Annotated in this window: 44 protein-coding genes and 1 pseudogene (1 of these 45 running past the window's edge); 24 read left to right on the top strand and 21 right to left on the bottom strand. The window is 35.0% G+C overall.

The features are described 5' to 3' along the window. The first annotated feature begins 180 nt into the window (after positions 1–180). Genes A9G25_RS08270 through A9G25_RS08250 form a run of 5 tightly spaced genes read left to right on the top strand, consistent with a single transcriptional unit; the run spans position 181 to position 5,925 of the window. A complete protein-coding gene (locus A9G25_RS08270) occupies positions 181–1,401 on the top strand; it encodes a DNA primase family protein (RefSeq protein ID WP_065626532.1) in 1,221 nt (406 codons plus the stop codon). 6 nt (positions 1,402–1,407) lie between these two features. Beyond that, positions 1,408–1,734: a hypothetical protein gene (locus A9G25_RS08265; RefSeq protein ID WP_065574178.1), complete on the top strand. Its 327-nt coding sequence runs from the start codon at positions 1,408–1,410 to the stop codon at positions 1,732–1,734. 11 nt (positions 1,735–1,745) lie between these two features. Further along, entirely contained in the window at positions 1,746–5,039 is a 3,294-nt protein-coding gene (locus A9G25_RS08260) for a tape measure protein (RefSeq protein WP_065626531.1), read from the top strand. Between the two features lie 53 nt (positions 5,040–5,092). Next, a complete protein-coding gene (locus A9G25_RS08255; protein ID WP_065626530.1) occupies positions 5,093–5,530 on the top strand; it encodes a hypothetical protein in 438 nt (145 codons plus the stop codon). A 26-nt stretch (positions 5,531–5,556) separates the two neighbouring features. Beyond that, positions 5,557–5,925: a hypothetical protein gene (locus A9G25_RS08250; protein WP_065574175.1), complete on the top strand. Its 369-nt coding sequence runs from the start codon at positions 5,557–5,559 to the stop codon at positions 5,923–5,925. Between the two features lie 106 nt (positions 5,926–6,031). On the opposite strand, the gene A9G25_RS08245 is transcribed toward A9G25_RS08250, so the two are convergent. From A9G25_RS08245 to A9G25_RS08235, 3 genes are all read right to left on the bottom strand, one after another. After that, entirely contained in the window at positions 6,032–6,727 is a 696-nt protein-coding gene (locus A9G25_RS08245) for a DUF6710 family protein (RefSeq protein WP_065626529.1), read from the bottom strand. A 768-nt stretch (positions 6,728–7,495) separates the two neighbouring features. Next, positions 7,496–8,851 (bottom strand): PFL family protein, encoded by a 1,356-nt coding sequence (locus tag A9G25_RS08240; protein WP_065626528.1) that lies wholly within the window; start codon positions 8,849–8,851, stop codon positions 7,496–7,498. 35 nt (positions 8,852–8,886) lie between these two features. After that, positions 8,887–9,156: an ACT domain-containing protein gene (locus tag A9G25_RS08235; RefSeq protein ID WP_034914900.1), complete on the bottom strand. Its 270-nt coding sequence runs from the start codon at positions 9,154–9,156 to the stop codon at positions 8,887–8,889. A 141-nt stretch (positions 9,157–9,297) separates the two neighbouring features. On the opposite strand from A9G25_RS08235, the gene A9G25_RS08230 reads away from it, so the two are divergent. Beyond that, positions 9,298–10,512 (top strand): pyridoxal phosphate-dependent aminotransferase, encoded by a 1,215-nt coding sequence (locus tag A9G25_RS08230; RefSeq protein ID WP_065626527.1) that lies wholly within the window; start codon positions 9,298–9,300, stop codon positions 10,510–10,512. Positions 10,513–11,008: 496 nt separating this feature from the next. Here the strand turns inward: A9G25_RS08230 and A9G25_RS13200 are convergent. Beyond that, positions 11,009–11,164, bottom strand: a pseudogene (locus A9G25_RS13200) (IS30 family transposase); the annotation flags it as partial. A 292-nt stretch (positions 11,165–11,456) separates the two neighbouring features. Between A9G25_RS13200 and envC the strand changes: the two are divergent. Together envC and A9G25_RS08215 are read left to right on the top strand one after the other, a co-directional pair. Next, positions 11,457–12,665, top strand: a complete 1,209-nt coding sequence (gene envC, locus A9G25_RS08220) for a murein hydrolase activator EnvC (RefSeq protein WP_065626525.1) — start codon at positions 11,457–11,459, stop codon at positions 12,663–12,665. Then, positions 12,665–13,483, top strand: a complete 819-nt coding sequence (locus tag A9G25_RS08215) for a divergent polysaccharide deacetylase family protein (RefSeq protein WP_065626524.1) — start codon at positions 12,665–12,667, stop codon at positions 13,481–13,483. The genes envC and A9G25_RS08215 overlap by 1 nt, the downstream gene beginning before the upstream one ends. A gap of 3 nt (positions 13,484–13,486) precedes the next feature. Here the strand turns inward: A9G25_RS08215 and rapZ are convergent, their stop codons facing one another. The 4 genes from rapZ to dsbB form a co-directional block, all read right to left on the bottom strand. Next, positions 13,487–14,335, bottom strand: a complete 849-nt coding sequence (rapZ, locus tag A9G25_RS08210) for an RNase adapter RapZ (RefSeq protein WP_065626523.1) — start codon at positions 14,333–14,335, stop codon at positions 13,487–13,489. 71 nt (positions 14,336–14,406) lie between these two features. Then, positions 14,407–15,000: an XTP/dITP diphosphatase gene (locus tag A9G25_RS08205; protein ID WP_065626522.1), complete on the bottom strand. Its 594-nt coding sequence runs from the start codon at positions 14,998–15,000 to the stop codon at positions 14,407–14,409. Positions 15,001–15,084: 84 nt separating this feature from the next. Continuing rightward, positions 15,085–15,741 carry a bifunctional tRNA pseudouridine(32) synthase/23S rRNA pseudouridine(746) synthase RluA gene (rluA, locus tag A9G25_RS08200; RefSeq protein WP_065626521.1) on the bottom strand — a complete coding sequence of 219 codons (657 nt, stop codon included), beginning with the start codon at positions 15,739–15,741 and terminating at the stop codon, positions 15,085–15,087. 79 nt (positions 15,742–15,820) lie between these two features. After that, complete coding sequence (gene dsbB, locus A9G25_RS08195; RefSeq protein WP_065626520.1) at positions 15,821–16,354, bottom strand: disulfide bond formation protein DsbB; 534 nt, start codon at positions 16,352–16,354, stop codon at positions 15,821–15,823. 146 nt (positions 16,355–16,500) lie between these two features. On the opposite strand from dsbB, the gene rluC reads away from it, so the two are divergent. Beyond that, complete coding sequence (gene rluC, locus A9G25_RS08190; protein WP_065626519.1) at positions 16,501–17,484, top strand: 23S rRNA pseudouridine(955/2504/2580) synthase RluC; 984 nt, start codon at positions 16,501–16,503, stop codon at positions 17,482–17,484. A gap of 23 nt (positions 17,485–17,507) precedes the next feature. Then, positions 17,508–18,170: a histidine phosphatase family protein gene (locus tag A9G25_RS08185; RefSeq protein WP_065626518.1), complete on the top strand. Its 663-nt coding sequence runs from the start codon at positions 17,508–17,510 to the stop codon at positions 18,168–18,170. Positions 18,171–18,236: 66 nt separating this feature from the next. On the opposite strand, the gene A9G25_RS08180 is transcribed toward A9G25_RS08185, so the two are convergent. Together A9G25_RS08180 and proS are read right to left on the bottom strand one after the other, a co-directional pair. Beyond that, positions 18,237–19,688 (bottom strand): beta-barrel assembly-enhancing protease, encoded by a 1,452-nt coding sequence (locus tag A9G25_RS08180; protein WP_065626517.1) that lies wholly within the window; start codon positions 19,686–19,688, stop codon positions 18,237–18,239. A gap of 201 nt (positions 19,689–19,889) precedes the next feature. Continuing rightward, positions 19,890–21,611, bottom strand: coding sequence for a proline--tRNA ligase (gene proS, locus A9G25_RS08175; protein WP_065626516.1), 1,722 nt, complete (start codon positions 21,609–21,611; stop codon positions 19,890–19,892). A 386-nt stretch (positions 21,612–21,997) separates the two neighbouring features. On the opposite strand from proS, the gene A9G25_RS08170 reads away from it, so the two are divergent. Then, on the top strand, positions 21,998–23,296 hold the full coding sequence (locus A9G25_RS08170; RefSeq protein WP_081297198.1) for a serine/threonine transporter: 1,299 nt from the start codon (positions 21,998–22,000) through the stop codon (positions 23,294–23,296). A 290-nt stretch (positions 23,297–23,586) separates the two neighbouring features. Beyond that, the gene (locus A9G25_RS08165) at positions 23,587–24,954 is read left to right on the top strand and encodes an L-serine ammonia-lyase (protein WP_065626515.1); all 1,368 of its coding nucleotides are present in this window, start codon (positions 23,587–23,589) and stop codon (positions 24,952–24,954) included. A gap of 61 nt (positions 24,955–25,015) precedes the next feature. On the opposite strand, the gene A9G25_RS08160 is transcribed toward A9G25_RS08165, so the two are convergent. The 5 genes from A9G25_RS08160 to xerD all read right to left on the bottom strand — a co-directional run bounded on the left by A9G25_RS08160 (position 25,016) and on the right by xerD (position 30,410). Further along, a complete protein-coding gene (locus A9G25_RS08160) occupies positions 25,016–25,375 on the bottom strand; it encodes a helix-turn-helix domain-containing protein (RefSeq protein ID WP_065575425.1) in 360 nt (119 codons plus the stop codon). A gap of 78 nt (positions 25,376–25,453) precedes the next feature. Then, positions 25,454–26,833 carry a UDP-N-acetylmuramate:L-alanyl-gamma-D-glutamyl-meso-diaminopimelate ligase gene (mpl, locus tag A9G25_RS08155; RefSeq protein WP_065626514.1) on the bottom strand — a complete coding sequence of 460 codons (1,380 nt, stop codon included), beginning with the start codon at positions 26,831–26,833 and terminating at the stop codon, positions 25,454–25,456. A 119-nt stretch (positions 26,834–26,952) separates the two neighbouring features. Continuing rightward, entirely contained in the window at positions 26,953–28,689 is a 1,737-nt protein-coding gene (gene recJ / locus A9G25_RS08150) for a single-stranded-DNA-specific exonuclease RecJ (RefSeq protein ID WP_065626513.1), read from the bottom strand. An 82-nt stretch (positions 28,690–28,771) separates the two neighbouring features. Next, a complete protein-coding gene (dsbC, locus tag A9G25_RS08145; RefSeq protein ID WP_065626512.1) occupies positions 28,772–29,470 on the bottom strand; it encodes a bifunctional protein-disulfide isomerase/oxidoreductase DsbC in 699 nt (232 codons plus the stop codon). 25 nt (positions 29,471–29,495) lie between these two features. Beyond that, complete coding sequence (xerD, locus tag A9G25_RS08140; RefSeq protein ID WP_065626511.1) at positions 29,496–30,410, bottom strand: site-specific tyrosine recombinase XerD; 915 nt, start codon at positions 30,408–30,410, stop codon at positions 29,496–29,498. Between the two features lie 283 nt (positions 30,411–30,693). Here xerD and A9G25_RS08135 point away from each other — a divergent pair, with 283 nt between their 5' ends. Beyond that, the gene (locus A9G25_RS08135) at positions 30,694–31,320 is read left to right on the top strand and encodes a Pr6Pr family membrane protein (RefSeq protein ID WP_065626510.1); all 627 of its coding nucleotides are present in this window, start codon (positions 30,694–30,696) and stop codon (positions 31,318–31,320) included. After that, positions 31,317–31,967 carry a glutaredoxin 2 gene (gene grxB, locus A9G25_RS08130; RefSeq protein WP_065626509.1) on the top strand — a complete coding sequence of 217 codons (651 nt, stop codon included), beginning with the start codon at positions 31,317–31,319 and terminating at the stop codon, positions 31,965–31,967. The genes A9G25_RS08135 and grxB overlap by 4 nt, the downstream gene beginning before the upstream one ends. 115 nt (positions 31,968–32,082) lie before the next feature. On the opposite strand, the gene A9G25_RS08125 is transcribed toward grxB, so the two are convergent. After that, positions 32,083–33,123: a tagatose 1,6-diphosphate aldolase gene (locus A9G25_RS08125; protein ID WP_065626508.1), complete on the bottom strand. Its 1,041-nt coding sequence runs from the start codon at positions 33,121–33,123 to the stop codon at positions 32,083–32,085. A 239-nt stretch (positions 33,124–33,362) separates the two neighbouring features. On the opposite strand from A9G25_RS08125, the gene A9G25_RS08120 reads away from it, so the two are divergent. The 4 genes from A9G25_RS08120 (at position 33,363) to A9G25_RS12610 (ending at position 39,062) form a co-directional block, all read left to right on the top strand. Next, positions 33,363–34,679: an MFS transporter gene (locus A9G25_RS08120; protein ID WP_065626507.1), complete on the top strand. Its 1,317-nt coding sequence runs from the start codon at positions 33,363–33,365 to the stop codon at positions 34,677–34,679. Positions 34,680–34,980: 301 nt separating this feature from the next. After that, on the top strand, positions 34,981–36,015 hold the full coding sequence (gene adhP / locus A9G25_RS08115) for an alcohol dehydrogenase AdhP (RefSeq protein WP_065626506.1): 1,035 nt from the start codon (positions 34,981–34,983) through the stop codon (positions 36,013–36,015). A gap of 174 nt (positions 36,016–36,189) precedes the next feature. Next, positions 36,190–37,638, top strand: a complete 1,449-nt coding sequence (locus A9G25_RS08110; RefSeq protein ID WP_065626505.1) for an APC family permease — start codon at positions 36,190–36,192, stop codon at positions 37,636–37,638. Between the two features lie 1,256 nt (positions 37,639–38,894). Further along, positions 38,895–39,062, top strand: coding sequence for a hypothetical protein (locus tag A9G25_RS12610; protein WP_442903090.1), 168 nt, complete (start codon positions 38,895–38,897; stop codon positions 39,060–39,062). A 204-nt stretch (positions 39,063–39,266) separates the two neighbouring features. On the opposite strand, the gene A9G25_RS08095 is transcribed toward A9G25_RS12610, so the two are convergent. The 4 genes from A9G25_RS08095 to gltB form a co-directional block, all read right to left on the bottom strand. Further along, the gene (locus A9G25_RS08095; protein ID WP_065626502.1) at positions 39,267–39,704 is read right to left on the bottom strand and encodes a hypothetical protein; all 438 of its coding nucleotides are present in this window, start codon (positions 39,702–39,704) and stop codon (positions 39,267–39,269) included. 223 nt (positions 39,705–39,927) lie between these two features. After that, positions 39,928–40,197, bottom strand: coding sequence for an NINE protein (locus tag A9G25_RS08090; protein WP_065626501.1), 270 nt, complete (start codon positions 40,195–40,197; stop codon positions 39,928–39,930). A gap of 436 nt (positions 40,198–40,633) precedes the next feature. Then, on the bottom strand, positions 40,634–42,046 hold the full coding sequence (locus tag A9G25_RS08085) for an FAD-dependent oxidoreductase (protein WP_065626500.1): 1,413 nt from the start codon (positions 42,044–42,046) through the stop codon (positions 40,634–40,636). A 13-nt stretch (positions 42,047–42,059) separates the two neighbouring features. Continuing rightward, positions 42,060–46,517: a glutamate synthase large subunit gene (gene gltB / locus A9G25_RS08080; protein ID WP_065626499.1), complete on the bottom strand. Its 4,458-nt coding sequence runs from the start codon at positions 46,515–46,517 to the stop codon at positions 42,060–42,062. 257 nt (positions 46,518–46,774) lie between these two features. Between gltB and A9G25_RS08075 the strand changes: the two genes are divergently transcribed. The 4 genes from A9G25_RS08075 (at position 46,775) to A9G25_RS08060 (ending at position 50,638) form a co-directional block, all read left to right on the top strand. Then, entirely contained in the window at positions 46,775–47,290 is a 516-nt protein-coding gene (locus A9G25_RS08075) for a hypothetical protein (RefSeq protein ID WP_065626498.1), read from the top strand. A 32-nt stretch (positions 47,291–47,322) separates the two neighbouring features. Beyond that, positions 47,323–48,300: a spermidine synthase gene (locus A9G25_RS08070; protein ID WP_176701102.1), complete on the top strand. Its 978-nt coding sequence runs from the start codon at positions 47,323–47,325 to the stop codon at positions 48,298–48,300. Between the two features lie 10 nt (positions 48,301–48,310). Next, the gene (locus A9G25_RS08065; protein WP_034915183.1) at positions 48,311–48,928 is read left to right on the top strand and encodes an MFS transporter; all 618 of its coding nucleotides are present in this window, start codon (positions 48,311–48,313) and stop codon (positions 48,926–48,928) included. A gap of 528 nt (positions 48,929–49,456) precedes the next feature. Next, complete coding sequence (locus A9G25_RS08060; RefSeq protein WP_034913757.1) at positions 49,457–50,638, top strand: NAD(P)/FAD-dependent oxidoreductase; 1,182 nt, start codon at positions 49,457–49,459, stop codon at positions 50,636–50,638. Here the strand turns inward: A9G25_RS08060 and A9G25_RS08055 are convergent. Continuing rightward, a complete protein-coding gene (locus A9G25_RS08055; RefSeq protein WP_141675057.1) occupies positions 50,631–52,067 on the bottom strand; it encodes a sigma 54-interacting transcriptional regulator in 1,437 nt (478 codons plus the stop codon). The genes A9G25_RS08060 and A9G25_RS08055 overlap by 8 nt on opposite strands. Before the next feature lie 249 nt (positions 52,068–52,316). Between A9G25_RS08055 and lysA the strand changes: the two genes are divergently transcribed. Both lysA and A9G25_RS08045 read left to right on the top strand, forming a co-directional pair. After that, a complete protein-coding gene (gene lysA / locus A9G25_RS08050) occupies positions 52,317–53,714 on the top strand; it encodes a diaminopimelate decarboxylase (RefSeq protein ID WP_065626495.1) in 1,398 nt (465 codons plus the stop codon). Between the two features lie 52 nt (positions 53,715–53,766). After that, positions 53,767–55,153: the 5' portion of an APC family permease gene (locus tag A9G25_RS08045; RefSeq protein ID WP_065626494.1), read on the top strand. It continues 20 nt past the right edge of the window; 1,387 of the gene's 1,407 nt are visible here — the first part of the coding sequence; its start codon is at positions 53,767–53,769; its stop codon lies off the right edge, out of view.

Below are 55,153 nucleotides of genomic sequence, written 5' to 3'. Positions count from 1 at the left end.
TGGGTATCACCTGAACAATATGAACAACAATATTACCAAAACGAAAAAATGATAGAGGCGGGCACTGTCTAATATTTTGGCGAGGATCATTATGACAATAACCTTGCAATTAATCTTACTACCGATGAAATCTATTACTATAAAGATAACGCATGGCAACCCATCAGCGATAAAATGCTAATGCGAACCTTAGCCGATTTATTTACTCAATCAGGCGAGCCATTTAACCCATTAAGAATTAGCTCAGCGGTTGAATCGCTCAGATTGTCCTTACCGATAATGGGAACACCTCAGAAAGATTTAATCTGCTTTAAAAATGGCGTATATGAGCTAAAAAGCCAAACCTTTAGACCTCACAATAAGCAAGATTGGTTATTAGTCAGTAATGATATTGATTACTACCCTGCCAAAGAAAAGGAATCTTTTGATACTCACGCGCCAAACTTCGCTAAATGGCTAAAAAGAGCATCAGGCAATCAAGATAAGGCTAAAAATATCTTAGCTGCGCTATATATGATATTGGCTAATCGTCATGACTGGCAATTATTCTTAGAGGTTACAGGCGCAGGTGGTAGCGGTAAAAGTGTTTTTGCTGAAATTGCGACGATGTTGTCAGGTAAAAACAATACTGTAATAGGCACTATGGACGCATTAGAAAAGGCAAGGGACAGAGCCTTAATCGTGGGTTACTCATTAGTCATCTTACCCGACCAACCGCGTTATATGGGCAGTGGCGCAGGATTAAAAGCAATTACTGGCGGTGATGAAGTCGCAATAGACCCAAAACACAAGCAACCCTACTCCTATAAAATCCCTGCGGTAGTTTTGGTTATCAATAACGAGGCAATGAGATTTAACGAACGAAATGGTGGTATATCGCGACGTAGAGTTATCTTTCACTTTGGTGAGGTGATACCAGAAAAAGAAAGAGACTTAGACTTGGTCAGCAAAATAGAGCAAGAGCTACCCTCAATTGTGAGGTTGCTATTAAATGAGTTTACCGGTCCAGCAGAAGCTAAAGAAAGACTACACCAGCAACAACAATCAGACGAAGCGACGGCGATTAAACGCGAATCCGATCATTTAGTGGATTTTTGTAGTTATCTTGATGCGCTTGATTACCCCAATGGTATGTTTATTGGCAATATGGGAATAATGCCCTTTAACCCCCGAAAATATTTATACCATGCTTATATTGAATACATTCGCAATACAGGTTTAAACAATCCGCTATCACTAACGCAATTTGGCACATCGCTTAATTATGCAATGAAAGAAAACGGTAAAGACTACATGCGTAAAAGAGCAAATAAAGGGATGAGAACCAACGTAGAGCTTAATATCAATACGAGTCAAGACTGGCTACCCAAAGCCGAAGAACCAAAACTTAAAGGAGTATAAAAGAAAATGAAATCATTGAAAGCACTTGCTGACGCTATAGCGGAAACTTATGTTAATGAAATGATAGCTAAACAAGGTAATACCGTATTTACCTTTGTTAACGATGGTGACACTTATACAGGAACTATCACAAAAGAACACTTATCATCGGGGTTAGTTGAACTAGCGCTATTTTGTACAGAAAACGGTAGAAAATCTGACCCATTTCATTTTATCGAAGATATGATTAATTTTTATAGTAAACCTTGGCATATAACCGACTGGGGGAATAGCGCTATAAAAATATATACCGAACAATCATTACTACAAATCCCAACGCGCGTTTATCATTAGGAGGTCATTATATGGCTACATACTCATCACGAGATAAAGATTTTACTATTACTTGCAACGTAGAGCTAAAAGATTTATTAGAAGCAACTGACAAAGCCAAAAAAGAACTTAAGGAATTAAGTGATAGTGGAGCGAAAGCATCAAAAGGCATAGATAAATTAGAATCCTCAGCAAAAAGCGCAGGAGGAGCACTTGGTAAGCTTACTACTATTGCTAAGGCTGTATCAGCCGCTCTTGTCTCTAGCCAAATCATTGCATATGCTCAAAGTTGGAACGAGCTAGAAGACCGTATACAAAACACTGGGGCTACAGCATCACAAACTAAAGACATTTTAGACCAGCTCCTAGCTACTTCCGATCGAAACGGTCGTACAATTGAAGAAACATCTGAGCTATATATTCGCCTTTCAAATTCAATGGGCGAGCTGGGTTATAGTACACAAAGCACAATATCTTATATTGATACACTATCTAACTTGATGACCATCAATAAAACAAGCGCAATCGGTGCGGAATCAGCTATAAACGCTCTTACTAAGGCACAGATGAAAGGAAAACTTGCAGGCATTGAAGCAATGTCTGTTTTTAACGCAATGCCTAGCGTTTTGGGAACATTATCCAATTACCTAAAGAAGAACGCCAAATCAACAAAAGAAGCTGAGAAAATAACAGAGCAATACGTAAGGCAGTTAGCCACTGACGGCAAATTATCTATGCAAACCTTTACCGATGCTATGATAGCCGCACAAGAAGAAACTGCTGCGCTTGCTGACAATATGCGTAACACAGTAACTGACGGTATTAACCGCGTTACGAATAATTTAAAAAAATATTTGGGTGAGCTTAATAACTCAACAGGCGCAACCAAAGTTTTAGTTGATTCGTTGATTTTGATGTCTCAGCATGTTGATATTTTAATGACGGGCGTGGGTGCTTTAGCTGCGATTTACGCAGGAAAATATATCACATCACTAGCTAATGCGACTAAGCAAAGTGCTGAACAAACAATTGCAAATATTCGGCAAGCACAAGCTGAAAAAGTTTTAATTCAAGCTGAAATGGCTAGAATTAACGAGAACATCAGAGCGTTAGAAGTTCAGAAACAGAACATTATTCTAGCTCAAACGTATTGTAATAGCTTACGCGCCCAAACATCATTAAATAAACAGCTTATCGCGGTTGAAGCTCAGTTAGCTACAGCAACAAACAAACATGCAGTAGCGCAAACACAGCTAAACACAGCAATAAAAACGACTTCTTTAGCCGCCAATGGTCTAAGGTCTGCTATGGCTTTGTTAGGTGGTCCTGCTGGCACTGCTATGTTGGCGGCTATGTCGCTATACTATTTCTATGAAAAGGCAAAAAATGCAAAAGAAGAAGCTGTTGGTTTAACTGGAAAAGTGAAAGCACTTTCTGAACAGCTTAATTCTTTCGCTGATGAAAAATTAGTTGTTATTAAAGATGAAGCAGTCAAAGATATAAAAAATGCACAAGAGCAGTTGAAGTTATTGCGCGTCCAAATGAATTCAACACAAGATATCTTGGATGGTAAAGGCGTTTACTCAAATGAAAAACGAATAAATAAAGCTCTTGTCACTAGAAATAAACAGCGTGAACAAGAAAAAGAAATTCTTGACGGAATATTGGCAGCCCAAAAACAAATAGCAGAAGTTGAAGACATACTAGCTTCCCGTATAGGACCAAAGCTTGTAAATAATGGTAAGGAATTAGCAAAAAACTGGGATGACGCATCAAAATCAGAAATTGATAAAAAGCTTGCGAGCATATCCAAAGAGCTTGAAATTGCTAAGTTGAAAGCCAAAGAAAATAGTGAAGCGGCATTTGTCTTGGACGGGCTTTATTCGGCGTTGGGTGATAGAGCTAATGAGTATAGGGAAGACTTAGTAGCGCTGGCACTTGGTCAAACCAACTTTACTAAGTTAACAAATGACCAAGCGGTTGCTTTACAGCCGTTGATAGCAGAATTAAGAGCGTTGTCAGCGGAAAACAATAAAATTAAAGCAAGCAATAAAAAAGGCACAACAAAATCATACGCCGAAGAAGTCAAAGAGCTTAGTGATAAATTGGAAGTTGCTAAACTTGAAGCAAAAGGCATGACAGTTGAAGCTGAATTACTTGCTATCACTCAAAAAATGGGCAGCAAGGTTACAGCAAAACAAACAGAAGAGCTTAGAAAGCTAATCGAAACATCGCAAGCTTATAAAGCGTTAGGTGCTTTGAAAAGTCCAATTGAAGCCGAAGAAGATTCATTTAAACAATCTAAAAAATCATTAGATGTATTACGTAAAGAGGGAGAAATAAAAACTCAAGAAGAATACAACGCTAAGCTTGAACAACTTGAGCAACAACATCAGATAAACATGGCTAAAATCAAATCTGATGCTGTTGTATCTAAAATTGACGACGCTGTAGCACAAGTTGATCCAGTCCAAGCCCTTAAAAATGAAAATGATAGAAAACTTGCTTTGATTCAAGAGTTTGAAAAGCAGAAATGGATCACCGAAGAAAACGCAATAGCTTTACGTGGAGCAGCTAATCATCAGTACGAACAAAATCGTATCAATGCACAATGGGAAATTTGGCGAAATCAGAGCGATGCTAACGAGTTTTTGGCGTCATCTCTTGAGGGACTAGCAAGTAGCGCAACAAGTACAATATCAGGCTTAGCGTCAGGTACGATGACAGCAACGCAGGCAATGCAGAACTTTGCTAATGTGATTTTGAACGAAGCAATCGGTTCATTGGTTCAGATGGGTATGCAATACGTTAAAAACGCAATTGTAGCTAAAACGACATCAGCATCAACGACGGCGGCTCAAGTTTTGGAGGCTAGCATGTTAGCGGCGGCATATCAACCTGCGGCAATGTATGCATCTATTGCTACACAAGGCGCAGCAGCAACTACAGGCGCAACATCGTACGCAACAGCGATTGGATCAATGAAAGCGTTAGGTATAGCTGGTGCGCGTAAAAATGGCGGTCCAGTAGACGCAGGATCAATGTATCGTGTTGGTGAGGGCGGCAAACCTGAAATTCTAGTTGCTGGCGGCAAACAGTACTTAATACCGGGCGAAAATGGACGGGTATTAAGTAATCGACAAATAACATCAGGTAAAGGTGGCGGTTCAGTAATAAACATGACATTTAATACACCGATTCATCTAGACGGAAACGGTGGCATGTCTGAACAAGACGGACAGCAACTAGCTAAAAACATTGAACAAGCTATCCGTGCGCAGATTATGAAAGAGCAAAGACCAGGAGGGCTGCTAAATCGTCGTTGATTTTATAGATGAATTTTCATACCATTAATTAAAATTTTAAAAGGGTTGATGGTATGAAAAGAATCTTGATAATTAGTTTAGTTAGCCTTGCTTTATTCGGCTGTGGTGAAGATAAGATTACAAAAGAGTATCTTGTAGGTGATTGGCGCTGTATGGATGACCAGTATCAAAGACACAATGTCGGAGCTAATGAAGACTTGGGTGTTCCTGTGTCATCTTTGGAGGATCTAAGGACATTTAGAATAATTAATAATGAATTATACCAAATAAACAAAGAGACAGAAAATACTCTTATTGATTTAAGTAAAATTGACTCAACTGAAGATGAAATATCTGATGCTTATAAAACTCATATTGTGAATACTATAAAGGCAATTGATAAAGACACATTTAAATACATAACAACAATAGATATTAAAAATATAGATAATGACACTAACATTATTAACCTTAGAACTAAATTAGAAGGGATTTGCACAAGAATAAAATAACCTACATTAACTACTGGTGACTAAGAATGGCAATAAAAGTAAAAGGTGTTAGAGGATGCATAAAAGGTTTAGATAACACCGTAAACAACATAATCAAAAATAAAGCAGTTAAAGCGATGCATGCTTCAATAATTGTTGGAGCTAACCAAGCAGCGCTTTACACCCCAATCGACACATCTAACTTAGTTAATTCGCAGTATAGAGAAGTAGTCGTAAATGGTACCCGTATAACTGGGCGAGTTGGCTATACTGCCGCTTATGCCGCATATGTTGCTGACCCAAACCATCCCATGAAGTTTAAGCGCTCTACCGCTAAAAAGAACTTTTTAAATAAAGGCTTTGAAGATGTTGAAGACCAAATAGTAAACATCTTTAAAAAAGAGCTATTCAGCTAAATTGTAGTGTACACTTGCACACAAATTCTGACAAAGGCTGGCTACTAAGAGCCGAAGCTCCAAGTTAAATATCATGGTTTATTATAAACTATACTTAATTTGTGATTTACTCAATGTTATTTGTTAATAATTTTGATATTTCCCATACCCAACCAAATTCAGGATATCGAGGTTCTCCGATAACTTGCTCGGAAGTTGTGTCAATCCAATGCGTTCCATTGAAATAGACCTCATTTAATTTGTTTGAAAGGTCTACTACTGTCTTTGGGTATATTTCTCCATTACCAGAAAGTACTCCTTGAATAATAGAGTGGTTTCCTCCTTTTACAAAACCAATTTTCATTGGCAAGACAAGCGTTACATCATGATTAATATCTTGTTTAAATTCTCCACATTTGCGATTTTCCTTTCCAATTGAACCAAGATTACAAACTAAGCTAGTAGGATGCCAACCTGTAGGTAAAATAATATCAGAGGCTAGTTTAAGTGAGTGGTGACTTGCTGAATTCGAATGTTGTGTAGAATTAGCTAAGATTTCGTATACTATGCTATGTGAACAAAGGAAATCCTGGTATAAATCAATCTCTTTTATTGCATGATGTTCATGCGTTAAATAAGCATTTCTAATGTGTTCTGCTTGAATTGGTTTCATTACTATTTTTATCAAATCATATAAGGCTTCATTCTTTGAAAAACAACATGAGTTTTGATTCACAATCTTATTCGCCCACTCCATCAGATTAATAAATTGCTCCTTTTTTAAAGAAGAAATATTTTTTTTGTTAAAAAAATAGATACTCATGTTAACCTCATTTTCATTTATTAGCCATTTTTATGATTAATATTGCTAATATGATTATAAATGAAATAAGTGAACACTTTAAGTGTACACTTGTGAATAGTAAATCATTAAGTGTTCACCGCTCAAACCCTTTTAGAATAAGGCTTCAAGCAAGTAGTGAACACCGTGAACACTTTTTTATAAAATTTTATTTTTATGGGGGGGAGGTATAAAAATCTAAAACATAATTAAAGGATACCGCTCACCTAGATAAATTTTTACACCGTCAAAATTCTAAAACCAATTTTTAACCTTTCAATTTGGCAAGATTAAAATACCTAATATTGGGGGTCAGTTTTTATTTTGGGGGTACAAATGGGGGTACGGCAAACAGAAGAAACAAACACAATGCTTTATGAAAAATGATTTAAACAGTGCTTTTCAAGTCCCGCCCACGCACCAAATCAATAAACAGTAACATTCTTTTAAACCCAACAAAGTACACCAAACCCAGTAATAACAAGCCTTGAAGTCTATTTTATTGCCCATTAAGTATCAGTAAGGTACATTTAAAACTACACCTTTTAGGTATATACTTAAGTATACGAATACTATATGCTTAAAAACCATATACCTAAAATTGTTATGGCAAGAAAAGCAGCCTTGATGATAGATACCCGAATAAAAACCACCAATTCATGAAATAAGGAATATTCATTATTTATAGCAACAATCCGCCTACCTTGCTGTAGACGGAGTAAGGGAAAATATTCATTTAAAATAAATATATTAGTTTTTAAATGAATGAATTGGAGCGGGAATTCTTCCACCTCGATTAATAAAATCACGTGAACTAAATTTGTTTACTGACATAACGGGAGCATGGCCAAGTAAACCACCAAATTCAATGTTATCTCCTACGTTTAACCCCACTGCTGGAATAATTCGCACAGCTGTTGTTTTGTGGTTAATCACCCCTATTGCAGCCTCATCTGCAATGATCGCCGAAATAGTTTCAGCTGGCGTATCGCCTGGAATTGCAATCATATCCAGTCCAACAGAACAAACACAGGTCATTGCTTCTAGTTTTTCAAGATTAAGTGCACCGTTATTTACAGCATCAATCATACCAGCATCTTCCGAAACAGGGATAAATGCACCGCTTAATCCGCCAACATGGCCACAAGCCATTACTCCACCTTTTTTAACTGCATCGTTTAGCATAGCTAGTGCCGCAGTTGTACCGTGTGTACCAACTGCTTCTAATCCCATTTCTTCTAAAATGTGTGCAACCGAATCACCAATTGCTGGGGTTGGAGCTAACGATAAATCGACAATACCAAATTTAACGCCTAAACGTTCAGAAGCCTCTTTACCGACCAGTTGCCCCATACGAGTAATTTTAAATGCAGTTTTTTTGATAGTCTCAGCTACAATATCAAATGGCTGACCTTTGGCTTTTTCAATAGCTCGCTTAACTACACCAGGACCACTGACACCAACGTTAATGACGCAATCAGCTTCACCTACGCCATGAAAGGCACCTGCCATAAATGGATTATCTTCAACAGCATTAGCAAACACAACTAACTTAGCACAGGCCATGCAACTATTATCAGCTGTTAATTGCGCGGCTTCTTTGATGACATTTCCCATTTGCTTTACTGCATCCATGTTGATCCCAGTTTGTGTAGAGCCAACATTTACCGAAGAGCAAACTCGTTCAGTTTGTGCAAGTGCTTGTGGAATTGATTTAATTAAAATTTCATCACCTTTATGGTAACCTTTTTGTACCAGTGCTGAAAATCCACCAATAAAGTTAACATTAACTGCTTTGGCCGCTTCATCCAAAGTTTTAGCAAACGCTACATAATCTTTATCATCACTAGCACCGGCAATTAGAGATATTGGCGTAACAGAAATACGTTTATTGATTATTGGAATACCAAATTCTGAAGTAATCTGATCACCTACTTTAACAAGATCTTTTGCCAGACGTGTAATTTTGTTATAAATCTTTTGGCGTGCTTTTTCACCATCACTATCTATACAATCAAGAAGAGAAATACCCATGGTTATTGTGCGGATATCAAGTTTTTCTTCCTCAATCATTTTAATGGTTTCGAGGATCTGTTTTGTTTCCATTAGTATTATCCTTTTATTAAAATATAGAATTAATATTATAAACGATGCATAGCATCAAAAATTTCTTCTCTTTGAAGATTGACTTTAACTTTTAGATTTTGACCTGTTTGCATCAACACAGTTTTTACTTCATCAAATGACACATTAATTTTAGATAGGTCAAGTAACATAATCATCGTAAAATACTCATCCATGATAGTTTGGCTGACATCTAAAATATTAATATTTAATTCATATAACTTTTGGCTAATACCAGCAATAATACCTGTTTGATCTTTACCAATTACCGTTAAAATGGTTTTCATAACACTCTCCAGCACAAAAAACAGACAATCAAATAATATTTATTGAGCTAACTATAATAGCATCTTCAAAAATTATCGAAATAGGAGTAGATTGTTTTTTTCAGTAAAAATATCAACACAAAAACTAAAAAGAGCAACTTTATGGTAAATTTCTCAAAATCCACAAAATTGGATCATGTTTGTTACGATATCCGTGGTCCAATTCTAGAGCATGCAAAACGACTGGAAGAAGAAGGTCAAACTATCCTGAAACTCAATATTGGAAACCCAGCGCCGTTCGGTTTTGCTGCGCCTGACGAATTATTAATTGATGTGATTAGAAACTTACCTTCCTCACAAGGATATTCCGATTCTAAAGGCCTTTATTCTGCTCGTAAAGCAATCATGCAGTATTATCAAGCTCGCGGAATTAATAGTTTAGATGTTGAAGATATTTACATCGGTAATGGTGTATCAGAATTAATCGTTCAATCCATGCAGGCCTTACTAAATAGTGGAGATGAAATACTCGTACCTATGCCTGATTACCCATTATGGACAGCAGCTATTAGTTTGTCTGGAGGTAGCGCTGTGCACTATCTTTGCGATGAAGAATCAAATTGGTCACCTGATATTGAAGATATTAAACGGAAAATAACTCCAAATACTAAAGGAATAGTAATTATTAATCCTAACAACCCGACAGGCGCTGTTTATAGTAAAGAAGTATTACTTGAGATCGCTGAAATCGCTCGTCAAAATAATCTAATTATCTTCGCTGATGAGATTTACGATAAAATTTTATATGATGATGCAGTGCATTATTCAATTGCCGCATTGGCACCCGATTTATTTGTCATTACCATGAGTGGCCTATCAAAAACTTATCGAGTTGCAGGTTTTAGGCAAGGCTGGATGGCGCTTTGTGGCCCTAAAAACCATGTAAAAGGCTATATTGAAGGCTTAAATATGCTAGCTTCAATGCGTTTATGTGCTAATGTGCCATTACAACATGCTATTCAAGGAGCGCTAGGAGGTTACCAAAGCATCAATGAATTTATTGTTCCTGGAGGTCGCTTATATGATCAATGTATGTTGGCATGGCGTTTACTTAATGAAATCCCTGGGGTTTCATGTACTAAACCACAAGGTGCCTTATATCTATTTCCAAAATTAGATCAAAAAAAATTCAACATCCATAACGACCAAAAACTCGTATTAGATTTTTTGTTACAAGAAAAAGTATTACTTGTACAAGGAACCGGCTTTAATTGGCATAAACCGGATCACGTTAGAATTGTTGCTTTGCCTCATTCTAGCCAACTTGAAGATGCTATTGGAAGATTTGCTCACTTTCTATCTTCCTATAAGCAATAAATCGCTTATTCATTAATCCCCAGCTTCCGCTGGGGTAATTTTAATCGTCCGGTCAAAAATAGATTTATAAAAAAACATTTAATATTGTCTTTTTATTGTTATAAAATACGGCTTATCTTCCTGTTTGAAACTTGATATTTTGTACCCCATAGCATCATAAAGCAGACTAGGAGTAACCAAGCACGTTTTATGCCGCCAATACAGCTTTTTGATATATTTGTTGATTATGCTATACCTCAATTCAAAGTTCGTATCATCTTTTCTACCTTCTCATTTGTTTGTGGGTAGGCTGGTTTAGTCAATTTTTGCTTATTACTCGTTTTAACAAATAGGTGCTCAACTGTGCTTTACTGGTTCACGTCTGTATCCAGGATAAGGGGCATTCAATGGTATGGGCATTGGGCTAACAAAATCATTTTGTAAAAATTGTGCTGCATTAAATTGGGATTTATGGGAGTAAATGCCCGCATAGAGCTCATGTGAAATGGCCGCTGACTTTGGGTATAAACTGACGTATTAAGCCATTGGTGTTTTCATTTGTGCCTCTTTGCCAGCTTTTATAAGGCTCCGCAAAGTATACGGTAGTATTTAAATAATGCTCAATAGCATGATGATAATTAAATTCCATCCCATTATCAAAGGTGATGCTTTTAACCATTTTTTAAACGGCGTTAGCAATTTTATTATCTGTAGGATTTAGTATGTTGTTATGTGCTCGTTTATTGTGAATTCGACCTGTATTCAAAATTAGTAAATTCACGGATAGGTTACTTTAATAATAACCATTTTTCCGTTCAGAAATCAGATACAAAACATGCTAATTTTTTATCTAAAAAAACAAATCATCCTACTTTGTGTGTGGGTTTCATTTTGCATCTTGGCCTATTTATCGGTATAGTGGCACTATCATTATTGTTTGGTTATAAATCATAAATATAAACGCCATGTCTGTTTATCAGAAAATTATTGTTATTGTTTTTGTTGGATTAATAAAGATTAGTTTTTTATATGCTAATGATAATCAGCAACTTCAATCTTTACGTCACGCTATTGAAGAACAAGAAAAGCGTTTAGCACAACAAAAAGAAGAGCGTAATAAGTTAGTCAATAATCTTAAAGAACAAGAAACCAAAATAGCTAATCTTTTAACCTCAATTGAAAAGAATGATTTATCACTTAAGAAACTCGATCAAGAAATCAATAAGTTGATTGAACAAATTGATATATTAACAATAAAACAAAAACAGCAACGAATTGTATTATCAAAACAGCTCGAAAGTGCATTTAAACTAGGCAAAACAACTGGTTTGGAGTTGATTTTTTCGGGCGAAAAGAGTGAACGTAATGATCGTATAATTGCTTATTACAGCTACATTAATCAAGCACGGCAACAACAAATTCACAATCTTCAAGATACTCAAACTCAATTGACCGAGAAGAGAATTGAGTTACAAAAAAAACAAGCTTTGCATAAAGCATTACAAATTAGACAGAAAGAACAACAAGTAGGACTTGAAAAAAAACGTCAAAATCGACAAAACACGATAACTTCTCTTGAATCATTGATGCAATTAAATCAACAAAAATTAACCGATTTGCGTAATAATGAAGCTAAACTACAGGCTAAAATTGCTCAAGCTGAACGTAAAAATAGACGTATTGCAGAAGAAGAAGCAAAACAAGCAAAATATATTGAAGAAAAGCAGAATAATTCTCGTTATACTCCTAATCCTGATGAGCTAGCATTAATGGCTCGCGTAAGTGGTATTGGTAAGCCACAACATCAGTTTAATTGGCCAGTGAATGGTAATATTGTGCATCAATTTGGAGAATCACTCCAAGGTGAGCTACGTTGGAAAGGGATGGTGATTAATGCTAAAGATGGTGCTCAAGTTAAAGCCATTGCTGATGGACGGGTCATCTTGGCAAGTTGGTTACAAGGTTATGGTTTTGTTGTTGCATTAGATCATGGTAAAGGTGATATGAGTTTATATGGTTATAACCAACGTATTTTAGTTGAGGTGGGTGATAAGATCCATATTGAACAACCTATTGCATTGGTTGGTTCAAGTGGTGGGAAAAACATATCTGCTTTATATTTTGAGATTCGCCGTGATGGTAAGGCACTTGATCCGAGAGAGTGGTTAAAGTAATGCGTCGTTTTATTAACCTTTTTTTTATCATTTTCTTGGCGCTAAATTCCAACTATGTATGGGCTGCAAAACTTGCAATAGTCATTGATGATTTTGGCTATCGCCAACATAATGAAGAGCAAATAATTTCATTTTCCCCTAATATTACTATTGCAGTTTTACCAAATTCGCCTAATGCTAAACGTATTGCAACTATAGCCCATAATAATGGTAATGATGTGTTAATTCACTTACCTATGGCTCCATTAGGTAAACAGCCTCTGGAAAAAGACACTCTATTTCCTTCTATGGATGAAGCTGAAGTGAACCGAATAGTGACAAATGCTGTTGAACGAGTGCCTTATGCTATTGGAGCTAATAATCATATGGGCAGTTTGATGACATCAGATCTTACCGGTATGATAAAAGTTATGAAAGCATTAAGTCAATATTCGATATTTTTTTTAGATAGCAAAACAATCGGTAAGACTCAAATAAAAAAAGCTGCTAGCTACTATAACATCCCAGTATTAACGCGTGATGTATTTTTAGATGCTCAACAAAAAGAAAGTGCTATTAGCTTGCAATTTGATTTGGCAGTAAAATTGGCACGAAAAAATGGTGTTGCTATTGTTATTGGCCATCCATATCCACAAACGATTAATATATTAAAACAGAAGCTTGCAAATTTACCTTCAGATATTGAACTGGCCAAGATAAGTCAATTAATTACGGCAATACCAGCTTCAGTTAATCATAAAACTACACTAAAAGACATTTTGGGAAAATGTAAAAAACGCATTGAGGAAATATCGAATTTTAAAATTGAAGAAGAATAGTCATTACTTTTTTTCTAAAGTTCGATGGCGAATTTTTACTTGTTTGTTTTGTGCTTTAAAAAATGAGGCTAATTGTTCAGCAATAAAAACAGAGCGATGTTGACCACCAGTACATCCAATAGCAATGGTTAAGTAACTGCGGTTGTTCTTTTCTAACAAAGGTAGCCATTGATTTAAGTAATTGGCAGTCTGATAGATAAAATTGGATACTTCATTGTGTTGTAATAAATATTCTTTTACTGGCTCATCTAATCCTGTTAGTGGGCGCAAATTCATTTCCCAATGCGGGTTAGGTAAAAACCTGACATCAAATACAAAATCAGCATCAATGGGTAAACCATGTTTAAAACCAAATGATTCAAAAATAATGGTTAATTCACGCTCTTTTTTACCTAAAATACGTGATCTTAATATGTCTGATAGTTCATGTACTGATATGTCATCGGTGTTTATAACTAGGCTTGCGTTTGATTTTAAAGGTTCTAGATATTTTTCTTCAAGATCTATTGCTTCTTCAAGGGAATAGTGTTGATTGGTTAATGGATGTATTCGTCGTGTTTCACTATAGCGTCGAATTAACGTATTACGACTACAATCGAGGAAAAGTATTTCAGGTGTCACCGATTCGGGTAAACGTTGAAATATATCGTTATTAAAATCAAATTGTTCAGGCAAATTTCGAATATCAATGCTAACTGCAACTGGAGTGTTGTGGTTTTTTAATGAGTTGGCTAATTGAGGTAATAATGCAACGGGGATATTATCAACACAATAAAATCCCATATCTTCTAGAGCACGTAGGGCGATTGATTTGCCCGATCCGGAGCGACCACTTACTATCATTATAATCACAATATTAACTCCAATATCATTAATGTATTAAGTATATACTGTTTACTTCTTGATATGCAATTTCGAGTATGCTAAGCAGTTTTAATTTTTTTAATCAATTGTTTTAGAGCTTGACCTCGATGTGATATTCGGCTTTTCTGTTCTTTTGTTAGCTGTGCTGCGGTGCAGCCTAGTTCTGGTACATAAAAAAGTGGATCATAGCCAAATCCCCCATCACCTTGTTCTTCATTTAAAATTAAACCGTCCCATTTTCCTAAACAAATGATAGGTGTTGGGTCGTTTTCGTGTTTCATAAAAACTAACGCACAATAAAAGTAAGCGGTGCGTTTTTCTTTTGGGATATTTTGTAGTGCTTTAAGTAATTTTTGATTGTTACTTTTGTCGTTACCGTGTTCACCTGCATAACGGGCAGAATAGATCCCTGGTTGTCCTCCAAGTGCATCGACCGATAAGCCTGAGTCATCAGCAATGGCAGGTAGTCCAGTTAATTTGGCAGTATGTCTTGCTTTTAAAAGTGCATTTTCAATAAATGTTAAACCTGTTTCGTCGACATCCGGTACATTAAATTGGCTTTGTGCAATAATATCAAAACCGGCATTAGCGAGTAATGCTTGCAATTCATTGACTTTACCTTGATTATTCGTTGCTAAAACAATTTTTTGCATTTTAATTTCCTTTATATCAGTTGGTCATCTGTTACTGGCTTGAGCAGATTTTATATAACGATTGCTAATTTTATATTCCTGTTTTTAAAAATCAGGTTCACAGCTAAACGCCATACTTTCGCCTGTTTTAGGATGGTTAATTATTAGTAATTGAGCATGTAATAGCAACCTTTTTGACATAGCAAAGGCTTCAGGGTGGGCATAGAATTTATCGCCTAAAATAGGGTGACCAATGGCTTGCATATGTACTCGTAATTGATGTGATCGCCCAGTAAAAGGGAATAATTTTACTCGTGTTGTATTGTCAGGATTGCGTGAAATAACTTGATATTCTGTCAGCGCATGTTTACCATTTTCTAAATCGACCATTTGTCTTGGCCGATTGGGCCAATCACAAATTAGTGGTAATTCAACACGACCAGAATCTTTCTCAAGATGTCCATACACAACAGCAATATAGGTTTTTTTAGGAATACGTTCACGAAACTGTTTTTTTATCTCTCGATCGGCTAGTTTAGAAAGTGCGGCAACCATGATACCGCTGGTTGCCATATCTAACCGATGCACGGATTCGACGTAGCTATATTTTTGTTGTAATCGGTGAATAATACTATCAATAAATTGAGGCTTATTGCCTGAAACCGACAAAATACCCGGTTGTTTATTTACAACTACAATATGGTCGTCTTGATGCAAAATTGATAGCCAAGGTTCAATAGGTGGGTGGTATTCCAAAAGCATGTATGTGTGACAGTTTGTAAAATAAAATTGCCACACATTCTAACAAACTCAACAAAAAGTGCCAGTTTTATAAATAAAGTTATTTATTCCAGATTGAGCTTTTTGAGGATAGAAAGGCCTGAGATATTAATACAGCCAAACCAACAATAAGATAGCAAGCAAAGATAATAATCATCCATTGTGACATTTCAATTGTTAGAAATGTCCAAATTTTATCGGCGCATGAACCATAAGCATTAAACATACTAGGAAACCACGAATCTAATGGTAGCCAAGCAGGAAAGTGTACGGTAATTGAGCAAGTGTCATTTAGATTAGGTTCAAATTGTAGATGAGCATGAAATATTGCTAATGAAAAGCCTTTATAGGCGCTAAAAAGCCAAATGAAAATACCTATTAATCGAACAATAATGTTGCGAGGGGCAATTATTCCAACAATGCTGGCCAACATGATACCAAAAATAGCGCAACGCTGATAAATACAGAGAGTACAAGGCGCTAGCCCTAAACCATGTTGAAAATAAAGTGCGGTTATTTCAAAAGCAAAAGTAGAAAAGAACAATAAGAACCAAGCCAATCTAGCTTGTGAGTATTGATTAAGCAATGATAACATACTATTTTATTCCCTCAGATTTCGCTATAATCTTTTTTCTTTAATTATATTGAATATAATCTATCTTATTTTTATTACAATAGTGTAGTTTATTTTTAAGTAATGTAAAACGATTTTATTTATTGACGGCGGATTAATCATTCCTTATGCACTCAACAGTTCCACATACAAAACTACAAGTCTCATTTGTTACTATTTCTGAGGAAAATGCGACACAACGTATTGATAACTTTTTAATCACCTATTTAAAAGGTGTACCAAAAAGTATGGTTTATCGCATTTTAAGAAAGGGTGAGGTTCGTGTTAATAAAAAACGGATTAAACCTGAATATAAATTAAACATTGGCGATGAGATTCGTATTCCTCCTGTTCGTATGATTGAAAAATCTACGCCAGAAATTTCGACCAAGCTTAATAAAGTCACTGATTTAGAAAAGGCAATCATCTATGAAGATGAGGTAATGTTGGCAATTAATAAGCCATCAGGTATCGCTGTTCATGGTGGTAGTGGCTTAAGTTTTGGCGTGATTGAAGGTTTACGCGCCTTAAGACCTGAAGCAAAGTTTTTGGAGTTGGTGCATCGCATAGATCGCGAAACATCGGGCGTGTTATTGATTGCTAAAAAACGCTCAGCACTAAAAGCGTTACATGAGCAGTTGCGCCTTAAGCAAATGCAAAAAAATTATTTGGCGCTTGTTAAGGGGAATTGGCCTTCTGAATGTAAAGTGATACAAGCCCCACTGCTTAAAAATGTACTAAAAAGTGGTGAGCGTGTGGTGAAGGTTGATAAAGAGGGTAAACCTTCTGAAACGCGCTTTAAAGTTGAGGAGCGTTTCAATTTTGCCACTTTGATTAAAGCTAGCCCTGTTACTGGGCGTACACACCAAATCCGTATACATACTCAATACGCTAGTCATCCAATTGCTTTTGATGGTCGTTATGGCGATAGACAATTTGATGGGTTATTAGCTGATACGAAGCTTAATCGTTTATTTTTACATGCAGCAAGTGTAAGGTTTATTCATCCTAAAAATTTGCAAGAGATGCAATTAAATGCACCAATGGATGATGTTTTGCAGGCTTGCTTGTCGTATCTAAGAAAAGATAAATATCAAAAAACAGAATCTTAAAATAAAAAAGGTAGTTAGTACGAATGAAAGATATTAATTTATATTTAATTAGACATGGTCAAACGCTTTGGAATATTAAAGATCAGATGCAAGGTTCTCAAAATTCACCTTTAACAGAGCAAGGTATTTTAGGTGCTAAAGTGACAGGACAACATTTAAAAAATGTTCCTTTTATGCAAGCATACTCAAGTACACAACAACGAGCTATGGAAACTCGGGATTATATTATTAAAGAAAACAATATAGTTATTCCTACTTTTGAGCTTGCTGATCTGCGTGAGATGGATTTCGGCATTTGGGAAGGCAAGAAGGTCCCTCAATTGAAAAAGGAGTTTCCAGAATTTACTACTTATTTGACAGATCCTGCTAATTTTGATGCTTCGGTCAATCAAGGTGAAAATTATCTTGATACCCTTTCGCGTATGAAGCAGGGGTTAAATACTATTGTAAAAAATGCACCTCAAAATACGGGTAATATTTTGGTTGTGTCACATGGAACGGTATTACGTATATTACTTTGTGTTTTAAATGGTGGGGATTGGCGTTTACATCGTGATGAGGATTATTTTCCTCGAATGTTAAATACTAGCATTAGTGTGGTTAATTATAAGCAAGGTAATGAACAAACTGAAGGGACATTTACTGTAAAATTCTTCAATAATGTGGATCATTTAGTTGATAAATAAGTATTTTGTTATCTTCTCGACTAGTAGTTGTGTAAATAATTAGTCGAGAAGGTTTTGTTAATTAAATTATCGTTTATAAGCTGCATAACGTTTTTGCAGCTGTTTTAATTGATTAATTCTTGCATCAATTTTGGAAATCATTGTTTGATCGCCTTTTGTTTGATTCTTAGCATTTTGTAGTAGTTGAATGGATTGTTGAAATTGTCCTTCTAATGCAATTAATTCCGCTCTGGCACTCATTTCTTTTGCTCTTGCATGTAATCTACCGTAAGCAGTGACGAGCAAGTCCCATCCATTTGAGTCATCATTATGGTCAAAAGTATAGCGATGTAATAAGCTTACAGCTTGTTGATAGTTTTTGTTTTTTATATATGCATTAGCTAAGTTTAGTTGCAATGCAGAACTATTTGGTGCTTTTTTTAATGCTGCTTGTAGGCGAGTGATTGCAGTACTGCTGTTGTTGAGTGCTAAATCAATATCAGTCATTAAATCAATATACCAAATATTATTGGGATCACTATCTAATAATGGCTGTAATTGTTGTTTCGCTTTTTGATTATTTCCACTTAGATTATCAGCTAAAGCATTAGCATAAATAATAGCTGTTTTACTTTGTTCATTGTTTAGTTTTTTATAATCTTCAATTAATAGCTTTGCGGTATTTTTATTTTTAGCCATTAATATGGCCAATCGAGTTTTTGCTAAATAGTAGTTTAATGATGGAGATACATTTTTTTTACTATATTGTAATGAACGATTTCGAATATCGGTTAATCGGCTGTTAGGTAATGGGTGAGTAAGTAAAATTTCGGGAGCTTTACTACTAAATCGGCTTTGATCGGCAAGTTTTTGTAAAAATTCTGATGAAGCATAAGGATCAAATCCTGCTTTAGCAAGTGTTCTTAAACCAACACGATCAGCTTCTTGTTCATTACTTTGCGTAAAACTAATCATATTTTGAGCTGATCCTGCCATGGTGCTTGTCATCGCCGCCATGCCCGCTTCGGGATTGGCTAATGTTAGTAATAGAGATCCTAATGTTGCACCCCAAACATAAGGGCTATTACGGTTTTGGTTTTCCATTGCTCTAGCTAAATGGCGTTGGGTGACATGGCCAATTTCGTGAGACATAACAGAGGCTAATTGGCTTTCATTGTCGGTGTCTAATATTAGTTTGGAATGAATGACGACATTCCCACCAAAAAAAGCAAATGCGTTAAGTACGTCACTTTTCATAATATAAAAATGGAATGGCGTTTTTACTGATTCTGATTTTGATACTAATTTTTTGCCTAGATCATTAATATATTGGTTTAAAACAGGGTCGTTTATTATGGGAGCGCTTGCTCGTAACATTCGCATATAATAATCGCCCATTTCCATTTCTTGGCCAATGCTAAGCGTTGTGGCTGCCGCAGTACCAATATCAGGGAGGTTAATATTATCAGCATAAACGATAGATGTACTTTGTAATAATAATGAGGTGGATAATACCAATGCGATTGTTTTTTTTAACATTATTCTAACCAATTAAAATAAGAGTTGCGTTGATTTATTCTAGCTGAAAAAAACAACAATATCACTTTGAATTTATAATTAGGGGTTTAACTTATTTGATGTAATATGTGTTATGAATAATAATGCTTATTCTTGAATTGGTAAAATAACAACAACTATATTAATACGTTGTTGTTATTTTGATTTTTATGCTTGGATTTATTATGCTTTTTGACGGCGGTTTTGGATAAATTCAATGATGTTGTTAACTTTCACCATTACTTTATCACCACCTGAACGGTGTTTGTATTCCACTTCTCCATTATCGAGGTTGCGTTCACCAATTACGATAGTGTGAGGGATCCCGATTAGTTCCGCATCAGCAAACATCACGCCAGGGCGCTCTTTTCGATCGTCAAATAAAACTTCAATGCTAGCAGCTTGTAAATCAGCATAAAGCTTTTCGGCTGTTGCTTGAACTTTTTCGGATTTGTGCATGTTCATTGGAATAATGACAACGCTAAATGGAGCAATCGCTTCTGGCCATACAATACCACGATCGTCATGACATTGTTCAATTGCAGCAGCTACAATTCGGCTTACTCCAATGCCGTAACAACCCATAATCATAACGTGGTTTTGTCCATCTTCACCCTGGACTGTTGCTTTCATTGCTTGTGAATATTTTGTGCCAAGTTGGAAGATATGTCCCACTTCAATACCACGTTTAATTTGTAATATGCCTTTGCCATCAGGACTAATATCTCCTTCAACCACATTACGGATGTCTTCAATGCGAGGTAAAGCAGTGTCACGTTCCCAATTGATATTAAAATAGTGTTTATGATCGATATTGGCACCAGCGCTAAAATCGCTCATCACTGCCACGTCACGGTCAATAATAACTGGCATATTTAAGTTAATTGGACCTAATGAGCCTGGCCCTGCATTCACAATCGTACGGATTTCTTCTTCGGTTGCAAATTCTAGTGGTGAGGCAACGATATCGATTTTTTCGGCTTTGATTTCGTTTAATGTATGATCACCTCGAACTAGTAAAGCTACTAATTGATGACCACTCTTTTTAGCGGCTTTAACCATTAAGGTTTTTACGGTTTTTTCAATCGGTAAATTGAATTGTTCGACTAATTCGTCAATAGTTTTGGCATTGGGAGTATCGACTAACTCCATTGCTTTTGTAGGTTCAGCGCGTTTTTGTGTTGGTGCTAATGCTTGAGCCATTTCTATGTTAGCCGCATAATCAGATTCGGTTGAAAAAACAATATCATCTTCGCCACTGTCGGCTAATACTTGGAACTCATGTGACCAGTTACCACCAATTGATCCTGTATCAGCACGTACCGCTCTAAAGTTTAAACCAGCACGTGTAAAAACTGCGCTATAGGCTTTATACATCTCATCATAAGTTTCTTGTAATGATTCTTGTGTAGTATGGAAAGAGTATGCATCTTTCATAATAAATTCACGTGAACGCATCACACCAAAGCGAGGGCGTACTTCATCTCGAAATTTGGTTTGAATTTGATACACGTTAAGTGGTAATTGTTTATATGAGCTAACTTCATTACGTAGTAAGTCTGTAATGACTTCTTCATGAGTTGGGCCTAGAACAAAATCACGGTCGCCACGATCTTTAATACGTAATAATTCAGGGCCATATTGTTCCCAACGTCGGCTTTCTTGCCAAATATCAGCAGGCTGTACAACTGGCATTAATACTTCTATTGCACCGGCTTTATTCATCTCTTCACGGACAATATTTTCTACTTTTTTAAGTACACGGTAACCAGTGGGAAGCCAAGTATATAATCCAGCAGCCACTTTGCGGATCATGCCTGCACGTAACATTAATTGATGGCTAATGACTTCAGCATCAGTAGGAGTTTCTTTTAACGTAGAAAGAAGATATTTACTGGTTCGCATAAATTTATCCTAAAAAAATTTATTTATAAATATATATGATAAAAATGTGAGCTAGTTTAGCAGTACCAAGCGTAACACTAAAGTAATTTTATTGTTATTTTTAATATGGAATTCTTGTAATACCTCCAACTCAGCATTAATAAAGTATGTTTTTAAATTATAGTCGCTAAATACAGATTATTTGGCTATAGAATGGCAGTATGTTTTACTTTTTTGTATCAATATTAATACTTTATTAATTTTTATTTTGCTAGGTATCAAATTGGATATTTTTATCATCTTGATTATATTTAATTTTTTTGTTGTTTGTGTGATAAAGATCACTTTGTAAAAGTTATTAAATTGATATCATATGCGCAGAATTTTAGATTGAGGAGTAGTTCAAAATGAGTACGTTAATGACTAACGAAAATGTAATAGATTCATGTAAAGAATCAAAATTACCAAAATGGCGAAAAAGTGATACGTTATGGATGCTTAGCCTTTATGGTACAGCAATTGGCGCTGGAGTACTTTTTCTACCAATTAATGCAGGTGTCGGTGGGTTAATTCCGTTGCTGGTTATGTTGGTTCTTGCTTTTCCTATGACATTTTTTGCTCATCAAGCTTTGTGTCGATTTGTATTATCAGGTAAAAGTCGCGATGGCGATATTACCGTTGTTGTTGAAGAGGCTTTTGGCCGCACAGCAGGAAACTGGATAACTGTACTTTATTTTTTTGCAATTTATCCAATATTATTAGTATATAGCGTTGGTATTACAAATACAGTAGATAGCTTTATGGTTCATCAATTAGGAATGGAGTCATTACCACGAGCTTTACTTTCATTTATTTTAGTTGCATTTTTAATGTCAATTGTTCACTTTGGCGAAGAACTTATTGTTAAAGTTATGTCAATATTAGTTTTTCCATTTATTGCCGTTTTAATGATTTTAGCGTTATTTTTAATTCCTGAGTGGAATGGTGAAATTTTTACCAATTTGTCTTTTGGTAGTAGTGACGGAGGACAAAGTATTTTAATGACACTTTGGTTAGTTATTCCTGTTATGGTTTTTGCTTTTAATCATTCACCAATTATTTCATCTTTAGCGGTAGCTAAACGTAAAGAATATGGTGACGTTTATGCTGAACCTAAATGTACTAGAATTATTGCAGCAAGCAATATCATGATGGTTGTAACAGTGATGTTTTTTGTTTTTAGTTGTGCGCTTTGCTTGTCGCCTGCTGAACTTTTAGATGCAAAAGCTCAAAATATCTCAACGTTGTCATATTTGGCTAATCGATTTAATTCACCTGTTATTGAGTATATTGGTCCTCCAATTGCATTTATTGCAATGGCTAAATCGTTTTTAGGTCACTATCTAGGTGGTAAAGAAGGGTTTAATGGTGTTGTTAATAAATTTTTGCGTAGCCGTAATAAAACAATTTCAGAAAACAAACTTGATAAATTAGCTATTGCCTTTATGTTTGTAACTGCTTGGGGGGTTGCAACATTAAATCCAAGTATTTTAGGCCTTATTGAATCACTTGGTGGCCCAATTTTAGCTGTGTTGTTGTTTTTAATGCCAATGTATGCAATTCATAAATTACCTGTACTAGCAAAATATAAAGGAAGGTTAAGTAATGTGTTTATTGTTGTTATGGGATTAGTTGCAATTTCAGCCGCTATCTATAATTTATTATAAAAATTTAATTCATGGGTAATTACCACTTACTTGTTTATTTAATATATAAAACCTACTGGCATTCGTTGGTAGGTAAATACAGCTACTAGTAAAATAATCTACCGATATAGCAAGAATTAACTATTAATGGGTATTAAAACTTATTTTCATAATCTCAAAAGTGATACCTAGGTATCAGTATGGGGTAAGTGGCAAGATGATTATTGGCTATTTTATTAGCAAAAGTTAATTAGTAAAGATATCACTAGGATAGCAGTATTAATTTAAGTTTTGCATCAAAAGGGAAAAATATGAGTTCGGTATTTGAAATATTTAAAATTGGCATTGGACCTTCAAGCTCACATACAGTAGGACCAATGAGGGCAGGGAAGGCATTCATAGATCAGCTAATCAGTAATAACATGATGGTGTCAGTAACAAAAATTGTGGCTGATGTTTATGGCTCTTTGTCGTTAACAGGCAAAGGTCATCAAACAGATATTGCTATTATTATGGGATTAGCTGGCGAAAAACCTGATTCTGTTGATATTGATAGTATTCCAAGTGTTATCGAAAAACTTAGCCAAACTCAGCGGTTATCTATTTACAATGATCGTTATGAAATCGATTTTCCGTTGGAAAGTTGTATGGTGTTTCATTCTAAATTTTTACCATTACATGAAAATGGTATGACTTTGAGTGCATATAGCGGCGATAAATTAGTTTTTCAGAAAACTTATTATTCTGTTGGCGGTGGTCAGATTGTTGAAGAAGAGCAGTTTGGTCAACAAGAGCAGGATTCAGTAAAATTTCCTTATCCATTTGCTTCAGCTGAGCAATTATTAAAACATTGTGAAGATAACTCATTATCAATTTCTAGTATTATGATGAAAAATGAGTTGCAAATACACGCTTATGAAGAAATTGAATCCTATTTTTCTCGCGTAGGGCAAACTATTTTGGAATGTATCAAACGAGGTATGAATACAGAAGGGCTATTACCAGGACCACTTAAAGTTCCTCGCCGTGCGTTTTCGTTATACCGTCAATTGTCTACCACTAAAGATAAAATTATTAGTGATCCAATGGTGATTATTGATTGGGTAAATATGTTTGCGCTTGCAGTTAGTGAGGAAAATGCAGCAGGAGGACGGGTGGTTACTGCGCCAACAAATGGTGCATGTGGTATTATACCTGCTGTGCTCGCTTATTATGATAAATTTATTAATCCAGTTACACCTGATATTTATATTCGTTTCTTTCTAACTTGTGGCGCAATAGGACAACTTTATCAAATAAATGCTTCTATTTCTGGTGCAGAAGTGGGATGTCAAGGGGAAGTTGGCGTTGCTTGTTCTATGGCTGCGGCAGGACTTGCTGAGCTTTTAGGCGGTAATCCTCAACAAGTATGCATGGCGGCAGAAATAGCAATGGAGCATAACTTAGGCTTGACTTGTGATCCAGTTGCAGGCCAAGTTCAAGTTCCTTGTATTGAGCGCAATGCCATTGCTGCAGTAAAATCGATAAATGCGACAAGAATGGCTTTAAGACGAATTACTGCAGCAAAAGTATCTTTAGATAAAGTTATTAAAACGATGTATGAAACAGGAAAGGATATGAATGCAAAATATCGAGAAACATCGCGTGGTGGGCTAGCAATTACGGTTCATTGTAATTAGATTGTTGCTATTTTTCTGTCGAATTCGCCGATTGTAAAATCGGCGAAACATTAGATTGTATTTAATGTTTCCAGTGCATAGTATTAACTTTAGAGCGCAAAAAATCATTTTCTGTTAGTACATCTACCCGTTCCGTTTTTACTTTTCGTTGTTTTCTTTTTCGTTTTGGTTGTTTTGCTGAGGCAATATGGATAACTTCGTTATAGGCAAGTAAATTATTAAGTTGATCAAGTTCTCCTAATCCACGAAGGACAGAAATTAATGTTTGTAATGTAATTGATTCGCCTTGTTCAATACGTTTTATTGTGGCAATGCCTATTTCGGATTTTTGGGCAAGTTCTAGTTGGGATAAATTTTTCTCAATTCTGGCTAATTTTATTCTGCGACATAGCATAGCAATCATGTCGGTAGTTTCATTCATGAAATGTCCTTTTTGTTTGATATACCACATGATGTGGCATATATCATATTGCTATTTATATTATTTTTAGACTAGCGGTTATTGTTCTTGGTTTTTTATTTGTTTCTTCTTTAAGTTTTCTAAAATCTTTTTATGGATACCATTAAAGCCACCATTACTCATAATTAAAATTGCATCGGTTGGTTTAGCTGATTTTGTGATCATTTCAACCAACAAATCGATATCACCACTCCAGTAAGCGGGTTGAATACAAGCATCAACCACATCAGCCACTAGCCAAGGTAGTTGTTCTGGTTGGAATATAAAAATTTCATCAGCTCGACCAAGTGATGGGGCTAGTTCATCTTTAGATACCCCTAATTTCATCGTATTTGAGCGTGGTTCAATTACGGCTAGAATGCGACGATTAGCTCCTATTTTACTGCGTAATGCTTCTAATGTGGCTAAAATTGCAGTTGGGTGGTGAGCAAAGTCATCATAGATTTCAATATTATTAACTTCACCATAAAGTTCTAATCGTCTTTTAGCATTGACAAAAGAACCTAGTGCTAAACAAGCATCAGTAGGATCAATACCTACATTATGGGCGGCAGCAATTGCCATTAGTGCGTTATGCATATTATGTTCGCCAACTAATGAATATTTTACTTCGCCAACTTTTTTATTGTTAAAGTAAACCGCAAAATGGCTCGCATCATTATTCATACGTTGTGCTAGCCAGCCATTTTCTGATTCTGTGAATATTTTTTTACTCCAGCAACCTTTAGCTAATACTTGTTTTAAATTTACATCTTCTTGTGGTGAGATAATTAATCCGTTACTCGGCACTAAACGAACTAAATGGTGGAATTGTTTTTGAATTGAGCTAAGATCGTCAAAAATATCAGCATGATCAAATTCTAGATTATTCATGATAAGTGTTTTTGGACAGTAGTGCATGAATTTTGAACGTTTATCAAAGAACGAGCAATCATATTCATCGGCTTCTATAACAAAATAATTGCTTTCACCTAATCTTGCTGATACATCAAAATTACCCGGTACACCACCAATAACGAATCCTTGCTTGTAATCTTGCTTTTCTAAAATCCAATTGACCATACCCGCAGTTGTAGTTTTACCATGAGTTCCAGCAATAGCTATGACCCAACGATCTCGCAAGACATTGTCATGTAACCATTGAGGTGCTGAAATATAAGGAATGTTATTATCTAAAAGATATTCTACACAAGGGTTACCTCTTGATAGAGCATTGCCAATAATGACCAAATCAGGTCTTAATATCAGTTGTGATGGATCATATCCTTCAATAATATCAATGTGCTCTTTTTGTAAAAGTGTACTCATTGGTGGATAAACATTTTTATCTGACCCTGTTACTTTATGACCTAGAGAGCGGGCTATCAAAGCAATCCCTGCCATAAATGTGCCACAAATTCCAAGAATATGAATATGCATTTTGAATCCTTAACATTGTATAAACTTTATATCGATAGTGTTGGGTAACCATTGCTTATTTGATTGGTAAACAGATGTAAATTCAGAACAACCTTGTAATTATAATCGATTCTGATTGTTTATGCGAGAGGCCATAGGTGCTTAACCATTAATAGTGGTGCTTGGTTACCACGAAATTCATCCACATCTAAATGGTAAACTATTTTCACATTTTTTATCGATTGATCAGGCCATTGTTGTCGATTTACATTAAAAAATACTCCTTCAATAAGTGGACCACCGTTTTGGGGTTCTAGTACTAGTTTTAGGTGTTTGTCTGAAAATAATCGCTGTTGATGAATAATGAATTCACCGTCAAAAATAGGAGTGAAGAATCCTTCTCCCCATGGTCCTGATTCTTTTAATCGCTTAGCAATTTCGTAAGTAAGATCTTGGCTATCTATTTCACCATCAGTTTCAATAATCGGTTCTAGTAAATCAGATTCTAAATATTTATTTAAAAGTATTTCTAAGTTATTTTTAAATTGTTCCAAATCTTCTTCTCGAATAGTTAGTCCAACAGCCATTGAGTGACCTCCAAAACTGATTATTAGATCAGGATTTTGCTGATTTAATTCATCAAGAAGATCACGTAAATGAACGCCTTTAATTGAGCGTCCAGAGCCTTTTAGAAAACCATCTTCTGTTGAGGCGAAAGATATGACAGGTCGATGATATTTATCTTTTAAACGTGAAGATAAGATCCCAATAATGCCTTGGTGCCATTCAGGATGATGAAACACGAGTAAATTAGGAATTTGGATATTTTGTTTTTCAATTTCTTGAATGAATGATAAGGCTTCTTTATGCATCATTTGTTCAATTAACTTTCGATCACTATTAAGATTATCAAGATCCATAGCTTTATTGATTGCTGAATCATAATTATCACAAAGTAATAATTCAACTCCCAATGACATATTGTCCATTCTGCCTGCTGCATTTAATCGTGGTGCTATATAAAAAGCCAAATCGGTAGATGTAAGATTAATAGGATCTTTTTTAGATACCTGTAATAAGGCTTTGATGCCCTCACAACAATAGCCAGCTCGTATTCTGTTTATACCCTGATGAACTAAAATACGGTTGTTATGATCAAGTCTAACCACGTCAGCAATAGTGCCTAAAGCAACTAGATCTAATAAACTTGCTACATTATATTCAGCTAAATTATTGTCGGAGAACCAATTTTCTTGCCGTAATTTTGCACGTAAAGCCAGCATAAAGTAAAAAGCTACACCCACCCCAGCTAAATGCTTAGATGGAAACGCACAATTGGGTAAATTAGGATTGATTATGGCATCGGCATTAGGTAGTAACTCAGGGCATAAATGGTGATCAGTAATAATAACGGACAAGCCTGATTGCTTAGCAAAATCTACAGCTTCAATAGCTGATATTCCGTTGTCAACAGTAATGATAAGTTGTGCATTTTGTAAAATAGCTTTTTTAACAACTGAAACACTTAATCCATATCCATCATTAAAGCGATCAGGAATGATATAATCAACAAATTGATACCCCATATTTTTTAAGGCTCTGATGGTTAAAGCAGTACTGGTGGCACCATCAGTATCAAAATCACCAACAATCATGATTTGCTGATTATTCTTCATTACTGAATAAAGAATTTCAACTGCCTTTTCAATACCATCTAGTTTATCGTAATTACATAGATTGCGTGTGGTGTAATCAAGATCTTGCATGCTAGTAACACCACGCAAAGCATAAATCCGTTGTAATAATAACGGAATATCATCAGAAAATTCTGGAAGTAGTTCAGGTAATTTGCGATGTTTTAATTTACTTTTTTTCATAATTTATATGCTAGCGCATTTGCGCTAACATGTGTTTTCATTTTATATTTAAATTTTAGCAACAATAACTGTTAATTTTTGTTTAGTTTTTGTGATCAAGAAATTCAATTAATTTATCTGCAGGAACGTAACCTGAAACAAGTTGGCCATTAGGTAAGACAATTGCAGGTGTACCGCCAATTCCTAACTTTTTACCAACGTTAAATTGTTGTGTTACATAAGGTATCATGCTACTTGCTGGCGAAATTGTATTACCTTTATATGCATTGTCAAATGCAGCTTTGCGATCAGCCATGCTCCAAATAGATTGCATGTTTTTGCCAACATCACTGTCAGCACCTGCACGAGGGAATGCAAAATAGTGAACTGAAATACCCGCTTCTAAATACTTATCAATATTTTCATGTAACAGTTTACAGTAATGGCAAGTATAATCAGTAAATACTGAAATAATATATTTTTCATTTTTAGCTTTATAAATAATGGCATCTTTTTCAATTGATTTTATTAGGCTAAGATTGATGCTGTTAGCAATGTTTTCTGGTCGATCACCTTGTAAATCAAAAATAGAACCTTGAATTAAGTATTTACCATCTTTACTAACGTATACAATACCTTCTGGCGTGCTAACGCTTTTAAAATCTTTAATTGGACTATCAAAAATTTTTGATTCTTTGCTATCGTAACCAAATTTATCTAAAGATTTTTCAATTTCATTATTACTCGCTAATACTGAATTTGAAATTAATGCTAAGCCTAAACATATAACTAATTTTTTCATTCAATTATCCTTATCTTTGTCAATCCTATGCTCGAGGATGATGTTTACTATGTAACTGTTTTAACCTTTCTGTTGCAACATGCGTATAAATTTGTGTGGTTGATAAACTGCTATGCCCAAGCAACATTTGAACAACGCGCAAATCTGCTCCATGATTAAGTAGATGTGTTGCAAAAGCATGTCGAAGCACATGAGGAGAAAGTGCATCAATATTTATACCGACTAGTATGGCATAATATTTAATTCGATGCCAGAAAGTCTGTCGTGTCATTTTTTTTCCTAATCGGCTTGGAAAAAGCACATCAATAGGTCCATTTTTTAAAAGATCATTTCTGGCATATTTAAAATAATATTCGAGCCAATAAATTGCTTCTTCTCCAAGTGGGACTAAGCGTTCTTTATTACCTTTACCAATTACTCTTACTACGCCTTGACGTAGGCTAACATCGCTAATTTCTAAATTTACTAATTCAGATACGCGTAAACCGGTGGCATAAAGTACTTCCAACATCGCTTTATCCCTAAGTTCAATGGGATCTTCTATGCTTGGCGACTCTAGTAGCGCATCGACTTGCGATTCAGTTAAGTCTTTAGGTAATTTTTTAGGAAGTTTGGGTGATGATAATACTGCAGAGGGGTTATCAGTGCGATAATTTTCTTGATATAAATACTGAAAAAAACGTTTAGTTGCACTAAGTAAACGTGCTGAACTACTTGCTTTATACCCATCTTCTACTCGTTGCATTAAAAAGTTTTGTAAATTAAGCGTTTGAGTTGTTAGGAATGTGACATTTTGTTGTTGTAAAGATTGACTTAATGCCAATAAATCAAGTTTATAAGAAGCAATGGTATTTTCAGCTAAGTTCCTTTCTAGCCACAATGAATCTAGAAAACGGTCTATTAACATTTTATTTTGGGCAGGTGTATCTTGGCTAGGCATCAGAATTATCTCTACATTACGTTTATTCTTTATATTATATACTAGCTGTCAATAAGTTGCAGTTTTAGTCAATAAGTTACTTTTTATAACAACTGTAAAAGTTTATATCGTGGTATCTTATATTTATATAATTCTTTATTAAAAATAGTTTTTATACTTAAGCATAGTCTTTCCTGAAACTTTTTTACAGTTATTCTTCAATAAACTGATTGAGTACATTATATTTTTTTATTTTTCATTAATTACTATATACTAGGATTTTATATATTTTTTGTACTATATTATGTTTAAGCGAAGTATTAATCTCTTTATAGCACTGTTTGCTATCGCAATTATTGCTATGGAAACCTATATTTATTGGCATACAAAGTTTCGCCCTTGGCAACCAGAATCTTCCATAGGTCGGTTAATTTATTATTATAGCTTTTTTACGGTGTTATCAAATTTGATGCTGGCATTAAGTTGTTTGTGGTTATCTGTTAACCCTAATTGTAATCGATATAGTTTTAAAGTTATTCGCTTAAATGGTTTGGCTGGTGTGATTATAACGGCTATTGTGTATAATTTAGTGTTAAGAGGTATCCATACCCCGCCTAATGCATTAATGAAAATCGCTAATGAAAGTTTACATGCTGTTATTCCTGCTTTGGGTTTATTAAGTTGGTTGATTTGGGGGCCATTTCGACGCATCAACGTTCATGTCATTATAGGATCAATATTATCAATGCTAGCTTATGGCATTTATATTTTTGTCCGAGGTTATTATACTAATCAATATCCATACCCTTTTATTAATGTTGTACGAATCGGTTATCCCAAAGCTTTATATGCTTCAAGTATTGTTTTTTTATTATTTTTGGGGTTAGTTTTTTTATTATGGGCGGTTGAACGCTTAAGGAAGCGAAAATGAAACTGTATATTTATGAGCATTGCCCTTTTTGTGTTAGGGCTAGAATGATTTTTGGTCTAAAAAATATACCGGTTGAAAAACAGGTATTATTGAGTGATGATTTTCAATCACCAGAGCGTATGATTGGTGAAAAAATGGTGCCTATTTTACAAAAAGATGATGGTAGCTATATGCCTGAAAGTTTAGACATTGTTGATTATGTTGATAACAATTATGGCGATAAACCCATTTTAACAGGTCCTAGATCGCCAGACATCACAGATTTAATAAAACAGTTGCAACAATATGATTATAAGTTAGTGTGTCCACGTTATATAAAATTAGGTTTAGCTGAGTTTGCAACACAAAGTGCTATTGATTCTTTTATTAATAGTAAATCAAAAAAAATGGGATCGTTTGATGAATGTTTGATGCAAACGGATTCATTAGTGTCTGCCGTATCTGCTATATTAAATAAACTGGAGTTATTGATTGTGTCACCTGATGCATGTAATGGACAATTATCTTTAGATGATATCTGTTTGTTCCCAGTTTTACGGAATTTGACGTGTGTTAAAAGCTTAACTTTTTCATCTAAAATTAAGGATTACCTACAATCAATGGCTAAACTTAGTAAAGTTGATCTATTTTTTGATAAAGCTATTTAACAATTAAAAATGCGGATCTTGTTATTTTTGTTTGATATTAAATCATAATTCTAAAACGTAGGGTAAAAAAGAACAGGAAAAATAGGAATAAACCTGTTCTTTTTTGTTTTAGCAATTAATTACCTAATTTAACATCAATCACTTCAATATTATCTTTACCACCATAGATATCGTACCAAGGTGTTGCATATTGTTTTAATATCTTATTGAGATGCTCAACATTTTCACGACCAGTTTGATCTAGCCAAAGTTTTAAACCTTCTTTGCCTCCATTAGCATAGGCCGCAACACCTTCAAACCATGTTGCTCTACCTCCAAGGATGCCGCTATATTTAGCGCCATTTTCACCAGCAAAAATAAGTTCTTGGTGGAAGGTTTTTGTTGGTACGCCAGCACTTAAATAGATAAAAGGGCGGGTTGCGACTTCACTTGCTTGTTTAAAATAGTCAGCAGCTTGTTTTTGTGTGTAAACAACTACATTGTTGTCGTTAAAGCCTTCTACATTCTTAAACAATACGGGAACTTCGACTTTTAAAATATCAATATAATACTGTTCTTTAGTAAACTCTTTTATTGTATTGATGACTTTTTGAGGTTTGATTTTTGCAAATTCAGGACTTTTATCATCGGTTATCACGTTGTCATATACAATCGGTTCAACAAATACAGGAATATCAGCAGCTCTAGCTTCATTGCCTAAACGTTCTAAAAATGCGTGTTTTTTATCTAAAATATCTTGAGGATCATCCGGATTATAATAAACCAATACTTTTGCGGCATCGGCACCTTTTTTTATTAGGCGTTGTAATGAATCCTCAGGCAAAATATCGGGTAATCGTCCTGGAGTATTAGTATCATATCCTGTTTTTTCGTATGACATGATTAATCCAGCATTGCTATTTTTAGCTGTCATGCCTTTAAAACCATATTCTTCATCTAACAAAATTGCACTAACATATTTAGTTAATTCTTGAGAGACAAGTTCTTTAAATTCATACACCATATCAATATGATAACGATCTTTCCCCACAGCAGATTCCATCATTTTAACCATTGAACCGCGTTGATCAATCGCTAATGCTGCAATAATGCCATCTTGGTTTGATAACTGCTGCATACGTGTAAATTTACCACGAGAAATACATTTTTTAGCCATTTTATAGCTCTCCGTTTAGTAAGATGTGTTATTGTAGTTTTTTTATTTGGTTGTTTATTAATCATTTGTGCTAGTTTTAACGATATGCTTAATTTTAATAAATTCAATTGTTATGTAGTGGCATTATGATTGAGTTAAATTATTACTTAATTCGTTATCTTCTTTTAAAAGATTAAGTGTTAGAGTATAGTAGTTAAAAATATTAAACTGTTTGTAAACAATAATTTACAAGGATGAACATGCCAAAAGTACTCCATACACCGACAAGAACTCTAAATGCTCAGGATTATAAAACGTTGTCGCTTTCTGCATTAGGTGGAGCATTAGAATTTTATGATTTTATTATTTTTGTCTTTTTTTCTATAACCATTAGTCACCTTTTTTTCCCGAATGATATGCCTGATTGGCTGAGCCAAGTACAGACCTTTGGTATTTTTGCTGCTGGATATTTAATACGCCCATTGGGTGGAATTGTTATGGCGCACTTTGGCGATCGATTTGGTCGCAAAAGGATGTTTACGCTAAGTATACTGCTTATGGCATTACCAACACTATTTATAGGTTGTTTACCTACGTATATTAATATTGGTATTTTTGCACCTTTATTGTTACTGCTTATGCGATTATGTCAAGGCCTAGCTGTAGGAGGAGAAGTTCCTGGCGCTTGGACTTTTGTATCTGAGCATGTACCGAAAAATAAAATTGGATTGGCATGTGGAATATTAACAAGTGGATTAAGCCTAGGTATTTTGCTCGGTTCGCTAGTTTCAACGGCCATGAATAAGTGCTTATCTTCGGAACAACTTATTGATTGGGGATGGCGCATACCATTTATAGTTGGCGGTGTTTTCGGATTGATAGCAATGTATTTACGTCGTTGGTTAAAAGAAACACCAATTTTTCTGGAAATGCAAAATCGTAAACAACAAGAATTAGCTAAAAAAATACCAGTGCTCACTGTATTAACGGGGTATTTACCTCAAACTATTTTATCCATGCTACTCACTTGGGTGTTGTCTGCTGGTATTATGGTTATTATGCTAATGACACCAATTTTATTACAAAAGCAATTTGGTTATTCAGCGATTGATGCGTTGCAAGGAAATATATTAGCCATTATTGGACTAATTATAAGTTGTACATTTTATGGAATGATGATGGATAAATTTGCTATGGGGAAAGTGATGTTAATAGGCTGTGTTATTGCAACTATTGTTATTGCTATTTTTTATCTTTCATTAGATAACCCACATCTTTTATTTATTACTTATTCTTTAGCAGGTTTTAGTGTTGGTATTGTAGGCTCTTTTGCTTATTTTATGGTGAGAGTGTTTCCTACCCAGATTCGTTACAGTGGTGTATCATTTTCATTTAATATGGCTTACGCTATTGCGGGCGGATTAACACCTCTGCTGATCTCCTTTTTGAGTGATTTTGTTAGCAAAATGGCACCAGCTATTTATGTTATTGGATTATTTGGATTTGGTGCATTGATTGGGTTATTTTTATTAATTAATGATAACAGTCACAAGTATATAGCTAAAGACATTGCATAATAAATGGTGACCGTAGAATTTTAATTATTATTTAATAATATGTTGAAATGGAAAGTATAAGAATTTATTCTTGTTTTCCATTTAACTTACTTACCTTATATTCCAGCTTGTCAGGTTTATTCATCCAAACGATATATCCCTTATTTTGTTAAAAACTTTCAGGAAAGACTACGTTTTAGTATAGTTTATTAAGTAATCAATACTATTTAATAGAATTGTGAAATAACTCAAATTTTTTAAGTGGGATTAGGTTAAAATAAAACCAATGATATTTTAATTTTAAAATTTTCCAGGAGAAAAAATGAAAGCAGCAGTTATTAAGCAAGAGTGCGATGGTCAAGTCGAAATCAAAGATATTCCTATTCGTTCTTTAGAAGCGGGAGAGGCCTTAGTTGATGTTGAGTATTGTGGTCTTTGTCATACTGATCTTCATGTTGCAGCTGGCGATTTTGGTAAAAAACCAGGTCGTGTTATTGGACACGAAGGTGTAGGAATTGTGACTAAAGTTGCCCCAGATGTAAAAAGTTTAAAAGTTGGTGATCGGGTTAGTATTGCTTGGTTCCATGCTGGTTGTGGTACTTGTGAATATTGTATCTCTGGGCAAGAAACATTTTGTCGTAATGTATTAAACTCTGGATATACTGTTGATGGAGGCATGGCAGAGCAGTGCATTGTTAAAGCCGATTATGCGGTTAAAGTGCCAGAAGGGCTCGATCCAGCACAAGCAACAAGTGTAACTTGTGCTGGTGTGACTACCTATAAAGGTATTAAAGTGGCTGCTACTAAACCAGGACAATGGCTTGCAGTATTTGGGATTGGCGGTTTGGGAACACTTGCTGTCGAATATGGTAAAAAAGTGTTTAATAATAAAGTGGTTGCTATTAGTAACAGCGATAGCCAATTAGAATTATGTAAAACACTAGGTGCTGATTTGGTCGTTAATCCTAAAAAAGTTGAGGATGTGGGAGCTTATATTAAAGAACACACTGGAGGTGGAGTGCACGGTGTTGTTGTAACTTCTGTGACTAAAACAGCATTCAATCAAGCTATTAATTCAGTTCGGCCTTTAGGGCGTGTGGTTGCATTAGGTTTGCCTTCAGAAAATATGGATTTAAGTATTCCTAAAACCGTGTTAGATGGTATTCAAGTTTTAGGTTCATTGGTTGGAACTCGTGAAGATTTAGCAGAAGCATTTCAGTTTAGTGCAGAAGGTAAGGTCGTGCCGATAGTTGAAAAAAGACCATTGGAAGATATCAATGACATGATCGACGAAATGAAAGCAGGTAAAATTCGAGGTCGTATGGTTGTAGATATGAAAATGAAGAAGACTAAATAAGTTAACCCTACTTGTAATTCAAAAAGCTGGCTATATGCTGGCTTTTTTTATAAATCAAGATGTTATTTATTAAGTTTTTTATATAAACAATACTAATCTTCCTTGTGTTTTATAAATAATTCCCTATCATAACGAAATTTCGCCGTTAATTTTATATGTTTTAAGAGGAACTTTATGGCAGATCACAATTTAGAGAATAACTTGCGCAAGGATCTTGGTTTAGTTTCTGCATTATCACTAGTCGTTGGAATGGTTTTAGGTGCAGGAGCTTTTATGAAACCACCATCAGTATTAGAAGTTACTGGTGATTATAATTATGCGTTATTAGCGTGGATAATAGGTGGCGCCATTTCTATTTGTGGCGGATTAACTCTTTGTGAATTAGGTGTAATGTTCCCAAAAACAGGAGGGATGTTGGTTTATTTAGAAAAAATATATGGTACCAAAATTTCTCATCTCTATGGTTGGATGATGACAGTTATTTTTGCTCCTTCATTAGTTGGAGCGTTGGTTGGATATTTTAGTTCAGTATTTTGTCTATTATTTAGTATTGATGATGCTTATAGAATGGCGGTAAGTGCTGGTGTTTTGGGTTTTATTGCCTTTATTAATGCTATTGGTATTAGAGAAGCCGGTTATTTACAGACGATAGCTACAGTTTGTAAACTTATTCCTATATTGTTATTGGCTATATTTGGATTATGTGAAGGTAATGGCCAAGTCGCATTATTCACTGCTAGTGGGCAAGGTGTGGAATCATATGCTCCTTTTGCAGTAGCTATCCTTGCAACTCTCTTTGCTTATGATGGTTGGGCACAAGTTGCATCAGTAGCTGGTGAGATTAATAATCCATCAAAAGTATTACCTAAAGCAATTATCTTTGGCATTATTTTTCTTGTAGTTGTTTACGCTTGTATTAATATTGCATTATTTAAAATTTTTCCTGTCCAAGAGATGATTTCACTAGGTCATGAAGCATCATCCGTTGCTTCACAACGGATGTTTGGGCATTTTGGGGGCAATTTAGTTGCTGTTGGTATTATGGTTTCGATTCTTGGCGGAATTAATGGATATATTATGACGCTATCTCGTACTATATTTAGTATGGCTGAGCGGGGAACTATTATTGGTGCACGTTATTTAAGTACTATTGATGATGATAGCCGTTCACCAGTTAATGCGATTATTGTTTTAGTTATTTTTTCTTTTTTATATTCAACGCTTCTTGATGCAGATCGCTTATCAGAAATCTCAATGTTTTCAATTTGGGTATTTTATTTACTAACGTTTATTGGAGTGATGGTTGCTCGAAAAAAATACCCAGATGTACATAGACCTTATAAAGTTATTGGTTATCCAATAATTCCTATCATTGCAATGCTAGGGGCGGCTTATGTTATTTACGGTATGTTAGTTTACCAAACCATAAATGGTATTGTTTCTATCGTACTGACTTTAATTGGTTTGCCAATATATTATTATTACTATAGTAAAAATAAAAATAGAGAACTTTTTCTTGGTGAAATGAAAAAATATAAAATAAAAAGAATGGTAACCATTGCAGTTTCAACAATTATTATTCTTAGTGTGTTTGTTGCTTATGGTTTTTTTGTTAGCAGCTAAAGAATTAAAATGGTTTATAAAAAATATCCATAATAATATCTTTATTAAACCATTTTGGCATATTACCTAGGATAATCCTAATATCACGAAAATCGACATCTGAGAAAGTTGTATTTGCAAAAACTAAGTACTCCTAAGAGCAGCAATAAAAGAACTGGTAAAAATGTCACTAATAGATCATTAGCTTTAGAAAAACAATGGGTTATTTACACTTCATTATTAAAGTAATCTCCTAAAAACTCATAAGGCATTTTTCCCGAAATTACTTTATGGGTTTTAGCTGTATTAATAAATCGATTAAATTTTTGTTTTCTATCATTACATAATGCACCATGTAATATTTTAGGAGTTAGAATCCTTAAATCAAAATACAATGTACCAAAAAACATTGATAAACGTATTTCAAAGTTACAGTTAAAAATAGATTTAAACAATTCTTATGTTGATTTTTTGAAAAATATAATGTAGTTGTTTTTGATACCGAGGTTAATTTCGACTACGGTATTGATTGTGATGGAGAATCATTGCCATTAGAGGTCATTTTGTGTTTTTCAAAGGAATCTAGAGAAGATCTATTGGCTACTAACGATACATATTTAAATAGAATACCTGAAAATTATTTTTTCGTAGCAGCGCCTAACTATGGCGATCTACTTTGCTTAAGCCCAAATGGCGAAGTTTATTATTGGGATCATGAAGTTAATGATCTCTCTATTTTGACATGCTTGTGAAAAATGGTTATCTAGAACAAATACTAATCTGAAGTTTGTTTGAAAATCCGTTTGATGCATTTTTATCAATGATTATTAAAAGTGAAGATGATTATAATCCTGATGAAGCATTAGATTCTTTCATAAAGTATCCAGAAGATATATCAATGACTCCACAAAACAGGCCTATTATTTATTTAAAAAAATGGAGCTTTCTGAAAAAGGGCACGAAGTACTTGCCACATTTAAAGAAGAAGGTTTTTTGTAGAAATAATGTTAGTTAAAAACCGAATCAGTATTTTTCAAAGAAATATATAATAATTTCAATAAAGTAATTTTTTTATTAGATGGAGTCTATTAATTATTTTAGAACCTATTAAACTTTATATGTTTAATCGCCATAGGTGACACTTAGTTTTGTCATCTATTTCTATAATACATCAATTATTACATGTTTCTATTTTCTAACCAATATTTTACAGGTAAGAGATATAGCACCTATATCATAAAGAAAAAATAACAGTCATTGATTTGGCTAAACGCTTTATGGTCAGGCGTAAGACCATTTATAACGTACTAAAGAAAGCCCGATTGAAGCTTTTTGTTCCATTAACCAGTAAGAATGGACGTTATAAAACCATTCGTTATGGTATTAAACGTCTGGTTAAAGTTGAAAAAAATTACAAAAACCAATGGAGAAGCCGAAAAGGGTGATACTAATTTTGAATGAATATGTAGCACAATCAACAAATATTTAGTGATGCAAAAGAGAGAAAACAAAAGCTCAAATGCTTTATTAATTTTTATAATACCGTTAAACCGCATAAAGCAATTTTAGGAAAAACACTTTATGAGTTTTTAGCGGATTATTTTAATCATGAAGTATAAATAACTCGACGTTTTCCTACACTTTAAATTTTAATCTTTTGTTTTTTCGATTGTTTCACTATCAACTTTTATAAGTTTACCAGCTTGTTTTAACCAAATTATGACATCAGTACAAATACTATCACGAAAACTACATTCCAATTTACCGTTATTATCAATCCATGTACTTATACTATATCCAAAATCAAAACTCACAGATTTATTTGGATACTCTACATTTAATTTTTGGTTTATATCGTGTTCGCATAGATTTAAAAAATCGCTGGCGTTAAATTGATTTATAGGTGTTGTAAAATTTTGTTTTTTTTGAAAGTCAAAATCTTGGAGCTCGTCAGATTCGATTTTGTCTAATTCTTTATTTATGTTGAGTTTGTTTGGGTTTAAAAAAATGCTTGTTTTGAGTTGGTTTAAACTTGTTTTAACATTTCGCATCCATTGCTTGATTAATAGCACAATAGTACTTAACAAATTTATCTCCAATAATTCATGCAAACCGCCTTTTTATAATTTATTTTATTTATTCTATTTATTGTTAGAAAGCGTTGTGGGGGTTGAATAATTTGAAGAGATATTATACTGAATATATTCAAAAATACAATTAATACCGCAAAGGTGAACTTAAAACAAAAAATAAGGCGATTAGTGTGTAATCGCCTTATATGTTTTTTAGAAGATTATTTTACATAAACATTTATACATTTTTTTGATTTATAGTATTAGTTGATGCTTGAGTTTGATTCATGTTGTTAATTGGAGATAGATTATATTTACTTTTGTAGATACAGTTAGCATAGTCAACCATACCGCTAGTTAGAAATAGATCTAAAAACCATCCAATACCAAATAAAACAACAGTAAAAAACCAAATGAAGCCTGTAATCCATTTACCACAGTACATGCGATGGACTCCCCATACTCCAAGGAAAAACCATAATAAATATGCAACGCCTTTACTTTTCATACTATCTCCATTTTATAATTAACTTATGTTTTTGTTAATAATTAATGCTTCTTTTGGTAATTTTATTAATTTTTATTCTATGATACTTGTTACTATGATATTTTTATCAAATGCATTTTCTAACATGTTTTTAATAAATATTGTTCATATTTGATGCAGTAGATAATTGATGTAACGTTAATTTTTTAGTGTAACTATAATATTAAAAGCGCTGATTCTACTGTTTTTTATTTATTATGCAAATAGAAGAAGCATATAATATTACAACAAGTTAACTCGATTTTGTTGAAATGGATGCTAATGAGTAATAAGTATCTGTTAGATTAAATCTGAGCTACTAAAATTAAAGATAAAAACTCGAATCATTAAAAACCCGCTGTTTTAAAGCGGGCTTGTTTTTTATTTAAAGTAATTTTGATTGAAAGTAAGATAGTCATTAAACCTCTAAGTAATCTAAGATACCTTCAGCCGCTTTGCGACCTTCGCTGATGGCGGTAACAACTAGATCAGAGCCACGGACAGCATCGCCACCAGCAAAGATTTTTGGATTGGTGGTTTGGTAGCTGTTAGCTTCGGGTGCGATGATTTTGCCTTGTGGGTCAAATTCGACACCATGCTGAGCAAGCCAAGGCATGGCATGTGGCTTGAATCCAAAAGCCATAATTACTGCATCGGCAGGAAGAATAAATTCAGAACCTTCGATAATTACTGGCGAGCGTCGTCCTTTTTCATCTGGTTCGCCTAGTTCTGTCCTTACCATTTTTATGCCTGTTACTTGTCCTGTGTTATTAATTTCTATGCTTAATGGTTGGACATTAAATTGAAATTTTGCGCCTTCCTCTTTGGCATTTTTGACTTCTCGTTTTGAGCCCGGCATGTTGGCTTCGTCTCGTCGATAAGCACAAGTAACTTCAGTTGCACCTTGACGGATAGATGTTCGTACACAGTCCATTGCAGTATCACCACCACCTAATACCACAACACGTTTGTTTTTCATGTCAATGTACGGGGTATCTTGGGTTTGTGCATGTTTCATTATGTGTTTAGTGTTGGCAATTAAAAATGGTAAGGCATCATAAACGCCGTTGGCATCTTCGTTTTGAAGACCTGCTCGCATTGATTGATAAGTGCCCGCTCCCACAAAAATTGCATCAAATTCGTTGATTAAGTCGGCTAATTGTACCGTTTTACCGACCTCAGTATTTAGACGGAACTCAATGCCCATTTCAGTAAAAATATGTCTTCGGTTTATTAATACTTCTTTATCAAGTTTAAACGCTGGGATGCCAAAGGTGAGTAGTCCGCCAATTTCAGGGTGACGGTCAAACACAACTGGCGTTACTCCATTGCGGACTAAGACATCGGCACAAGCAAGGCCAGCAGGGCCAGCACCAATAACCGCAACTTTCAATCCTGTTTTTTCAACGTTTGATAAATTAGGTTTCCAACCCATTCTAAATGCTTCATCAGTAATATAACGCTCTATATTACCTATGGTAACTGCGCCAAATTCAGCATTTAAAGTACAAGAGCCTTCGCAAAGGCGATCTTGTGGGCAAACTCGACCGCAAACTTCAGGCAGGCTGTTGGTTTGATGTGAGAGTTCAACCGCTTCTAATATTTTGCCTTCATTAACCAGTTTTAACCAATTGGGAATATAGTTATGAACAGGGCATTTCCATTCACAATATGGGTTGCCACAAGCAAGGCAACGATCAGCCTGTGCTTGTGATTGTGGAGCAGAAAATCCTTCATAAATTTCAACAAATTCAATTTTGCGAATGTTTAACGATTTTTTAGGCGGATCAACACGTTGTAAATCGATAAATTGATAAACATTTTGACTCATTTTCGTGTTCTCCTTACTGTGCTTGAATGCGTAGTTCTGCTGATGAGCGACTGCGGTGCCCAAGTAGCGCTGTTACATCACTTGATTTTGGTTTGACTAATACAAATTGTTTTGAATAATCATCCCAATTAGCCAAAATTTCTTCCGCACGTGATGAATGGGTAAGTTGAGCGTGCTCCATTATTAAACCACGTAAATGTTCTTCGTGAATTGAGTAATCAGCAACATACAATAGTTCCACTAACTCTTTATTTATGCGTTTATGGAAATCACTATCTTCATCTAAAATATAAGCAAAACCACCTGTCATACCTGCACCAAAGTTAACTCCTGTTTTGCCTAATACGCAGACAATACCGCCTGTCATATATTCACAGCCATTGTCTCCAATGCCTTCAACAACAGTTATTGCACCAGAATTACGTACCGCAAATCGTTCTCCAGCACGTCCAGCGGCAAAGAGTTTTCCTCCAGTTGCACCATATAAGCAGGTATTACCGGCAATGGTTGCTTCATGGCTTAAAAATGCTGAGCCTTGCGGTGGTCGAATCACAATACGACCGCCAGCCATGCCTTTACCAACATAATCATTGGCATCGCCTGTGAGTGTTAAGTCCACACCTCCAGCGTTCCAAACACCAAAACTTTGACCCGCAGTGCCGTTAAAGTTAAGCGAAATAGGATCAGCAACAAGACCTTGGTCACCATATTTTTTGGCAATATAGCCAGATAAACTAGTACCCACAGAGCGATCAGTATTTTGTATATCAAAATAGAGGCTTTGGCTTTGGCGATTATCAACAAATTGTTGTGCTTGTGTGATGATCTCTTTATTTAGCACACCTTTATCAAATGGTTTATTGTCTTCAATACAATAAACTGGTTTGCCATCAATAGGTTTTGCTGTTTCGAGCAGTCCTGATAGGTCAAGTTTTTGTTGTTTTGCTGTGATGCCATCAAGTTCTAATAACAGATCGGTGCGTCCTATCAAATCGACGATACGACTGACACCTAGCTCGGACATAATTTCTCGCGTGTTACGTGCAATAAAGCGGAAATAGTTTATCGCCTTTTCTGGCAGGCCATGATAATGTTCGCTACGCAGTTTTTCGTCTTGCGTTGCAACACCCGTTGCACAGTTATTAAGGTGGCAAATACGCAGATATTTACAACCTAAGGCAACCATTGGTCCTGTTCCAAATCCAAAACTCTCAGCACCTAAAATAGCTGCTTTGACAATATCAGTGCCCGTTTTTAAACCACCGTCTACTTGTAAACGTATTTTGTGACGTAACCCATTGGCGACTAATGATTGCTGAGTTTCAACCAACCCTAATTCCCAAGGAGAACCAGCATATTTGACTGAAGTTAATGGGCTGGCGCCTGTTCCACCATCATAGCCTGAAATGGTAATTAAGTCGGCATAGGCTTTAGCAACTCCAGTTGCGATTGTGCCAACGCCTGGCTCTGATACTAATTTAACCGAAATCATGGCATTAGGGTTAATCTGTTTTAGGTCAAATATTAATTGTGCCAAATCCTCAATCGAGTAAATGTCGTGATGAGGTGGTGGTGAAATAAGTGTGACACCCGGTACAGAAAAACGCAATTTAGCAATATATGGTGTGACTTTGTCGCCAGGTAACTGACCACCTTCCCCCGGTTTTGCTCCTTGTGCTACTTTGATTTGAATAACATCGGCACTCATTAAGTAACTTGGTGTTACACCAAAACGACCTGATGCAACTTGTTTTATGCGTGATACTTTTATGGTGTTGTAGCGAGCTGGATCTTCACCTCCTTCGCCTGAATTTGAAAAACCACCGAGCGTGTTCATTGCTTCGGCAAGGGATTCATGTGCTTCAGGGCTTAGCGCACCAATTGACATGGCTGCCGAGTCAAAGCGTTTGAACAGTGATTCTTCTGGTTCGACTTGATCAAGTGGAATAGCTGCGTTTTCAGGTGGATTGAGCTTTAATAAATCACGCAAGGTGGCAATAGGGCGGTTGTTGACGATATCGGCATAGCGTTTGTAATCTTCATAATTGCCATTATTGACAGCTTTTTGTAGTGACTGTACTACATCAGGATTATAAGCATGATATTCACCACCATGAACATATTTAAGTAATCCACCTTGTTCTAATGGTTTTCTTTTCAGCCATGCACTTTTCGATAAGTTAAATTGGTCTTGTGCAAAATCATCAAAATTCGCACCATTAATATGGTTAGTAACCCCTTGGAAACAAAGTTCAACAACCTCTTTATTTAAGCCAACTGCTTCAAATAGTTTTGAACAGCGGTAAGAGGCGACAGTTGAAATGCCCATTTTTGACATGATTTTATATAAGCCTTTGTTAATTCCATTGCGGTAATTAAGAATGGTTTCACGGTAAGATTTGTTTATTGTGCTATTATCGACCATTTGGCCTAAGATTTCGTAGGCTAAATAAGGGTAAATTGCGGTTGCACCAAAACCAAGAAGTACCGCAAATTGATGTGGGTCACGGCAGCTTGCGGTTTCGACAATGATATTAGCATCGCAACGTAAGTTTTTTTCAACTAAGCGTTGCTGAACAGCTCCAACTGCCATAGGCGCAGGAATTGGTAAGCGATCAGGTGCTATATTTTTATCTGATAAAATCAATAATACCGTGCCATTGCGAACTTTTGCTTCAGCATCACCACATAATTGTTCAATGGCATCGCGCAGGCTACCATCGATTTCATAAGTGATATCTAAGGCTTCTGATTTGTAATAACGTGATTCTAATGCTGTTAATTGTTTAAAATCTGAATAGACCAAAACAGGGGATTTGAACGCAACACGATGCGCCTGACCTTCTGCTTCGGCAAACACGTTCATTTCACGACCAATACTGGTTGAAAGTGACATAACGTGTGATTCGCGTAGTGGGTCGATAGGCGGATTTGTTACCTGAGCAAATTTTTGACGGAAATAATCATAAATAGAGCGAGGCCTTGTTGATAGTACCGCAAATGGTGTGTCATCGCCCATTGAGCCGGTGGCTTCTTGACCGTTTTCACCTAACACTCGAATACATTGGTCTAGCTCTTCAGCACTATAACCAAATTGTTTTTGATAAGCTGCTAGCAAGATATCGTCATAATATCGAGAGCCAATGTGATCATCAGGTAGGTTTTCAAAAGGGATCAGTCTTTTAACATTTTTTTCCATCCATTCTTTATATGGATGACGTTTTTGTAAATCGTTGTCTGTTTCAGACGATTGTAAAATGCGACCTTCTTCAGTGTCTATAACTAGCAATTCACCTGGACCAACGCGTCCTTTAGTGACGACTTCGTCAGGTTGATAATCCCAAATACCGATTTCGGATGCACAGGTAATGAGTTTGTCTGTCGTTATTACATAACGTGCAGGACGTAATCCGTTACGGTCTAAGTTACATGCGGCATAACGACCGTCAGACATTACAATACCGGCAGGACCATCCCAAGGTTCCATATGCATTGAGTTGAAGTCGAAAAAAGCACGCAGATCTTCGTTCATGTCAGGATTATTTTGCCATGCAGGTGGAACCAATAAGCGCATGGCTCGTACAATATCCATTCCTCCTACAAGAAATAATTCAAGCATGTTATCTAATGAACTTGAATCAGAACCAGTGACATTAACAAAAGGTGCCGCATCTTGTAAGTCCGGAATGAGTGGCGTTTTAAATTTATAGGAACGTGCTTGAGCCCATTGTCTATTACCTTCAATAGTATTGATTTCACCATTATGAGCTAAATGTCGAAAAGGTTGCGCTAATGGCCAGCGAGGAACAGTATTGGTTGAAAAACGTTGATGGAATAAACAAATTGCTGTTTCCATTCGGATGTCAGCCAAATCTAGATAGAATCGCGGTAAATCTTTAGGCATACATAAGCCTTTATAGATATTGACCTGATTTGAGAAGCTACAAACGTAAAATGTATCGTCTTGTACTCGTTTTTCAATTCGACGGCGCACCATGTATAGACGGCGTTCTAAATCAATTTTAGTCCATCCAGCGGGCGCATTAACAAAGACTTGTTCAATTTTAGGTAATGATGATAGGGCAATTTCACCAAGCACACTTTTATCAATTGGTACTTCACGCCAACCTAGAATGGATAAGGTTTCATTGGCTAATTCTTCTTCGACAATATCACGGCTAATTTGAGCTTCTTTTTCGTCTTGGCTCAAAAACAACATACCAACGGCGTAATTAGCCGCTAATCGCCAGCCCGCATCCTGTGCCACTAATCTAAAAAATCGATCAGGTTTTTGTAATAAAAGACCACAACCATCGCCAGTTTTACCGTCTGATAAAATGGCACCACGGTGTTGCATTCTGGCAAGTCCGTGAATTGCAGTACGCACCACTTTATGACTTGGTTGCCCTTCAATGTGAGCAATTAAACCAAATCCACAGTTATCTTTTTCATGATGCTGGTTATATAACATATCATTGCCTCTAATTCATCGTTTTATAATTTAAGAAGGAATAGGCTTTAATTCCATATTGCGTGTGAAGTTAATCAAAAATTAGTTTTTGGTCAAATAAATATTATTTATAAGTCAATCTTCCAAATATAGCATTATTAATAAAACTAATGGTGGTTTGTATTACGTTTATACCTAGGTTGATTTGATGTAAAATAAATGTTCGTCTAAAATATTAGCAATTAATTATATATTAATTAATGAGTAGGAAAATCATTATGAAATATTTTGCTTGGTGCATTTCGCTTTTAGTTGGATTGATGAGCTTAGGTCAAGAAATGCTATGGTTTAGAATCGTTAGCTTTATGTTAGGTGGTGCTCCCTATGCTTTTGCACTTGTACTGTTCTTTTTTCTATTAGGTATTGCTTTTGGTGCAAATCTAGGTAAAGCAATTTGTACACGCTATTCGAACCTACAATTGGTCGGAGGAATGGTTTTAATTTTTGCTGGTTTTATTGATATATTGATTCCATTCATTATTCAAAGCATAAATCAACCAAATAGTTTAATTGAATGTGTACTGATATGTTGTATTTTAATATTTGTCGTTGCAGCTTTAAAGGCAATACTATTTCCAATTGTGCACCATTTAGGGACGAATATAGCCAATGGAAAAGTTGGTGCTTCAGTTTCTAAAGTCTATTTCTTTAATATTATTGGCTCAACACTGGGGAGTTTATTAATTGGTGGTGTTCTCCTTGTTATATTTCTATTTCATCAATGTTTATTCTAATAGGTATTGTTTGTATCTTATCAGGTGGCTTGATGATAACTAAAAAATCGGCAGTTTCTGTTTCTGCCTTTGCTATACTTGGTATAGGTTGCTTTTGTTTAGTCGATAAACACACTGATTATATTTTCAGAGATAGCCTAGGACAAGACATATCTATCAGTTCTTATATTGAAAATCGCTATGGTGTAATTCATATCGCCAATGACAATAAGGATGGAAGGAAAAATATTGTATTAGGAAACCGAATGTATGATGGTATTTTAAATATAGATCCAGATAATGATATAAATGACTTAAATCGGCTTTATCTATTAGCGGCAATTCATCCAAATCCTAAAAAAGCGCTGGTTATTGGTGTTAGTGGTGGGGCTTGGACGCGTGCTTTATCAAGTTTTCCTACATTAGAAACGATTGACGCCATTGAAATTAATAAAGGTTACTTGGATATTATTAAACAATACCCAGTTGTTTCTCCAATACTAGATGATCATAGAATTAATATCTATATTGATGACGGTCGACGTTGGCTTAAACGAAATAGTGATAAAAAATATGATTTAATTATCATGAATACTACTTACCATTGGCGTTCAGGAATAACCAATCTATTATCGCAAGAGATGATGAATATATTACATAATTCATTAAATCCTAATGGTATTTTGGCATTTAATAGTACTCGTTCGCTAGATACATTAAAAACGGCACAATCGGTATTTAAACATGCTTATTGGGGCACTATGGGCTTTATTTATGCCTCGGATTCAGAGATTAACATCGATGACAATGTTGCTAAAAATCGCCTTGATAAGTTGGTTTTAGATGGCAAACCATTGTTTAATGAAGCGTCTAAACAAGTTAAAAACGGTGCTTACCAAAAAACATTAGCAACCAAACTGTTAAGTCTAGATGAAGTTGAAAAGCTTTATAACTTAGGACGAGATACGGAAATTATTACCGATAGTAATATGATAACTGAATATAAATATGGTTTTTTGAGAAATAATTAAGGACGCTTTTATGTTAAGTAAGAAACAATCACTACTATTAAGCACGCTATTTTTTATTTCTGGAATGAGTGGCTTAACTTATCAAGTTGCTTGGCAACGAGCTCTTTATTCGGCTTTTGGTTCTGATGTTGATTCTGTGGCAATCATTGTATCGGCATTTATGTTAGGACTTGGTTTAGGTGCTCTTGGAGGAGGGAAAATTGTTGATAAATACCCAAATAAAGCACTACAGTTTTTTTGTTTTAGTGAATTTGGAATTGGTTTATTTGGAATAATTAGTTATCAACTTATTTTATTCGTCGGTGATATCTTTATTGTTTACAATTTAATTGTTGTTGCAATTGTTAATTTCTTATTGGTGCTTATTCCAGCCCTTTTGATGGGAGCAACACTTCCAATTTTAATTACTTATATAGCACAGTTTTGGAAAAATATTGGTCAAACAACTGGACACCTTTATGCGATTAATACTTTTGGTGCGGCAATTGGTGCAATTTTGACAGGATTTATTTTATTTAACTATTTTGCTCTTAATGTTGTAACGATATTTGCTGCACTAGGAAATTTTGTTGTTGCTATATCTGCTTATCTATTTTTTAATAAAATGCGAATAAAAAAGAGCGGATAAGAAGATAGAATAATACTATAAAGATATTAAAAATGATAAATCGGTGATAGTTGTCGCTGGTTTATCAATATATTATTAAAATCAATTAGTTAATTATTTCAACAATACAAGCTTTTTACTACTAATTAAGTTTAAATAAGTAATAAAGATTATTTTGATATATTTACCCTCCTTTTATAAAAATTGCATAACCATACCTTTATAATTGAATGAAAAATAAAAAGAATGTTGGCTTAACAAATATTATTTATAAGTCGATATTTTAATAAGTTATATAAATGTTATTAATAAAGCTAATAGTAATATTTACCTTTATGATTTATTTTTTTATAAGTTAGGGAGTTGTTTTCAAATTTGGTTTTAAAAAATGAGATATAAATTCTTTTTCTTTTTTGTTAAAAAGTTTCAGGTAACTATGTGTTTGAGTATAAAATCTGCTGTTATTATCCTATAACTATGAGTGACAATTGTATACTGTTATAATTTGTTATCTTTTATTTGTTATCTTTTATTTTTGATCTATTAATCATGCAAACTAAAATTACGATTGTGGGTGCTGGTGCCGCTGGGCTTTTTTGCGCAGGTTTACTGGGGCAAAAGGGGTATGATGTTACTGTGATTGATAATGGTAAAAAGTTAGGACGCAAAATTCTAATGTCTGGTGGTGGTAAATGTAATTTTACTAATTTAATGGTTGAACCTAGTAATTATATTTCTTGCAATCCTCATTTTTGTAAATCAGCTTTGAAACAATTTACTCAGTGGGACTTTATTCAATTAGTAAATCAGTATGGTATTGCTTACCATGAAAAAGATCATGGGCAATTATTTTGTGATAATTCAGCACAAGATATTGTTGATATGCTATTAAACGAGTGTCAAAAAGGGCATGTTCATTTTATGATGCAGACTCAGGTTGAAGATATTAGCAGTGATAAAATAGGATTTAAATTACATACTTCTCAAGGCATTATTGATAGTGATAATCTTATTATTGCTACGGGAGGCTTATCGATGCCTGCCCTTGGCATGACCTCAATTGGCTATAAAATTGCCGAAAAATTGGCTATTCCAGTGATACCAGTCAAAGCAGGATTAGTACCGTTCACGTTACATAAACCTTTACTTGATATATTATCAACCTTGTCAGGTATTGCTGTTGCTGTTGAAGTTTCTAATGAAAGAGTTAGTTTTAAGGAGAATCTATTATTTACTCATCGAGGAATTTCAGGACCAGCTATTTTGCAAATATCAAGCTATTGGCAGGCTGGAGAGTCAATTACTATTAATTTATTACCTGATTTCACATTCGAATCATCGTTTAAACCATTATTAGAGCAGAATCGTAATCAAACTATAAAAAATTGTTTAGCACAGGTTTTACCTAAAAGGCTTGTTGAGGTGTTAATACAACTCAATTTGATAAACGATATAATAGTTAAGCAACTTAATCCCAAACAACAGCAAGACTTGTATAATGCTTTAACACATTGGCATATTACTCCAAATGGGACTGAGGGTTATCGTACTGCGGAGGTGACTCTTGGTGGTATAAGTACTGATGCGTTGTCTTCCAAAACTATGGCAGTTAAAACACACCCCAACCTCTATTTTATTGGTGAGGTTGTCGATGTGTCAGGCTGGTTAGGTGGCTATAATTTTCAATGGGCATGGAGTAGTGCATTTGCTTGTGCTCGATCGTTTAATTAATTACGCCCATTTGAATATGGTATTTTTTTACTTTGTATTGTAACGTTGTGCGTGAAATGTTTAATAGTTTTGCCGCCGTTATAATTTTGCCGTTGGCTTGATTTAATGCGTTAATGATGAGTTGTCGTTCATAGTTTTCAACTTGTTCAATTAAGTTGTTTTCATCAGTAGATGTGTTGATAGATAAATTTTCTGGTTTATTGATATCATCGTTTTGAGAAGATGAACTATTAAGATCGAATAGATCTTCATCAAGGACAATATTCTGTAATTCACCCGGTTCGTTTTGTAATACCATACTTCTGACAATTGTATTTTCAAGCATACGGACATTACCGGGCCAAGGGGCTGATATTAATTGTTGTAGTGCATGTTCACTGATACCACTAATTACGACATTGACGTCGTTTTTATGTTTATCAATAAAATAGCGTGCTAACACTGGAATGTCTTCTGTTCTGTCGCGCAAAGCGGGGAGTTTTATTAAACCAACGTTTAAGCGAAAAAATAGATCGCTTCTCATTTTTCCTGTTTTTAATAGTTCTGTAGGTGGTTCATTCATGGCAGCAACAATACGAACATCTGAATGTATTTCTTTATTACCACCTAATTGCCAGTAGGTTTTTTCTTGTAAGAATCGTAATAATTTACTTTGCATTTCAAGAGGCATAGCATTTAATTCATCAAGGAATAATGTGCCTCCGTTAGCTAGTTCTAAATAACCTTGTCGGTTTTCAGCACCCGTAAATGCGCCTTTGACCGTACCAAATAGGGTACTTTCAATCAGTGTGGTTGGTAGCGCACTACAGTTGAGCGAGATAAATGCTTTGTCACGGCGTTGGCTTGTTTGGTGGATTAAACGAGCAAATAGCTCTTTACCTGTTCCTGTTTCGCCAACTATTAATACTGGAACATCATTTGCTCCCAAGATGTTAGTTTGATCGATAATCTCTTGCATTGTTTTTGATACAAAAACAATTTCTGGTAATGGTTGTTCTTTATTTTGATATAACTTGCTATTGAGCTTGAATACTTGGTCTTGCAATTGCCTAACAGTAGATAAATTTCGACCTATTTCTATTGCGCCGATAATTTTTTGATTTTTGTTATAAAGAGGAACTGTTGTGTGCATATAATCAACAAGTTTACCTACATGGTTATAATAGCTTTGGTAATTGTTTTGATATTCTTTCCCATGTTGTAGGGCTTGCAACATTGTACTGTCTTCTTTTCGCATCTTGGGATAAACTTTAAGCATTGGTTTTCCTATAGCTTGTTCTATAGGGTAACCATCAAGTTCAGCACTTTCCTGATTGTAATAAACATATTTGCCTTCTTTATCAATAATCGCCATTGGTTGATGGATTAAATCAAAAAAATGTTTAAATATTTCCAATGATTGTAATAATTCAGGGTCGATTGTCATGATATTCGTGCCTTTTGAACTAGGGTGATTTGTTATATTTAGCTTTGTTTAATTTAAACGCCTGTTAATTATCATATAAAAATGACAAATTTTTGTCATAAAAATGGATTTTATATTAAATGACTAAATTTTTACTTGCGCTTTATTTGTTAATGTATTGATTATTTTTGTTTTTAAAGTTGGCATGCTGATTGCAAAACAAGTGAGAAGCCATTTTACTTATTTTTTATGTAATCATTTACTGGAGGCTATATGTCCGACAAAATTATGTCAAATTATAACAAAATACGCACTGATCTTGTAACTAAAGATCGTCGTTTTAGCGCTCAAAGTGGCAAACTATGTTTTGATGGTGTTAATTTAGAAGAGTTAGCCAAAAAATATCCAACGCCTTTTTATGTGTTTTCTGAAAAGGAAATTGATCGTAATGTGCAAGAAATTAAAGAGGCATTTAAAGCTCATCCAAAAACAAAAATTTTCTATGCATCAAAAACTTGTTCAGTAATGGGGGTGCTTAAAGCGATTAAAGATGCGGGTATTTACGCCGAAGCGAACTCAATGTTTGAAGTGCGTAAATGTTTAGATATCGGTTTCCCTGGTAGCCAAATTGTGTTTAATGGTGTTGTTAAAAAACCAGTGGATTTAGAGTTTGCTATTCAAAATGATCTTTATATTATCAACGTAGATAGCTTATATGAGCTTGATATTATTGATGAGATTTCAAGGCGTTTGAAAAAGGTAGCAAATGTTTGTGTGCGTGTTGAACCAAATGTTCCGTCAGCAACTCACGCAGAATTAGTCACTGCTTATCATGCTAAATCAGGTATCGATTTAGAACAAGCAGAAGAAACATGTCGTCGTATTTTAGAAATGCCATATGTTCATCTGCGCGGTTTACATATGCACGTTGGTGATCAGGTTCCAGAATCAGAGCCTTTTGCTAAAGCTACGAAAGTTTTAGTTGATGAATCACGTCGCTTAGAAGAAGTGCTTGGTATTAAATTTGATTTAATCAACGTAGGTGGGGGGATCCCTGTTCCTTATAAATATGATGAAGAAAATGGTAATCCATTAGAAGATAATATGTATGCAGGTATTACTGCACAAGATTTTGCTGATGCTGTTATTAGTGAAGTACACAAATGGCGCACTGATGTTGAAATCTGTATTGAGCCAGGTCGTAAAGTAACAGGCTCAGCAGGTGTGCTTGTAACTGAAGTTGCCTGTGAAAAACGTAAAACCAATTATGATTTAGATGGCAATATTGAAGAGCATGTTGAGTGGAAATTTGTTGATGCTGGTTATAGTGTGCTATCTGATAGTCAACATTTTGATTGGTTCTTCTATGTTTATAATGCTTCAAAAATCAATGAAACACATGATGAGTACATCAAATTGGCTGGTCCTTTATGTGATGGTGGTGACTATTTCCATGTTGGTGTTAAAGGTGAAGAATTCTTAATGCCAAAAAACACTCAAATCGGTGATATTGTTGCTTTCCTTGATGCTGGTGCTTATACCATCGAAAGCCAAACTGTTTATAACAATCGTCCTCGTACTTCTGTTGTAATGATAGATAAAGAAGGCAAGGATAGATTGATTCGCCGTGAGGACACTTACGAAGATATGGTTGGATACGACATATATTAATCATCAATATCTGGAGCATTTGATGCTCCAGTTATGATAAAGTGAGGTTATTATGAGTGATTCTAAAGATTCAAGTTTACTTGGTATTAAAGACATTGTTTTTATGAATGTCATTGCAATACTAAGTTTGCGTCAAATTCCAAATGTTGCTCCTTATGGAGCGTCTGCAATGGTACTTTGGTTACTTGCTGCATTTTGTCTTTTCTTCCCATTAGCTATGGTTTGTGGCGAACTTTCAACCGGTTGGCCAAAAGATGGTGGAATTTTTGTTTGGGTAAAAGAAGCATTTGGTAAACGTATTGGTTGGATAGTTGTTGTTTGCTTTTTGTTCTCTTGCGTTCTTTTCTTCCCGTTAATGTTGCAATTTGGTTTTACTGCAATTGGGTATATGTTTAGTGCTGAGCTAGCTCAAAATCAAGTATTTATTGGTGTTGGCTCTATGGTGGTATTCTGGATTTTAACACTGATGAATATTAAAGGGATGCAATGGACTAAGATTATTAATAGTGTGAGTGCATGGTTTGGTGTATTTATTCCAGCCGCTATTATTGTGCTATTAGCTGTTGTATGGTTATTCACAGGGCATCCTATGGCTACAAGCTATAGTCATGTTAGTGATTGGTTACCTGATTTAAGTAGTTGGGATACTATTGTTTTTCTATCTAGCATGATGTTCGCATTTGCTGGTCTTGAGGTGGCTCCAATGATTGCAGGGCGTACACGAGATCCACAACGAGACTTTCCAAAAGCAATGTTGGTTTCAGCAGTGGTAATTGTTGGTATTTATATGGTCGGTTCATGGGCTATTAATACTTTATTACCAGCAGCCGATACTGATATCGTAGCGGGTGTTATGCAAGCAATGGAAGCCGCAGCTAAAGAATTACATATGCCTTGGTTATTACCAGTAATGGCAATTTGTTTGTTTTTTGGTGCATTAGGACAAATAAACTCATGGTTAGTTGGTCCGATTTATATGCTACAAGAAGCATCAAAAGAAGATAATTTGCTTGGAGAACGCATTGGTCGTTTACATCCAGTATATAAAACGCCAGCCTTTGCGTTAATTATTCAAGCCATTATTGTTACAGTACTTTGTTTTTCAACTTTTGTGTCACCAAGTATTGCTGCAGCATATTGGATGTTAACAGCGTTAACAACAATTTGTTACTTTATTCCGTACTTAGTGATGTTTATTGCATATTATCGTTTACGTATTACTCAACCAGATGTTGCTCGTAGTTTTAAAATTCCGGGTAAGGTGTTGCCAATTGTGCTACCAGCACTTGGTTTCTTATCTACTCTATTTGCTGTGGTATTAGTGTTTATTCCACCTGCGCAAATAGATATGGGGGGGTATGTCGAATATATTGCTAAAATTGTTGGTGGTGCAGTACTTGCCATTGGTTTAGCTGAATGGATTTATTATCGAGCCCAAA

The sequence above is a fragment of the Gilliamella sp. Bif1-4 genome, assembly GCF_001690535.1.
Classification (GTDB): Bacteria; Pseudomonadota; Gammaproteobacteria; order Enterobacterales; family Orbaceae; genus Gilliamella; species Gilliamella bombi.
This window is presented reverse-complemented; position numbering and strand designations above follow the sequence as displayed.

Excerpts from the sequence above, each read along its gene's own strand:
- A9G25_RS08270 (WP_065626532.1), top strand. The coding sequence starts at position 181 with ATGCGAACCTTAGCCGATTTATTTACTCAATCAGGCGAGCCATTTAAC.
- A9G25_RS08265 (WP_065574178.1), top strand. The coding sequence starts at position 1,408 with ATGAAATCATTGAAAGCACTTGCTGACGCTATAGCGGAAACTTATGTT.
- A9G25_RS08260 (WP_065626531.1), top strand. The coding sequence starts at position 1,746 with ATGGCTACATACTCATCACGAGATAAAGATTTTACTATTACTTGCAAC.
- A9G25_RS08255 (WP_065626530.1), top strand. The coding sequence starts at position 5,093 with ATGAAAAGAATCTTGATAATTAGTTTAGTTAGCCTTGCTTTATTCGGC.
- A9G25_RS08250 (WP_065574175.1), top strand. The coding sequence starts at position 5,557 with ATGGCAATAAAAGTAAAAGGTGTTAGAGGATGCATAAAAGGTTTAGAT.
- A9G25_RS08245 (WP_065626529.1), bottom strand. The coding sequence starts at position 6,727 with ATGAGTATCTATTTTTTTAACAAAAAAAATATTTCTTCTTTAAAAAAG.
- A9G25_RS08240 (WP_065626528.1), bottom strand. The coding sequence starts at position 8,851 with ATGGAAACAAAACAGATCCTCGAAACCATTAAAATGATTGAGGAAGAA.
- A9G25_RS08235 (WP_034914900.1), bottom strand. The coding sequence starts at position 9,156 with ATGAAAACCATTTTAACGGTAATTGGTAAAGATCAAACAGGTATTATT.
- A9G25_RS08230 (WP_065626527.1), top strand. The coding sequence starts at position 9,298 with ATGGTAAATTTCTCAAAATCCACAAAATTGGATCATGTTTGTTACGAT.
- envC (WP_065626525.1), top strand. The coding sequence starts at position 11,457 with ATGTCTGTTTATCAGAAAATTATTGTTATTGTTTTTGTTGGATTAATA.
- A9G25_RS08215 (WP_065626524.1), top strand. The coding sequence starts at position 12,665 with ATGCGTCGTTTTATTAACCTTTTTTTTATCATTTTCTTGGCGCTAAAT.
- A9G25_RS08205 (WP_065626522.1), bottom strand. The coding sequence starts at position 15,000 with ATGCAAAAAATTGTTTTAGCAACGAATAATCAAGGTAAAGTCAATGAA.
- rluA (WP_065626521.1), bottom strand. The coding sequence starts at position 15,741 with ATGCTTTTGGAATACCACCCACCTATTGAACCTTGGCTATCAATTTTG.
- dsbB (WP_065626520.1), bottom strand. The coding sequence starts at position 16,354 with ATGTTATCATTGCTTAATCAATACTCACAAGCTAGATTGGCTTGGTTC.
- rluC (WP_065626519.1), top strand. The coding sequence starts at position 16,501 with ATGCACTCAACAGTTCCACATACAAAACTACAAGTCTCATTTGTTACT.
- A9G25_RS08185 (WP_065626518.1), top strand. The coding sequence starts at position 17,508 with ATGAAAGATATTAATTTATATTTAATTAGACATGGTCAAACGCTTTGG.
- A9G25_RS08180 (WP_065626517.1), bottom strand. The coding sequence starts at position 19,688 with ATGTTAAAAAAAACAATCGCATTGGTATTATCCACCTCATTATTATTA.
- proS (WP_065626516.1), bottom strand. The coding sequence starts at position 21,611 with ATGCGAACCAGTAAATATCTTCTTTCTACGTTAAAAGAAACTCCTACT.
- A9G25_RS08170 (WP_081297198.1), top strand. The coding sequence starts at position 21,998 with ATGAGTACGTTAATGACTAACGAAAATGTAATAGATTCATGTAAAGAA.
- A9G25_RS08165 (WP_065626515.1), top strand. The coding sequence starts at position 23,587 with ATGAGTTCGGTATTTGAAATATTTAAAATTGGCATTGGACCTTCAAGC.
- A9G25_RS08160 (WP_065575425.1), bottom strand. The coding sequence starts at position 25,375 with ATGAATGAAACTACCGACATGATTGCTATGCTATGTCGCAGAATAAAA.
- mpl (WP_065626514.1), bottom strand. The coding sequence starts at position 26,833 with ATGCATATTCATATTCTTGGAATTTGTGGCACATTTATGGCAGGGATT.
- recJ (WP_065626513.1), bottom strand. The coding sequence starts at position 28,689 with ATGAAAAAAAGTAAATTAAAACATCGCAAATTACCTGAACTACTTCCA.
- dsbC (WP_065626512.1), bottom strand. The coding sequence starts at position 29,470 with ATGAAAAAATTAGTTATATGTTTAGGCTTAGCATTAATTTCAAATTCA.
- xerD (WP_065626511.1), bottom strand. The coding sequence starts at position 30,410 with ATGCCTAGCCAAGATACACCTGCCCAAAATAAAATGTTAATAGACCGT.
- A9G25_RS08135 (WP_065626510.1), top strand. The coding sequence starts at position 30,694 with ATGTTTAAGCGAAGTATTAATCTCTTTATAGCACTGTTTGCTATCGCA.
- grxB (WP_065626509.1), top strand. The coding sequence starts at position 31,317 with ATGAAACTGTATATTTATGAGCATTGCCCTTTTTGTGTTAGGGCTAGA.
- A9G25_RS08125 (WP_065626508.1), bottom strand. The coding sequence starts at position 33,123 with ATGGCTAAAAAATGTATTTCTCGTGGTAAATTTACACGTATGCAGCAG.
- A9G25_RS08120 (WP_065626507.1), top strand. The coding sequence starts at position 33,363 with ATGCCAAAAGTACTCCATACACCGACAAGAACTCTAAATGCTCAGGAT.
- adhP (WP_065626506.1), top strand. The coding sequence starts at position 34,981 with ATGAAAGCAGCAGTTATTAAGCAAGAGTGCGATGGTCAAGTCGAAATC.
- A9G25_RS08110 (WP_065626505.1), top strand. The coding sequence starts at position 36,190 with ATGGCAGATCACAATTTAGAGAATAACTTGCGCAAGGATCTTGGTTTA.
- A9G25_RS12610 (WP_442903090.1), top strand. The coding sequence starts at position 38,895 with ATGGTCAGGCGTAAGACCATTTATAACGTACTAAAGAAAGCCCGATTG.
- A9G25_RS08090 (WP_065626501.1), bottom strand. The coding sequence starts at position 40,197 with ATGAAAAGTAAAGGCGTTGCATATTTATTATGGTTTTTCCTTGGAGTA.
- A9G25_RS08085 (WP_065626500.1), bottom strand. The coding sequence starts at position 42,046 with ATGAGTCAAAATGTTTATCAATTTATCGATTTACAACGTGTTGATCCG.
- gltB (WP_065626499.1), bottom strand. The coding sequence starts at position 46,517 with ATGTTATATAACCAGCATCATGAAAAAGATAACTGTGGATTTGGTTTA.
- A9G25_RS08075 (WP_065626498.1), top strand. The coding sequence starts at position 46,775 with ATGAAATATTTTGCTTGGTGCATTTCGCTTTTAGTTGGATTGATGAGC.
- A9G25_RS08070 (WP_176701102.1), top strand. The coding sequence starts at position 47,323 with ATGATAACTAAAAAATCGGCAGTTTCTGTTTCTGCCTTTGCTATACTT.
- A9G25_RS08065 (WP_034915183.1), top strand. The coding sequence starts at position 48,311 with ATGTTAAGTAAGAAACAATCACTACTATTAAGCACGCTATTTTTTATT.
- A9G25_RS08060 (WP_034913757.1), top strand. The coding sequence starts at position 49,457 with ATGCAAACTAAAATTACGATTGTGGGTGCTGGTGCCGCTGGGCTTTTT.
- lysA (WP_065626495.1), top strand. The coding sequence starts at position 52,317 with ATGTCCGACAAAATTATGTCAAATTATAACAAAATACGCACTGATCTT.